The organism is Nocardioides sp. URHA0032 (genome assembly GCF_000620645.1).
GTDB lineage: Bacteria > Actinomycetota > Actinomycetes > Propionibacteriales > Nocardioidaceae > Nocardioides.
Window position 1 is genome coordinate 283,216 of sequence record NZ_JIAV01000018.1, and the last position, 57,671, is coordinate 340,886.

General features: G+C 69.5%; 46 protein-coding genes (2 of these 46 only partly in view). 11 read left to right on the top strand and 35 right to left on the bottom strand.

All coding sequences use genetic code 11. The annotated features are described in order from the left end of the window. From N538_RS0108265 to N538_RS24425, 20 genes are all read right to left on the bottom strand, one after another. Nucleotides 1–941, bottom strand: partial view of an HpcH/HpaI aldolase/citrate lyase family protein gene (locus tag N538_RS0108265; RefSeq protein WP_028636925.1) — the 5' portion only. Its footprint begins 241 nt before the window's first position; only the first 941 of its 1,182 coding nucleotides appear in the window; its start codon is at nucleotides 939–941; its stop codon lies beyond the left edge, outside the window. Nucleotides 942–1,217: 276 nt separating this feature from the next. Then, complete coding sequence (locus N538_RS0108270; RefSeq protein ID WP_028636926.1) at nucleotides 1,218–1,766, bottom strand: TerD family protein; 549 nt, start codon at nucleotides 1,764–1,766, stop codon at nucleotides 1,218–1,220. Beyond that, the gene (locus tag N538_RS0108275; protein ID WP_155992010.1) at nucleotides 1,763–2,716 is read right to left on the bottom strand and encodes a hypothetical protein; all 954 of its coding nucleotides are present in this window, start codon (nucleotides 2,714–2,716) and stop codon (nucleotides 1,763–1,765) included. The genes N538_RS0108270 and N538_RS0108275 overlap by 4 nt, the downstream gene beginning before the upstream one ends. Nucleotides 2,717–2,901: 185 nt before the next feature. Further along, nucleotides 2,902–4,074: a hypothetical protein gene (locus tag N538_RS0108280; RefSeq protein WP_028636928.1), complete on the bottom strand. Its 1,173-nt coding sequence runs from the start codon at nucleotides 4,072–4,074 to the stop codon at nucleotides 2,902–2,904. Continuing rightward, a complete protein-coding gene (locus N538_RS0108285; RefSeq protein ID WP_028636929.1) occupies nucleotides 4,052–6,202 on the bottom strand; it encodes a GAP1-N2 domain-containing protein in 2,151 nt (716 codons plus the stop codon). The genes N538_RS0108280 and N538_RS0108285 overlap by 23 nt, the downstream gene beginning before the upstream one ends. Then, complete coding sequence (locus N538_RS0108290; RefSeq protein ID WP_155992011.1) at nucleotides 6,199–8,484, bottom strand: hypothetical protein; 2,286 nt, start codon at nucleotides 8,482–8,484, stop codon at nucleotides 6,199–6,201. Before N538_RS0108290 ends, N538_RS0108285 begins: the two co-directional genes overlap by 4 nt. Continuing rightward, a complete protein-coding gene (locus N538_RS0108295) occupies nucleotides 8,481–9,251 on the bottom strand; it encodes a hypothetical protein (RefSeq protein ID WP_155992012.1) in 771 nt (256 codons plus the stop codon). The genes N538_RS0108290 and N538_RS0108295 overlap by 4 nt, the downstream gene beginning before the upstream one ends. Before the next feature lie 31 nt (nucleotides 9,252–9,282). Then, the gene (locus N538_RS0108300; protein ID WP_028636932.1) at nucleotides 9,283–11,970 is read right to left on the bottom strand and encodes a hypothetical protein; all 2,688 of its coding nucleotides are present in this window, start codon (nucleotides 11,968–11,970) and stop codon (nucleotides 9,283–9,285) included. Further along, nucleotides 11,948–15,442, bottom strand: a complete 3,495-nt coding sequence (locus tag N538_RS0108305) for a tubulin-like doman-containing protein (protein ID WP_197025275.1) — start codon at nucleotides 15,440–15,442, stop codon at nucleotides 11,948–11,950. The genes N538_RS0108300 and N538_RS0108305 overlap by 23 nt, the downstream gene beginning before the upstream one ends. A gap of 25 nt (nucleotides 15,443–15,467) precedes the next feature. Further along, the gene (locus N538_RS29445) at nucleotides 15,468–18,146 is read right to left on the bottom strand and encodes a vWA domain-containing protein (protein WP_081790363.1); all 2,679 of its coding nucleotides are present in this window, start codon (nucleotides 18,144–18,146) and stop codon (nucleotides 15,468–15,470) included. After that, complete coding sequence (locus tag N538_RS24410; protein WP_155992013.1) at nucleotides 18,143–18,499, bottom strand: hypothetical protein; 357 nt, start codon at nucleotides 18,497–18,499, stop codon at nucleotides 18,143–18,145. The genes N538_RS29445 and N538_RS24410 overlap by 4 nt, the downstream gene beginning before the upstream one ends. 285 nt (nucleotides 18,500–18,784) lie before the next feature. Beyond that, complete coding sequence (locus tag N538_RS0108320) at nucleotides 18,785–19,399, bottom strand: TerD family protein (protein WP_197025276.1); 615 nt, start codon at nucleotides 19,397–19,399, stop codon at nucleotides 18,785–18,787. 216 nt (nucleotides 19,400–19,615) lie between these two features. After that, nucleotides 19,616–20,758 (bottom strand): DUF475 domain-containing protein, encoded by a 1,143-nt coding sequence (locus N538_RS0108325; RefSeq protein ID WP_028636936.1) that lies wholly within the window; start codon nucleotides 20,756–20,758, stop codon nucleotides 19,616–19,618. 120 nt (nucleotides 20,759–20,878) lie between these two features. After that, a complete protein-coding gene (locus N538_RS0108330) occupies nucleotides 20,879–21,460 on the bottom strand; it encodes a TerD family protein (protein ID WP_036569851.1) in 582 nt (193 codons plus the stop codon). Between the two features lie 354 nt (nucleotides 21,461–21,814). After that, the gene (locus N538_RS0108335; protein WP_028636938.1) at nucleotides 21,815–22,396 is read right to left on the bottom strand and encodes a TerD family protein; all 582 of its coding nucleotides are present in this window, start codon (nucleotides 22,394–22,396) and stop codon (nucleotides 21,815–21,817) included. Nucleotides 22,397–22,578: 182 nt separating this feature from the next. Beyond that, nucleotides 22,579–23,400 carry a hypothetical protein gene (locus N538_RS0108340; RefSeq protein WP_051548989.1) on the bottom strand — a complete coding sequence of 274 codons (822 nt, stop codon included), beginning with the start codon at nucleotides 23,398–23,400 and terminating at the stop codon, nucleotides 22,579–22,581. Between the two features lie 44 nt (nucleotides 23,401–23,444). Next, nucleotides 23,445–24,638, bottom strand: coding sequence for a cysteine protease StiP family protein (locus N538_RS28945; RefSeq protein WP_028636940.1), 1,194 nt, complete (start codon nucleotides 24,636–24,638; stop codon nucleotides 23,445–23,447). Beyond that, nucleotides 24,593–26,122, bottom strand: coding sequence for a phosphoribosyltransferase family protein (locus N538_RS28950; RefSeq protein ID WP_197025277.1), 1,530 nt, complete (start codon nucleotides 26,120–26,122; stop codon nucleotides 24,593–24,595). The genes N538_RS28945 and N538_RS28950 overlap by 46 nt, the downstream gene beginning before the upstream one ends. Nucleotides 26,123–26,175: 53 nt before the next feature. Continuing rightward, complete coding sequence (locus N538_RS24420; RefSeq protein ID WP_051548991.1) at nucleotides 26,176–26,844, bottom strand: DUF7002 family protein; 669 nt, start codon at nucleotides 26,842–26,844, stop codon at nucleotides 26,176–26,178. 48 nt (nucleotides 26,845–26,892) lie between these two features. After that, nucleotides 26,893–27,660, bottom strand: coding sequence for an adenylosuccinate synthetase (locus tag N538_RS24425; protein WP_051548994.1), 768 nt, complete (start codon nucleotides 27,658–27,660; stop codon nucleotides 26,893–26,895). A gap of 188 nt (nucleotides 27,661–27,848) precedes the next feature. Between N538_RS24425 and N538_RS24430 the strand changes: the two genes are divergently transcribed. The 4 genes from N538_RS24430 (at nucleotide 27,849) to N538_RS29675 (ending at nucleotide 33,241) form a co-directional block, all read left to right on the top strand. After that, entirely contained in the window at nucleotides 27,849–29,489 is a 1,641-nt protein-coding gene (locus N538_RS24430) for a DUF3427 domain-containing protein (protein WP_051548996.1), read from the top strand. 74 nt (nucleotides 29,490–29,563) lie between these two features. Next, complete coding sequence (locus tag N538_RS0108370; RefSeq protein WP_028636941.1) at nucleotides 29,564–29,890, top strand: nucleotide pyrophosphohydrolase; 327 nt, start codon at nucleotides 29,564–29,566, stop codon at nucleotides 29,888–29,890. A 16-nt stretch (nucleotides 29,891–29,906) separates the two neighbouring features. Then, nucleotides 29,907–31,616, top strand: a complete 1,710-nt coding sequence (locus N538_RS24435; RefSeq protein WP_197025278.1) for a DUF2075 domain-containing protein — start codon at nucleotides 29,907–29,909, stop codon at nucleotides 31,614–31,616. 512 nt (nucleotides 31,617–32,128) lie between these two features. Next, nucleotides 32,129–33,241 (top strand): DUF2510 domain-containing protein, encoded by a 1,113-nt coding sequence (locus N538_RS29675; protein ID WP_081790365.1) that lies wholly within the window; start codon nucleotides 32,129–32,131, stop codon nucleotides 33,239–33,241. Between the two features lie 250 nt (nucleotides 33,242–33,491). Here the strand turns inward: N538_RS29675 and N538_RS29450 are convergent, their stop codons facing one another. Together N538_RS29450 and N538_RS24440 are read right to left on the bottom strand one after the other, a co-directional pair. Beyond that, the gene (locus N538_RS29450; RefSeq protein WP_269320324.1) at nucleotides 33,492–33,617 is read right to left on the bottom strand and encodes a hypothetical protein; all 126 of its coding nucleotides are present in this window, start codon (nucleotides 33,615–33,617) and stop codon (nucleotides 33,492–33,494) included. After that, nucleotides 33,614–34,609: an acyltransferase family protein gene (locus N538_RS24440; protein WP_155992014.1), complete on the bottom strand. Its 996-nt coding sequence runs from the start codon at nucleotides 34,607–34,609 to the stop codon at nucleotides 33,614–33,616. Before N538_RS24440 ends, N538_RS29450 begins: the two co-directional genes overlap by 4 nt. Before the next feature lie 46 nt (nucleotides 34,610–34,655). Between N538_RS24440 and N538_RS0108405 the strand changes: the two genes are divergently transcribed. Next, nucleotides 34,656–35,798, top strand: a complete 1,143-nt coding sequence (locus N538_RS0108405; RefSeq protein ID WP_028636942.1) for a zinc-binding dehydrogenase — start codon at nucleotides 34,656–34,658, stop codon at nucleotides 35,796–35,798. Here the strand turns inward: N538_RS0108405 and N538_RS0108410 are convergent. Further along, complete coding sequence (locus tag N538_RS0108410; protein ID WP_028636943.1) at nucleotides 35,779–37,242, bottom strand: RNB domain-containing ribonuclease; 1,464 nt, start codon at nucleotides 37,240–37,242, stop codon at nucleotides 35,779–35,781. The genes N538_RS0108405 and N538_RS0108410 overlap by 20 nt on opposite strands. Nucleotides 37,243–37,323: 81 nt before the next feature. Between N538_RS0108410 and yaaA the strand changes: the two genes are divergently transcribed. Then, nucleotides 37,324–38,079 (top strand): peroxide stress protein YaaA, encoded by a 756-nt coding sequence (gene yaaA / locus N538_RS0108415; RefSeq protein ID WP_028636944.1) that lies wholly within the window; start codon nucleotides 37,324–37,326, stop codon nucleotides 38,077–38,079. Here the strand turns inward: yaaA and N538_RS0108420 are convergent, their stop codons facing one another. From N538_RS0108420 to N538_RS0108435, 4 genes are all read right to left on the bottom strand, one after another. Continuing rightward, on the bottom strand, nucleotides 38,080–39,210 hold the full coding sequence (locus N538_RS0108420) for a bifunctional RNase H/acid phosphatase (protein ID WP_028636945.1): 1,131 nt from the start codon (nucleotides 39,208–39,210) through the stop codon (nucleotides 38,080–38,082). 13 nt (nucleotides 39,211–39,223) lie between these two features. Further along, complete coding sequence (locus tag N538_RS0108425; protein WP_051549044.1) at nucleotides 39,224–39,928, bottom strand: zinc ribbon domain-containing protein; 705 nt, start codon at nucleotides 39,926–39,928, stop codon at nucleotides 39,224–39,226. 72 nt (nucleotides 39,929–40,000) lie between these two features. Further along, the gene (locus N538_RS0108430) at nucleotides 40,001–41,119 is read right to left on the bottom strand and encodes a Nif3-like dinuclear metal center hexameric protein (RefSeq protein ID WP_081790366.1); all 1,119 of its coding nucleotides are present in this window, start codon (nucleotides 41,117–41,119) and stop codon (nucleotides 40,001–40,003) included. A gap of 30 nt (nucleotides 41,120–41,149) precedes the next feature. Beyond that, nucleotides 41,150–42,694 carry an AMP-binding protein gene (locus tag N538_RS0108435; RefSeq protein WP_028636948.1) on the bottom strand — a complete coding sequence of 515 codons (1,545 nt, stop codon included), beginning with the start codon at nucleotides 42,692–42,694 and terminating at the stop codon, nucleotides 41,150–41,152. A gap of 52 nt (nucleotides 42,695–42,746) precedes the next feature. Here N538_RS0108435 and N538_RS0108440 point away from each other — a divergent pair, with 52 nt between their 5' ends. Then, the gene (locus N538_RS0108440) at nucleotides 42,747–43,814 is read left to right on the top strand and encodes a baeRF2 domain-containing protein (protein WP_028636949.1); all 1,068 of its coding nucleotides are present in this window, start codon (nucleotides 42,747–42,749) and stop codon (nucleotides 43,812–43,814) included. Nucleotides 43,815–43,817: 3 nt separating this feature from the next. On the opposite strand, the gene N538_RS0108445 is transcribed toward N538_RS0108440, so the two are convergent. Next, nucleotides 43,818–44,174, bottom strand: coding sequence for a hypothetical protein (locus tag N538_RS0108445; RefSeq protein ID WP_028636950.1), 357 nt, complete (start codon nucleotides 44,172–44,174; stop codon nucleotides 43,818–43,820). 92 nt (nucleotides 44,175–44,266) lie between these two features. On the opposite strand from N538_RS0108445, the gene N538_RS29265 reads away from it, so the two are divergent. From N538_RS29265 to N538_RS0108460, 3 genes are read left to right on the top strand one after another with little or no spacing between them, the layout of a single operon-like run. Beyond that, nucleotides 44,267–44,626: a hypothetical protein gene (locus N538_RS29265; RefSeq protein ID WP_231496166.1), complete on the top strand. Its 360-nt coding sequence runs from the start codon at nucleotides 44,267–44,269 to the stop codon at nucleotides 44,624–44,626. Continuing rightward, nucleotides 44,616–45,998, top strand: a complete 1,383-nt coding sequence (locus tag N538_RS0108455; RefSeq protein WP_036569855.1) for a sensor histidine kinase — start codon at nucleotides 44,616–44,618, stop codon at nucleotides 45,996–45,998. The genes N538_RS29265 and N538_RS0108455 overlap by 11 nt, the downstream gene beginning before the upstream one ends. Continuing rightward, on the top strand, nucleotides 45,983–46,651 hold the full coding sequence (locus tag N538_RS0108460) for a response regulator transcription factor (RefSeq protein WP_028636953.1): 669 nt from the start codon (nucleotides 45,983–45,985) through the stop codon (nucleotides 46,649–46,651). The genes N538_RS0108455 and N538_RS0108460 overlap by 16 nt, the downstream gene beginning before the upstream one ends. A 26-nt stretch (nucleotides 46,652–46,677) precedes the next feature. On the opposite strand, the gene N538_RS0108465 is transcribed toward N538_RS0108460, so the two are convergent. From N538_RS0108465 to N538_RS0108485, 5 genes are all read right to left on the bottom strand, one after another. Further along, on the bottom strand, nucleotides 46,678–47,271 hold the full coding sequence (locus N538_RS0108465) for a hypothetical protein (RefSeq protein WP_155992015.1): 594 nt from the start codon (nucleotides 47,269–47,271) through the stop codon (nucleotides 46,678–46,680). Nucleotides 47,272–47,637: 366 nt separating this feature from the next. Then, entirely contained in the window at nucleotides 47,638–48,564 is a 927-nt protein-coding gene (locus N538_RS0108470; RefSeq protein WP_028636955.1) for a lysophospholipid acyltransferase family protein, read from the bottom strand. After that, nucleotides 48,561–50,144 (bottom strand): lactate racemase domain-containing protein, encoded by a 1,584-nt coding sequence (locus tag N538_RS0108475; protein WP_028636956.1) that lies wholly within the window; start codon nucleotides 50,142–50,144, stop codon nucleotides 48,561–48,563. The genes N538_RS0108470 and N538_RS0108475 overlap by 4 nt, the downstream gene beginning before the upstream one ends. Further along, complete coding sequence (locus N538_RS0108480) at nucleotides 50,141–51,328, bottom strand: zinc-binding dehydrogenase (protein ID WP_081790373.1); 1,188 nt, start codon at nucleotides 51,326–51,328, stop codon at nucleotides 50,141–50,143. The genes N538_RS0108475 and N538_RS0108480 overlap by 4 nt, the downstream gene beginning before the upstream one ends. Next, the gene (locus N538_RS0108485) at nucleotides 51,328–53,565 is read right to left on the bottom strand and encodes an HAD-IB family hydrolase (protein ID WP_028636958.1); all 2,238 of its coding nucleotides are present in this window, start codon (nucleotides 53,563–53,565) and stop codon (nucleotides 51,328–51,330) included. Before N538_RS0108485 ends, N538_RS0108480 begins: the two co-directional genes overlap by 1 nt. Before the next feature lie 180 nt (nucleotides 53,566–53,745). On the opposite strand from N538_RS0108485, the gene N538_RS0108490 reads away from it, so the two are divergent. Then, nucleotides 53,746–56,079 carry an ATP-binding protein gene (locus N538_RS0108490; protein ID WP_028636959.1) on the top strand — a complete coding sequence of 778 codons (2,334 nt, stop codon included), beginning with the start codon at nucleotides 53,746–53,748 and terminating at the stop codon, nucleotides 56,077–56,079. Between the two features lie 50 nt (nucleotides 56,080–56,129). Here the strand turns inward: N538_RS0108490 and N538_RS0108495 are convergent, their stop codons facing one another. Next, complete coding sequence (locus N538_RS0108495; protein ID WP_028636960.1) at nucleotides 56,130–57,053, bottom strand: hypothetical protein; 924 nt, start codon at nucleotides 57,051–57,053, stop codon at nucleotides 56,130–56,132. 463 nt (nucleotides 57,054–57,516) lie between these two features. Then, nucleotides 57,517–57,671: the end of a hypothetical protein gene (locus N538_RS0108500; RefSeq protein ID WP_028636961.1), read on the bottom strand. Its footprint extends 244 nt past the window's final position; the window shows 155 of its 399 coding nt (coding positions 245–399); its start codon lies beyond the right edge, outside the window; it ends in the stop codon at nucleotides 57,517–57,519.

Consider the following 57,671-nt stretch of genomic DNA (forward strand, 5'->3'; position numbering starts at 1 on the left):
TGCGTCGGGTGGATGACCGTCTTGCCCGTCAGACCGTTCGCCTTGTCGAGGACGGCCTCACGGATGAGCCCGTCCAGGTCGCGACGAATCAGCCGATGTCGAAGCTTCCGCTCATCGTTTTCGTCGAACGGCGACTCGCGCAGCAACGGCTTGGACATCCGGTCATGGTTGACGAAGTACTCCCACACCGGGCCGGTCACCACGTACCCGGACCCGTCGGCGCGGCCCAAGACGTTGACGACGTCAGAGATGACCTCGGCGACGACTCGAACATCGTAGATGGTCAGGTCCCGGTCGCGGCGTATCCCGAACGCCGCCGACAGGTCCGTGGCGCCCAGCCGCACGGCCAGCACGACATCGCGATGCTTGGCCAGCAGACGCTGCACTCCCAGAAGCATGTCGGTGCGAGTCTCGACGTGGACGGCCTCGGGAGACTCGATGACCGGCATGGCGTGCAGCGCCAACCCGGTTCTCGATCTGACGTCGGCTAGCGCCTCGAGGAACTCGACCCCGGTTTCTTCGGTGAACTTCGGGAGCACGAACCCCGACAGGACGCGGGCGTGCACCCCCAGCCCGTCAACGACGTCGACGATCTGATCTGGGTTACGGACCCGAACGAACGTCAACGGAAACTGCGCCGCGGGGCCGCCTCCGATGACGGCCCGGCCGAGCTCGCCCAGCTGATTCACGACATTCTTCTCGGCGGCCGGAAGGTCAACGTCAGCGATTGCGTCCTCCAGACACACGACACTGCTCACCACACCCGACCCGCCCTGCTTGACCAGGTCTCTTGCCAGCGTCGTCCGGGTCGCCGGCATGTACAGGGTCGCGCCCAGGGCGACCGCAAGGACCTCGGCGTCCGCGTCGCGGTCGAACTCCTCGGGATGTACCGAGAACAGCCGCTCGGTCTCGGTAGGGTTGAGGTGGTCGAAGTGCCGCATCCGGTTCCTCCGTGCTCGGTCGCGCTGTTCGCAGGCCGTCACGCTACCAACGGCCGCACCGCTGCCGATCGCAGACGCGTAGCGCACACCGCCGTCCCCACGGCAGATCCGAGCGTCCCGGTCAGCAGCCGGCCCAATGCGTGCGTCCGAGACCCGGGCACGGTGCCGGCTCTGGAACGATCTCAGGCATGCCCGTGTCACGCGAGGTACCTGTGACGTCCCGCCTCTCCCTTCCTTGCGGGCGGAAACCAGCGGACCGGTTTACGATCACACCGGTCAGTCGCTGATGGAGACCCCGTAGTCCTCACTCAGGCCGCGCAAACCGGTTTCGTACCCCTGCCCGACAGCTCGGATCTTCCATTCGCTGCCACGGCGATACAGCTCCACGAGGATCAGACAGGCCGTGCCTGCCTTCTCGGGCCCGACCTCGTAGCTCGCTAAGACCCGCCCTGAGGCGGGGTCGAAGGCGGCCACCTCGATACCGGACACCGACGTCAAGGACACCCCCGGCTCAAGGGCCGCCAACGCCACGATCACCTGATGTGCCCTGTCCGGGAGTTGCGCCAGGTGCACCTGAAACTGGCCGCGGTCTCCGTCCGTCGGAACACCCATGGCGAGGTGCCTGAGGAACACTGCCCGTTCGGGGGAAACCACGTTGTTGAAGAACACCATGTGGCCATCGCCAAGTACCTTCCGGTCCTCGTCGCACACCAACGCCACCAGGTCGCAGTCGACTGAGTCGACCCTCCACCGTGCCCCGACCACCAGACCGTTCATCGACGACGGTCCCAAGACCGTGTTGGCACCCCGCGACAGCGTGGTCATCCGGCCACCTGCAACGCCCACTTGAAGGGATCCAGCACACGGAACGGCGCCATCCCTCCGGAATGGAGCATCTCGCCCTCCGGGCTGGCGCCGAGGGCTGAGACCGCGAAGTACCGGTAGCTCTCCGCGGACTCCTCGATCATCGCCGTCACGCCGGTCGCCTCGAGACGGTCAAGGAGCGCGCGCACCTCCATGTGCAGCAGGTCCGCGTCCGCAGCGTCGAACCACGCGCTGCGCAGCGACGGGTCTCGCTGCAGCGGCGAACCAGGCCGGTTCATGATCCGCGACCACTCGGTGCCCTCAACCCTGCGCAACTCTTGCATCGTGTCGAACTTCGAGAGCACCACCGCCAACGGAATGCCCGTCCGCGCACCAACCTTCTTGCCCGTCATCAGCGACAGCAGGTGCTGGAGCACTGCCGTGCCGTCGCCACCCACCCGGGAATCGGAGGGGACCGCATCGCTGAGCATGTGGCGAATCGCGGGCACCTTGAGCGGATCCAGGAGCGCGATCACGGCATCGGCGCGCGAGAAGAAGCTCAAGGCCAGGTCGCGCTTGTCCTCCAGGTCCTCCCCCGCAACGTCGCGCATCACCAGGACCCTGCTGCGGCGCGTGTTGTCCGGCATCACCTCAGTGAACCCGAACATCAACGGCTCCCGCGCAGTCGTCTGGTCGTCCCCGATCGACGCCGTCGGCGCGAGCAGCTGCCGTTCCTCCTGCAACCGGCGGGTGTAGGTGTCGTAAAAGATTCTCTCGGTCTCCCCGATGCCGCGCAGAGCCGAGCGGTGGTGTCGTTCCACCAGCAGCTCGAGCTGCGCCTTCGCAGCGGCCAGCATCAGGCTCTTGCCGGTTGCTCGCGCACCCGACATCGCTACGCACGTGACCTTCGCAGAACGCCAGCTCGGCGGGATCTCGCCCAGGCAAGCCGGGCAGGCTTCCACGTCGGTCACCGTCTGACACTTCGAACACGTTGCCCGGTCCGCGCCGCGTGCCTCGAGCACGGGCTTCAGGTGCGTCTCGTGGCCGCGAGCCGCTGTCGCTGTCTCGTTGCGGGTGCTCTGGCACGTACCCACGCACACGAAGTACTGGGGCTCTGCCGGTAGGTACCGGAAGCACGTGGGGCACTTGGTTTCACTCACCGAACCACCGCCAAGCTCGAGGTGAGTCGCGCCGCCAGCTCTGCCGCCCGGGAACCACCCAACGACGGCTCGCCGGCTGGTCCCAGCTGGACTGCGACGGCGGAGAAGTTGTCGACACCTTCCGCGAGCTCGAGACCGCTGAGTTCCTCGGCCCACCACTCCACGTCACCGAGGTCGCTGGTCAGCCCCACGCGTGACCTGCCGAAGGTCAGCAGCCGGAAATCCACCTGGCGGTGCTGCCGGGCTAAGTCAAGCAGGGCAGGGAGGTCTCCAGGCACGCCGTCCGCGACCAGCAGCACCACGCCACCGGGACCGACCCGGCCCGCGAGCTCGGCGGCGGTAGCGGCCACGTAGCACCACGACGCCGGCTCGACGCTCTCGTACAACGCAGCGACCAGAGCGCTCGGATCCGTACGTGCATCCGCTACGGCGACCGCGGAGACACCCGACAAGACGGCTTCGGAGGCCCAGTTGCCAGTCCACTCCACCAAGGTTCCGCACGCAAGCTCCAGCACCGCCGTGAGCGATTCGCGCGGAAGTGCGGAAGTGATCGAGGCCGAGCCGTCCAGCGCTACCGCCCACGCCTTGCCGGTGCCGTCGTTTCGCTGAGCTGTCGAGGACAGCCGCGAGGTGTCGCGAAGTGCATAGCGGCCCGGCCGGATCCACGGATGGGCGGTGTCGTCGGGGCGCACCAGCGCCACGGACTCACGCTCGCCTCCGAACAGGTCCCCCGAGGTGAACCGCTCTTCCGGTGCCCCGGGGTTCGCGGGGACCAGGCCAGTATCGGATGCGGTGATGATCGAGCGACCGGGTGCGAACTCCACGACGGCGAGCTCGCAGTTCGGCAACGCCCCGACGTCGACCTGGGCGATCAGTACCTGCTCGGTCGCGACGCTGGCTCCCAAGGTGGTCACGGTCAGACCCAGGGTCGTGCCGGCCGGGAACGCTCTGCTGTCGACGGGCCGGGTGACCAGGCGCAGGCGCCGTGGTTCGGGGGTGATCACGACCTCCGTGGCGGACTTGCGGATCATGACCGTCGTCTCGTGTCCGGCCTGGTCGAGCGCGGCCAGCTGGACGACGCGAGGGTCCGCTCCCGTGAGCGTCACCTCGAGCGCGGCGTGGGGCAGGTCGTGCGACTGTCCCGGGTCAAGTTCGCGGTTGGCGACCATCAGATCCTCCGTACATGAGTTGTTCGATCCGAGATGACCAATCTCTCGGCATCCCGCGGTAGCCGGAGAACTTCTCCTCGAAGATGTAGTCCTGCGTGCTGTGCTCCAGGGCGTTCCACGCTCGGAGGGCTCCAGCCCATCCCAGCGTTCGTCCGGGAGCCACTGGGAACGAAAGTGGTGACTGCGCCGGGCGCGGGTCGACGTCGCGGTTCAGCGCGGCCACCACGAGCTCGGCGGCCAGTGGGGCGTCCTTACCGACGATCAGCCCGGTGACGACCTTGACCCACTGGGCCGTTTCCCGCTCGAGGCTGTCCAAGCTCGCTGGCGTCAGGTCCTCTCGGACCCCCATCACGTCTCGAAGGACTTCCTCCATGGCGTGGTAGTGCCACAAGAGGTTCTCGGTCTCGGTGCGCTTCTTGACGACGTCGCTGATCTGGACTGCGAGCCTGGCGATCGCCGGCTCGCTGATCCCGAGTCCGGGAGGCGTCGAGGTGCGCAGCACCGGTGCCCCGGCGACACCGGCCGTGGGTCGGGTCACCGTCGGCCGGAGGGGCGCTGCGGTGGGCGCTGCGGTGGGCGCTGCGACGGGCGCCTCGGGGCCTGGGACCGTCGGCGTCATTTTTGGGTGGACAGGGCCGGGCGATCGCGATGTCGACGCCTCCCGTCTGGCCGCCGCTGACTCAGCTGCCGCTGTCAACGGGTTCGGCGCCTCCTGAGGCGACCGCGTCGACCACGGCGACCTCGCCGGCGGTGGGTTCGCTTCGGAGGCGGTCTCGTCCGGAGCAAGGTCCGCGTCTGCGGGCGCATCCAGTTCGCGCTGTGGCGCGCCGGCGGCGGCATCCGTCCACGCAGAAGCCCGTGCCTGGTACGTCCCCTCGGAACCTCCCGCTCCGCTGCCGGCCTCTCGGGCAGTCGCTGGGACTCGTGTGCCCTGTCCGGACTCGACGCCCGTGGGCGAATCCGCATCCGAAGATGTCTCCCGCGCGGCCGGTCGGCCCGCATCGATGTGACGAACGGGCACGAACTCCGCCAGACGGGGATGCGCGTCGAGCTCGGAGGGGAACGTCTCCACGCACTCGCGCCGCATCCGCTCCGCGTCGGTGACCGGCGACCCGGTCACCAGCATCGCTATCGACAGGCCCCAGTGCAGCGGCAGGCCCGCGGCAACCGCATGCGTGAGGCCCGAGGTGATGTCGTCCATCGTCTCGAGTACCGCTACAACGCTGGCTCGGTCGAGCGCGAACAGGTCGAGCATCGCGTCCTGCCATCGTGGAGCATCCGGCCAGGACTGCCCGCCCGGCGCCTCCCACGTCTCGCCGTCGTCATCGAGGCCCCACCGTGGGTCCAGCGCCAACAGCTTCGGCGAGGCCGTCGACATCACCTCGTCCAGGTCTTCGCGCGGCACGCAGACCACGTCCAGATGTTCGCCGGCAAGCAGCCGGCCGATGCCTGCTCCTCGCTCGTAGGTGACCCACCTGATCCCGCGCGCTTGTGCCGGCGGCATCAGGTGGCACAGCACCCCGATCCACCGGGCGCCCTCATCGGGCGTCTCCACCGCGAGCACCAACGTGGTGCCGCTGGCGTAGGCGTGTGCCATCGCCGCGAGCAGCCACTCGGCCACGAAGCGGTGCTCCCCCTCCATGATGAAGTCGACGACTTGGGTGCGGCCCACCGCGTCTCCGGGGCGAAGGTCTCCGAGCTTCGCCGAGTTCACCTCGCCAATCCCGAACGGCGTCAGCCAGTCGGGCGAGCGCCAATAGTCGATCGGTCTGGTGGCCGGCGCCGACTCCCGTCTCGCAGCGGCGTGGGTGAACACGTTCCCAGGGCGCCCGGAGGCGTCCTGTCCCGCACTGGCTGCGTGCCACATGAGCGTGGCTCCGTCGTCCGCCTCGGTTGCCAGCATCCTCCGGGGCCGCGCATCCAGCTCTGCCTGGGTCGCGAACGGCGACGTGGCGACGACTTCCTCCAGCGAGGTCGTCACACCGTTGCGCAGCACCTCCACCAGATCGGCGGGTGCGCCGGGGCTGACCTCGCCGACACCCCAACCTCCCCGTGAAGCGCCTGGCCGGTCCATGGAGACGTAGGTCAGCTGCGCCCACGACGTCTCCGCTGACATCTCCGCGCTCATGCGTCGCCCACCGAGAGCCGGCCAACCGCGGGGTCCAGGACCGCGATCAAATGCGCGTGCTCTGCGGGCATTTCCACGAACAGGCGAATGTACCCGCTCATCCCCACAAGGTTGAGATTCTCGAACACCGACGCGGGTGTGGCCTCAGGCATCGCCAGTCGCCGGCGCGCCACTTCGATTCCGTCCCGTTCGCGCGAGTGCAACGGCAACCTGTACGGGTGGTTCACCAGGACGAGAGTGATGTCGTCGACCGAGCCGTCCGCAGTCACCGTGACTCGCCGCAGTGCCGGCGTTGTCCCGGCGCGCCCGAGAAGCCCTCGAGGCTGTTCCTCCGTGGTCACGTCGTACCGCAACCGCAGCAGCCCCGGGTAGTCGATTGACCTGGGCTCTGACAAGGTTGAGCGTGCCTCTGCGAACGAGACTGCGACCACGTGGACCACGCAACCTCGAGCCGGCAGTGGTGCCGCCAGATGCGCACCACCCTGCTTTACGTACTCGTCCTCAAACAGCTCCGCGACGGGCTCCTGCAGCTCCGGCACGAGCGGGGTGCCCGGCGATCCGATGTAGATCCGCACCTGGCCTGCTCCCGGCGGCCACGCGAACGTCAAGAACTGCTCGTCGACGCGCTCGACCAGGCGTAGGCGATCGACGGCCGCGGACCTGTTGAGGATGACGACGTTGCCGACCTGAATCTGGTCCTCGGACAGCACGGTCACCGCCGTGAAGTACACACGCGACCATCCTTGCGGCCACGGCACGCCACGCATCGAGTCAACGCCGTCTGCGGACTCCAGTTGACGTGTCTGCAGCAGCTCCGGCGTCAGGCCTCCGGGCTGACGAGTGAGCGCGCCCCGGTCGATGACTCGCGCGCCGATGCCGGAGGTGGGCGGGGTCGCCGACCGGTAGATCTCGACCTTGCCGAGCGCTGGACGGGTCCACTGGAGATCGCAGACGTCCTCGGACCCCTCCTGGAGGGTCACCTTCAGGTCTTCGACCTTCTCCAGGACCGCTTGGACCCGCACCGGCCGCACCACAGGAGGTGACTGCGTGCCCACGTCCGCGATGTTCGCGAACGCGTAGACGCGGTACTCGTAGGACTGCCCCGGATGTGCGGCGTCGTCGCTGAACCCTCCCATCCCGACGATGTTGGCCGGCAGGAGGTAGTTCGGGTTGTAGTGCGTCTGGGTTGCGGCAACCTCGGCCGGGATGCGGAGCACGTCGACCCGCTCGACACCGTCAGCGGTCTGCCACTGCCCGATGACCGTGCCCTCGTCCTCGCGAATCACGCAATTGCGCACAGGCATGACGCAACTGCCCGACGCGTACAGCCGTGGCAGCAAGTCGCGAGCCGCGCGCTCGGTGACGCCCTCGTGTACCCACACTGCTACGTGACGCACCGGATGTTCCACGGCACGGGTGTCGGCTGCTTCACGGTCGTAGGTAGCGACCAGCAGATCACCCAGCTCCGGTGACAGGTTCGGCAGGAACTGGTCGTTGGTCACGACCCGGTAGATCCGCACCATGTGGTCTTGCGGAGGCTCGGGCCACGCCATGCTCAGGGCGCCTTCGTCCGAGATGGTGAACGTGACCTCGAGCGGCGCAGGCCCAGGGTCCGTCTGCGCTCCGTAGACCCAGGCTGCGAAGTCGGTGCCCTCGGCCTCCCCCGTCTTCTCCGGTCCGCCCTCTTCCGCAGTGTCCGGGATCTGTGCTGGCTCGTCCTCCGCTGCCGTCTCGTCGACGTGCACAGCGGCGAGAAGCTCGCGCACCTCGGCCTCGTGCTGACGCAGGAACGGCCCGAGACGCTTGAACGACACCCGGTCCGACTCAGCTGCTTCCCGCAGGTTCGCGTCGTTGACGTTGCTGACGTCCTCCCCGGAGGACTTGCGCCGCTCCACGTACTCCACGAGCGCTTCGTAGCGGACCGCCGCCAGGGCGCTCATCCCGGAAGTGCTCGAAACTCCAGCGCTCGACCCTCCAGCGCTCGATCGAGTGCGGTGGGACTGGTCGGGGCGCGGAGCTGGCTGGAGCGCGTTCGGCCCACTGGTGGCGGGTGTCGCCGCAACCTTCGGGCCGGCCGCAGCGGAGAGCGCCCGGTCGTCTATCGCAGCCAGCAGCCCGTCCCACGCCGAGACTAGGCGGTCTCGATCTTCCCAGAGCATCCGGTCGACGACCTCCAGGTCGCGCACTCCTAGGCGCACGACGACCTCGACGTCTACCGCGTCGGGTGCCGCGTTGCCCAGCGCTGTACGCCAGGTCAGCGCCCGGTCCAGTTCTGCACTCACCTGTGTTCTCCGTTCGGGTGGGCCTTCCCAGGCTCGCCATCCAGGAACTGACTCACGATCGGGGCAGTGGTCGAACTGCTGCTGCCGCTGTTGTGTAGCTCGCCGACCGGGGCACTCCACACGCCCGCGGCAAGTACTGATGGCTGCCCCGCCGCGAGAGCCGGCCGCTGCGTTCCCACATCCGGAGGCCGCACCACCATCGCCTGATTCGTCCCCCGCCGCTTCACCGGCGCCGGCCAGCTCATGATCACCGCCGCGGCCACCAACACAGACGCCGAAAGAGCCATCCAAACGGCCAGCCCAACAGTCGCCTGACCTGACGTCTTGTCTGCCGCCGTGGACGATCCGATGCCCGCCACCTCGTTGACGGCCGACGCCACCAGCATCGCGTCGACCACCAGACCCGCCCACGCCGACGCGGCCAGGAGGGAGAAGACCACAAGCACGCGGGAGTCCCGGCCGGCGAGCAGCACGACCGCGTGCGCCCCGACCAACGTTGCCGTGACCAGGCACGCGACGAGTCCGACGAACGTATCCGCCGGACGCGCGTCCATCGACAGGAAGGAGGTGGACAGAACCTCGCCTTCAACCCTGCCCCATGCTGCGGGCAGACACGCGACCATGAGCACGCTGGCGGTTCCCAGCAGCGCCGCACCCCACGGCCGTCGACGCGACGGTGCACTCCAGTCCCGGCGCCGGCCGAGCAGCCACACGATCACCGCGAGCGTCGCGCACCCCAACGCGACGTCGAACGTGACCAGCAGCATCAGCTGAGCGAACGGCAAGCTACGTCACCGCCTACATCTGGGGGCGCTCGACAGGCGTGTCGACCACGTCGCTGTCAGCGGGGTGCGTGGGTGCCGCCGTCGCGGCTGAGCTCTCGTTCGCGCGGATCAGATCGTGCGAGCTGAACCCGCGAGAGAACTGCGTCACGACGACCACATGGTTCGCGTCGCTTCCGGACGAGTCCGGCACGGTCTCCGCAACCCTCCACGGCTCGATGCTTTGCGCGGAGGAGGAGAAGGTGGCTCGCAGGAACATGTGGCCGCTGTCGTCGACAGCAGCGTCGAGGCCGCCGTTGAACTCCTCTAGTGACGTGCGCACGAGTGCTCCCGAGACGGGGTCGCGAGTTTCGACGTCGGACAGCAACGCGGCACGCAGATCCTGCCCGGTTGTGCCCAGCACCTCCGAGACGCGACCCTCCAGCACGCCAGGCGTACCCTCCCAACGGCGGGCCGCCACGACTTCGCTCCACGTCGTGAGCAGCGAACGTTGCGTGATCGGTGGATCGGTGAAGAGCAGCTCGCGGCTCTCGCTCAGGCGGTAGCCGTCGGATCCGAGGTCGGGCAGGTCGTCTACGAACGCGTCCCACGCGGCGCTCAGCCAGCCGACCTGGAACAGGTCGTGACGCAGCCGAGCGGCCGACCTGTTGATGGTGGCCGAGTCCGGCCGTGCTGAGCCGAACCGGTGGTTCTTCGGGAACCGGGAACCGATCAGCAGATCGGCAACGGCGCCGACCTCGGGGTAGCCCAAAGGAGCGTGCACGAACGTCCCGAACGCGCGCGCCCAGTCCAAGTACTGACGGTAGGCGCGACCCAGCCTGCGCAGGTCCGAGCGCGCCGCCGCCGCGTTCGCGAGGAGAGCCTCCTCGGCGTCGGCGAGCTGCTGGCGTCGGTGGATGAGCGCAAACAGCGCTGTCTGCCCCTTGACGAACACGACCCCCGAGGTGGCCAGCCAGCCGAGAAACGTCACGACCAGCACGGCTGCCATCACGCTCAGGCCGATAACGCCCAGAACGGCAAGGACGACCGCCGCTACCCCGATGCCTACGGCGGCGACGAGGATGATCTTCAGGGTGCGCGCCAGCCGCTGCTGCTGCCGGTAGACGTCGTCGGAGGCCTCGGTCTGCGACTGGAGGGCCTTCATCTGATCGTCGTAGGACTTCAGCTCCGTACGACACCTGGTGATGTCTTCGAAGATCCGGTACCCGAAGCGTCCGGTGAAGGTGCGTGCCTTCTCGTCGAAGAACGTCTGCAGGTCCTGCTTGACCTTGCCGGCGTTCGCGACCAGATGGGGCGCACGCTCCGGGAGGGTCTCCAACTGGTGATATACGTCCCGCGCTCCCAGGACATCAGCGGGCTCCACACGGTCCCGGTTGATGTAGGGCGCCACCTCGCTGCTGACGACGAACTGGATCGAGGGATCCGGGGCCACCCGGCCCGGGTCGACAATGACCGCCTTGCTGCTCCCGATCTCCTGGGGCGCCAGACCGTCTGCCCGGGTCCCAGCGTCGAGCAACGTCATGCCGGAGCTCAGGAAGTCGCGCCACAGCGCCGACAGGTCGGCCGGGGCGAGATGAACCACGTCGGCCCGACCTTCGGCACGAGCATCGACCTGTGCCAACGCCTGGTCGAACTGGTCCCAGCTGGCCGGGCGCCCGTCAGGCCCGATCCCGCCCACGACCACCTTGAACGCAGGGTCGGTGCCCCCGAACACGGCTCGGTTCACGGCCGCTGCTGTCCCGGCCGACGCCTCGTAGAGAACCCGATCAGCGAAGGCCCTGGGGGCGTTGCGGATGGCCTGGCCCAGGAACGAGAAGAGCATCCTCAACAGCTGCCCGACCTTGATCGGCTGCTGCGGGACCGTCCGCGCCTGGGCCCGGGCTCCAGCGAACACGTAGTGGTGCTTGTTCTCGAGGGCTTGCGCCATCGAGGTGACGGCACCCACCTCGTCGTCGATGATCTCGGCAGCGGACCCGTCCACCAGGGGCAGCGGGTATCCGAGGCTCAGGTCCGCCAACTTCGTCAGCAGCTCAGACTCGACCGCGGCCGTGGACAGGTGGCGGGTGAACGAGCGTGCCGCAAGGAACGACTGTCCTGGCGCCACGGGACGCTCGTCAAGCGGTGCGGACTGCTGGGCCGACCAGAGGCCGGCCAACGAGCACAGGCATCCCGCAAGCTGGAGAGTCTGGGTCGGGTCGCCCGCCTGCCGCACGATCGGTGAAACGCCTGCTGTCGGGGACTGGGCGCTCTCGGGCGCGACGATGACGTTATGCCAGCCCAGCCACGCGAGGTCGTCGATGCCGGTGAAGGGTCGTGCCGCGTCGACGACTGTCGTGATCAGGTGGATGCGGACCAGGTCGACGGTCGGCAACGACGCATTGACCTGGGCGACCAGGTCGAGCGCGAGACGGTCTGAGACGGTCGACAACTGCGACGAGCTCTCGCTGACCGCAACCACCCGGACGACTCGTGTCGAGACTCTGGCCGCCAGCTCTTCCTGCAGGACTGCGCCGCGCACCCCGTTCTCTTCGAGCACGGTGCACGGGATCCGCACCTCCCCGTCCTTGAGGGCGTCGACGTTGACGAGCGTAACGCTTGTCGTCAGCCCGAGCCGGACCCAATCGTCCAGCACGTCGCGCAGCGCGAGGTACTGCTCGGCTCGAGCAGCGACGACAGCAAGGTCAGAAATCGGGCCGCGCGACACGCGAGTCTCCCATCGTCGGTCTACCGCCGGCTGCTGCCGCCGCGTTCTGGACGCTCGCCTCGATCTCCTCGAGAACGGAGTCCACAACTTCGGCAATCTCAGCGAACATCGGCGCCCGCTCCAGAGCAGCCACGTCGGGAACCCGAGTGCGCTTGACGGCCAAGGCGCCCACGCCTCCCCCTTCGGAGAGGTACTGGGCAGCCACGTACTCACGCACCGCGGCCAGCCACGTGCTCGCCGCGTCCACACGCGATGCCACGTCCGCCGAGCCGGCTGCGGCCAACGAGTCCACCGTTGGCGGTCGGCCTGTCGGCCACGTCCCCGAGCTCACCCACGCGGCGATCAGCCGGTCACCACTGGACCCGTCGTAGGCCACGAACGGCTCCGACAGGGAGTCGTCGGCGATGCCACGAAGTGCGACGTAGGGACGCAGCGCGGAAAGTTGCACGTCGTTGTTGCAGTTGATGAGCGCCAGGGTGTGCCCCTCCAGCACTCCGGGTAGCCAGTCGTCAGCGCCGCGGTACCGGTCTCGGGCCGTCATCTGTCGCGTCGCGAACGGGATCCACGTATGGGTAGCAGAACTGAACACCTGCACGGGGTCTGGCGAGGACGTGTCGGTAGGCACCTCCACCATCCCGAGCATCCGCCCGATGAACCACCCCTTGATCATTGCGCGCTGCTCCGAGGCCCCCATCGCGAGCGCGCCCGGCAGCGGGCGGGTGCGGCGCCAGCGCCACAGCATCCGCAGCGCGTGCTCCTGGGATCCTGCCCAGCTGCGTTGCACCTGGTCGAGCAGCGAGCTGAAGACCAGCGGCGAGTACGTCGGGTACGACCCGAACATCGCGATCCGGTTCGCCTTCGAGGTTCCCCTGAGTGCGGACTTGAAGTTCGTCACCGCGGGGACGCCGATCGACGGGTCTTGTTCCAGCGAAGCGATGAGTCGCTGCGCTGCCGCGCTGGAGTCCTCGAGGGGCACCGTTCCGAAGGAGTACTCGTAGGACAGGGACGCTCCCGAGTGGACCTTCCCGATCATCGACGGGCTCACTCCGACCAGCGGGCGAGCCAGCAGCCGCGCCTCGGTGAACTTCTGCACGAACAGGTCCAGTCTCCGTGCCCTCTCCGAGTCGGGCTCAGACATGTCGTTGAGGAAGTCGTCGAACGTCTCGGAGGAGAACTCCTCGAACTTCTCCCCGGGACGCTGCTGGAATGCGCGAGCCCGGTCCAGCACCTCGCTCGCGGACGCAGCGACTCGGTACACCGGCTGCTGCTTCGGCGTCGGCACCTGTGTTGCCGCGGCCTTCGGCAGGGCCGCCGAACGCCATACGACCTGGGTGCTCAACACCTCGATGTCGCCGGGCTGTCCGCCAGCGCTCTCCCACTTGCCGGCCACGATGGAGCTCACGATCTCCGACAGTGCGGTGTGGTAGATCCCGCCGGCCGACACCACAGTCGCCGCGACGTCCTGGGCGAACTGCTCTGGGAAGTCCTTCGACGTCGTCAGCAGCACCTCGTTGTCGGCGTGGTCGAACCTGGAGGGCACCACGGCCGACTCGGCGGGCCATTCGGAGTAGATGGCCGTCTCCAGCTGCGCGAGGCCAGCCTCCGTGGTCGTCTCGCGCTCGGCCGCCTCGAGGTTGATGAGCGCGTTGGTGGCTGCGGCTTCGAGCCCTCCGAGGACGTCGTGGGCGAACGTGGCGAGCACGTCCGCTGCCAGTCGCGCCGCGGACAGTTCCACCGCGCGCGAGGCGCCCCCGAGAAGACCGACGGTGATGGCCTCGACCAGGGCGTGCCCGGAAGAGACCAGCGTCTTCTTCAAGCCGGCGGCCTGGGCTGCGACCGAGTTGTCCATCACCAGAGGAGGCGCGTCGTCCGGGTTCGCCCGGCGCAGTTCCTCGATGACCGGCGTGAGGTGCGAGGCGAGCTTGCGCATCACATCCCGGGCGTACGGCAGACCTGCTGCGGTCATCGACCGTACGAACTCCTCACGGGCCCGCTTCTCCAGCGTCGTGGCCCACGCCTCGCCCCACGCGTAGGTTGCAGCGTTGATGCGCTGCTTGGCATCGGCTTGGTGGTAGCCGAGTCGGGTGCGTACCGTCTCGACGAACGCAGGCGCCTGGCTCGGAGGGATGCTCCCCACGTCGAGCAGTGCCGCACTGATCGCCTGTTGCGCCTCGGCGCGAACCGTCTGCGACGAGAGCGCACGGTCGGACAGGAACCACCCGCGCACGCTCTCGTCGCGCTGGGGGAACATGAGACGGTCGACAATGAGGGGCCAGTCGGACGCCACGCGCTGCTTGAGCTGTTCCTCGGCAGGCAGCTGACTCTGCTGTGCCCGGTAGCCACGCACCAGGCGGTCGACGGCGTTGCGCGCCAGCCGCTGGCTTGCGTACTCGGCGTACCGGTCACGGCCAAGGCTGAGGCTGGCGTACCCGAAGGACCCCCACGCAAACGCGGTCGGGTCCACGCCCCAGCCCAGGGAGGCTCGGTCCATGGGCGGCGCGGTCGTGTTCTCCAGCTTCGACTTGACGTACTGGCCCGCGGCCGCCTCCGAGCCGATCGTGGCAGCCAGCGCCCGGCCCAGTCCCCGGTAGACACCTTCCATGGTCCCGTCGCCGAACTTCGCGCCGTCCCCGCCGATGGCCGCGCCGATGGGGATTACCCGCTTGAACGGGGGCTCGTCGACCGTCTCTGGTGGCAGGCCGAGAGCGGAGAGTAGCTCTGCGTCGACGGCGTCCGCGGCGCGAGTCTGAGCAGCGATCAGATCCCCCATAGCCCCGGTGGCGTTTCCGTCGATGCCCATGCGCAGCGCCTCGTCGAGCGAATTGAACACGTCGGAGGTGAAGAGGAACACTCCGAGCTCGGAACGCGACATCCCGGGTACCCGGCCCAGGAGGCGGCACACGTCGAGGAACATCGCTGCCCCCGAGCCGCCAGCCATCGACCCGACCACGATCGGGATGACGTAGGAGTTGGTCTCGTAGGGACCACCCTCGGGGTAGCGCGCAGGCAGATCTCCCCACGCGTCGGGGCGCTGCAGCTGCTCCCAGGCGCGCCCCATCTCGGCTTGGAGCTCCTTGAGCCTGGTCAAGGTGAGCATCCGACCCACGGCGCGGTTCTGGCCGGCGCCGCTGATCACGTTCACTGCCGATGCGTCGGCCTTCGGCATCGGCGCCCATCCCAGCAGTGACCGAAGCTCCTGCTTGGCCCCGAGCGAGCTCTCGATGTTGTTGGCGACCAGCGAGTACATGTTGCCGGGGCTGCTGACCGACTTGTAGCGGCCGCCCAGGTCGACTACCGACCCCAGACCGGGCGTGCTTTCCGGGGTTGGGTTGACGTCAATGTGGACGAACTGCCACGCCGGCGGGATCGCGTCGATGCCGTGCGTGCGCAGGTCGGCACGCAACTGGTCCATGGCGAAACGCAGCGTGGCGCCGCCCGAACCGCCGCAACCGACGACCAAGAACTTCTTCACGTGAGGTCCCTTCCTGAAGTACTGCTCACCACTGGTCGTATCCGCTCGGTCGCGTTGAGCCGCTCGGATCTGGTCCACCTGATGCCGGTCCACCTGACGCCGGGCCACCGGGCGCCGGGCCACCGGGCGCCGGCCCACCGGGCGCCGGCCCACCGGGCGCTGGTCCACCCCAGGGGTTGGTCGAGAGTCCGGTACTACCGCCCGCCCCCGGCGGGCGCCCTCCCCAGTCGTCTCCACTCCCGCCGCCGACGGTCGCGAGCGGCGGCGGGTCCCCCAGGGCCGAACGGAGCCGTGCGATCAGCTCCGGTGCCCGTGTCTTCGCGTCGTCCAGCACCTCGGGAAGCTTCGTCGCCTCCGCTGAGAGCACCAAGACGATCTCCACGTCTCCGTGGTGCGGGTTCTGCGGGTCCAGGGCTGCGATCCAGCGATCCTGGACCGCGAGGGGCAGCTTGCGGCTCCCCGTGGACGTGACGACTGGCTCTGGTTCGACGGCGACGTATCCCGGCTCGGTCAGCCCGATGCCGACCTTCGTGGCCATGCTCACTCGGGAGGTGAGCACGATCCGGCGGCGGTTGTTGCCCTCAAGGGGCACGACTCGCGTGTCCTGACGTCGCAGGGCCACCGTGCCGAGGAAGTTCTCCTCAGCCGAGACGCGGCCTCTGATCTCGGCCACCGTCAGGCTCATGCCCGGCACTTGGGCGGTGCGCCACTTCAGCAGGTAAAGCATGGCGACCGGGATCAGGACTCCGCCGACCAAGATCACGGCGAACAAGGACCAGAAGACTGTCTCGTTGCGTGGGCGCGTCATCTCGTAGGTGTAGGGAACGGTCACTTCCACGACCTGGCCCGAACACCCTTCGGCCATGGTCGCGAACTTCAGCTCCCCACCAACCAGGCCGGTCCCGGTCGCGTCGACGCTCAGGTTGAGCGGAACCGTCCCCGTGCCCGCGGGCGCTTCCTGCGAGGTCGATGAGGTCACCGACGCGGTCGAGACGCCGTCGGGCAGCGATTGTGCGTCCGACGATGCGAGCCATACACACCCGGCTCCTTCGAACGCCATGTCGAGCGCGGCCGGTTCGGTGACCTCGCCGGCACCGAAGCTCACCTCGTGCGGCAAGGTCGGGTAGTTCGGTGGCGATAGGACGGTGAGTGGGTACTCCACGACGTCGGGTTGCAGTTCGGTGCCGGGGTCGCCCTTGGTGGTGACCTCGAGGGTGAGCACGAGCTTGGCCGGGCCTGGTGAGACCTCCGAGAGGTCGAGCTGCTGCGGGGTTCCGATCTGCCCCTGGTCGAGGGAAGGCAGTTGCGCCGCCTCGCCTGACTCGGGTACCAGCTCGGCGCTCAGGACGGCGGTTCCAAGCAGGTTGTTGACCGGGGTTCCTTCGCCGTCTTGGAGATCGACGGTCACCGGTACCGTCTCTCCGGCGGTCACTTCCTCGGTCTTCTCTGCCCACACCGCGTGCACGTCTCCGTACAGCCGCAAGTTCGTGTTGGCGACCGCGTTGCCTGGGTCTGCGTCGGTGAGGAAGACCATCTGCCAACGTCCCGACCAGTTCGGGCCGGACTTGCCCATGTTCAGCTCGAACGTGCGGTCGCTCTCCCAGTCCCCGGACAGCTGGACTCCCTTAGTGCTCGGGATGGGCTGTCCCGGTCGGATGGTGTACTCCGTGCCCTTCGGGTCGACCAGGACGGCGTAGTAGTCGTCGATGGACGCGCCGGCGAGGATGCGGACCTGGGAGATCGTGTCGTCGAGGAAGAACACGTGCGCTCCCGCGGGACACACGCTCGCGTGGCACAGCGGCGTCTGCGTGCTGACCGGCGGCGTCTGGGGGTCGGCGAACGTGTCGAAGGCGAACAGCAGGTCGTCGATGTTGCGGGCGAGCACGAACTCTCCGAGGTGCTCGGCCGGCTGCTCGCCGCATCCTCCTGCGCCGGTGGCCAACCCGTCCATGAACTCGAAGCCTGAGTCACCGAGCCCGACCGCGAGCGTGGTCACTCCCTGGAACCGCAGGGAGTCCGCGACCCCGCCGGCCCGGCACAGATCCTTCTCACCGGCCCGCTGGACCTGCTCGACCGCGGTGTCGCTGGTGAGCTCCACCTCGGGCCCGTAGGGCTTGGTCGTTCCGTACTGCTTCTTCTCACTGGCGGTGTCGCGCTTGTCCAGGTCGTACCTGCCGTCGCTGAACCACACCCACGCCTGACAGTCCTGGGCGTCCTTGTCCTGGGCGTCCAAGTACTTGCGCGCCCCGGTAGCCGCAGCCCAGTAGTCGGTCTCGAACCCGCGGTCGCGGTCGCGGTACTCCTCGATCGCGTCGGTCACTGTCCCGACTGTGCCGGACGACAGCGCGGTCCAGTCCAGGCTCGGCTCGAAGGAGTCGGCGAACCCAGCGACCGCGACGTTGAGCTTGATCGAGCCTGCGTCCGACACGTACTGGGCGAGCTGGTCGACCATGTAGTTGGCGGCGGTGACTCTCTGGTAGTCAGGGTCGGTTTCCCGCAGCGACGCCGAAGTGTCCAAGACGATCAGGAGATCGCCGGTCAACCCTGCCGCCAAGCAGCTCCCGAATCGCTGAATGGTGTCCGAGGAGTCCGTAGCCGGCGACGCGGCGGACGCGGGCGCGGTCGACGGCACGAGGAGGAGGACTACGACCTGTGCGACGGTCGCGGCGAGTAGGGCAACCGCGCCGGCGAGGCGCCGGATCACCAGTTACTCCGGGCGAAGGCGTCGGCGATGGTCCAAGCGCTCAATGTGACCCCAATGAGTGACAGCACGACGACCGTGCGGCGGCCCCAGTCGATGACCGACGACTCGGCGTACCAGGGGTCAGCTCGGCGCAGAGTGTCGACTCGCACGAACACCGCGAGAAGCGTGATGGTCACGGGGCCGGCTAGCACCCACGCCCCAATGGCGACCCAGTGCGAGTCGGACAGCATGCTCAGCACTATCGCAACGGCGGCGGACACGAGCGCCGCGATCAGCCAGACGACGGGCGCGGTGGTGCCGCGGTTTGCAGACGGCCCACTGGCTGGCGCCGGCGCCGGACCCGGGTCGTCCACGGATGGCTGTCCCCATCCGGCACCTTGGGGCGACTGCGCTGACGGGGATCCCGGCGCATCGCCCCAAGAACCTCCCGACCCGGCTCCACTCCCTGGGTCTCCGAAGTTCCACGACGAAGACATGACCGCACTCCCCATCCGCGCCACCGTGAGGCGCTCTCTAGCGCCGCTCAATCCGCCCGTCACCCTAGTGCCCTTTTGGACGGTCAGCGACCGTTCTTGGGGCTGAACTTGTCCGGTCCCAGCGCTCCCGGGGCGGGCCACCGTCTCCCCGTTCGGGTGGGGCTACTTGCGTCCAGCGGTCCAGTTCATGCCCCAGCCGTACGCCTGGTCGAGGTCGCGGTGACCGCCGACGTAGCGAACCTCGCGACGCACCGACAGCTCACCGCCGACGTTCTCCAGCATCGCGATACCGCACATGCTTGAGCTCGCCGCGTGCTCGTCGAGGCGGACCTCGATCTGCGGTCCGGACACGGGGAAGAGGGTGACGACGCCGTCGGCCGCAGCCCAGTTCGGGACCCCGTCGTAGATGAACGCGAAGACCATGATGCGGCGGATCCTGGAGACGTCGCTCAGGTCGATGTGCAGGTTCTCGCCTGCCTGATTCGTCCCGCTGCGGTCGTCGCCGTCGAGCCAGATGATCGGGTTCTGGCTGAACTGGTTCCGGTCACGGAACGCGTTCCCGAGCGCCTGGACGGCGCCCTTGGTGCCGTCGCTGAACTCGTAGAGGCAGCCGAGGTCCAGGTCGATCGCACCGCTCCCGCCACCCATGGCCCGCTTGAAGAACCCTCCGGACGCCGGCGTGCCGGCCGGCCGCGCGTTCCAGTTCAGGTTGACCCGCATCGTGCCGCCCACCGAACCCTGCTTGGTCAGCGACACCGACGGCGCTGCCTTGGTCAACGTGACCTTGCTCAGCGAAACCGGAGCCCCACCAGCGGCCTGGCCTCCTGCCTGCCCGTCGCCGGACTGTGCGCCACTGGAAGGGCGCTTGGTGTAGTCGATTCCCATGGTTGTGACTCCTTGTGCCGGGGCCAGCTGCTTCCGGCGGGTTGGGGCGGGTGCCGCGGTCGCGATCTCCGCAGGGGCCGGGCGCGGCCGGCGGGTGGTGCTGACTTGTCAGGTGCCGACGGTGGCATCTTCCAGCTCGCCGGGCGGTTCCTGGCTCGCGCGACGGCGGTTGCGCAGTAGCGACGAGCCGAACGCTGCTGCGATGAAGCCGACGCCGATCAGGCCGGTGATGACCTCGGGGACCTCGTGGGAGATGCTGACCAGCAGCAGGGTCGCCAGCGCGCCGATCGCCCAGTGCGCGCCGTGCTCGAGGTAGACGTAGTCGTCGAGCGTGCCCTGGCGGACCAGGTACACCGTCAGCGACCGGATGTAGACGGCGCCGACGCCGAGCCCGACGGCGATGATGAAGATGTTCTGGGTGATCGCGAACGCGCCGATGACCCCGTCGAAGGAGAACGACGCGTCGATGAGCTCCAGGTACAAGAAGAGCGCGAGCCCGGCACGGCCAGCAACCTGTGCGACCTGGCCCTTGGGGGGGCTGCCGACGACCTCGACGACCCGGTCCGCGTCGCCGTGAATGCCCGGCAGCGACTCCGGCTCGTCCTCGTCGGACTCCCCAGCCTCGAACAGCTCGGCCAGGCTGTTGACCAGCAGGTAGGCGATGATGCCGCAGCCGCCGGCGACCAACACGTCCTCGGGGTGCTCGGCAAGGAACTCGGCGCAAACGACGAGCGCGACGAGCGCGACCACGACCGAGAGTTGGTCGAGCTTGCCGATGCGGGCCAACGGACGCTCCAGCCAGGACAGCCAGGAGATGTCGCGGTCCTCGAAGATGAAGTCGAGGAAGAGCATGCCGAGGAACATGCCGCCGAACGCGGCGATGCTCGGGTGCGCCTCGTGCAGCAGGTACGCGTACGTCCCGGGCTCGTCGATCGGCCCGCCCTCCAGTGCCAGGCGCACAGCCTCACCGGGGCTGAGGTGGGCGGTGATGCCCACGATGACCAGCGGGAACAGCAGCCGCATGCCGAACACGGCGATGAGGATGCCGACGGTCAGGAACAGCTTCTGCCAGAGCTGGCTCATCTTGACGAGGATGGTCGCGTTGACGACCGCGTTGTCGAACGACAGCGACACCTCGAGGACGATCAGGATCAGCACCAGCGCGAAGACTGAAGGTCCGCCGATGGCTAACGCTCCCGCGAGCGCCAAGAATGTGATTGCGAACGACCAGCCGAAGGTCTTGAAGATCACGGTGCTTCCCCCGTTGAAGCCAGGTTGGCGAGCTGGGACTCCAGCGGCCCTGAGCTCGGTGATGCGGTTGTTCTTGTCGCAACGGTTGCGTGACCTGATGGTCACGCACCCGCCGATGGTTCAGCCGACGTTGACGCCGTAGTCCTTGGCGATGCCCCCGAGACCGGAGGCGTAGCCCTGGCCTATAGCGCGGAACTTCCACTCGCCCTGGTGGCGGTAGAGCTCACCGAAGATCATGGCGGTCTCGGTGGACGCGTCCTCAGTCAGGTCGTAGCGGGCCAGCTCGGTGCCGTTGCTCGCGTCGAGGACCCGGATGTACGCGTTGGTCACCTGGCCGAACGACTGCTGGCGCGCGTGCGCGTCGTAGATGGACACCGGGAAGACGATCTTCTCGACGGTCTGCGGCACGCTCACCAGGCTGACGTTGATCACCTCGTCGTCACCGTCGCCCTCACCGGTCAGGTTGTCGCCGGTGTGCTCGACGGAGCCGTCGGGCGACCGAAGGTTGTTGAAGAAGACGAAGTGTGAGTCGTCGATGACCTTGCCGGACGCGCCGCACATCAGCGCGCTCGCGTCGAGGTCGAAGTCGGCGCCGGTGGTGGACCGCGCGTCCCAGCCGAGGCCGACCGACACCGCGGTGAGGCTCGGGGCCATCTTGGTCAGGCTGACGTTGCCACCCTTGGTCAGGGAAACACCCGACATGGTTCTATCCTCCAGATTGCTTGCTTGGTACGGGCCTTGGTTGGGTCCCGTTGCCAGCTACCGTGATGGCCCAGGCGCCCGGGACATTCGCCTCCGAGACGGTACCGACGACAGCGGACCCTGTCCGCGTTTCCATTCATTTCCCGCCACCGGGTGAGAGACGCGGTTCGACAGGGTCCATGACGCGGCCTCTGCCGCCCGACCCCGGTGAGCACAGCCGAACGTCGGCCTCCAGGTCCCCCAGATCACCCAAGCCGTCAGGGCGCGCTCCAGCCGCGACAGGCCCGGGGCCTGTGGCGGTCCCGGGCCTGGAGAAGCAACGTCGCATGCACCGGCCCGGTCCGGTGCTGGATGTTAGACGTTGACGCCGTAGTCCTTCGCGATGCCAGCCAGTCCGGAGGCGTAGCCCTGGCCGACGGCACGGAACTTCCACTCGGCACCGTTGCGGTACAGCTCACCGAAGACCATCGCGGTCTCGGTCGAGGCATCCTCGGACAGGTCGTAGCGGGCCAGCTCGGTGCCGTTGGCCTGGTTCACGACCCGGATGAACGCGTTCTTCACTTGCCCGAACGACTGCGAGCGTGAGTCGGCATCGTAGATCGAGACCGGAAACACGACCTTGTCGATGTCTGGAGGGACCGACGCGAGATTGACCTTGATGGCCTCGTCGTCGCCCTCGCCCTCACCGGTCAGGTTGTCCCCGGTGTGCTCGACCGAGCCGTCCGGGCTGACCAGGTTGTTGAAGTAGATGAAGTGCTGGTCCGAGGCGACCTTCCCGTCGGACTTGCACGCCAGCGCGCTCGCGTCGAGGTCAAAGTCGGTGCCGGTGGTAGTCCGCACGTCCCAGCCAAGGCCGACGAGGACAGCGGTCAGGCCGACGGGACCGGCCTCCTTAGTAAGTGAAACGTTCCCGCCCTTGGTCAGGCTGACTCCCACAACACTCTCCCGTTCTGTGTCGACGGGTTTCCCCCCGCCCGTGTTCGGTCCGACGCCGTCAGCAGCGCACGATTCGCGAGGTTAGCAGCCACATACCCTTCTAGGCGGGAGAAACCGATCAGCCACGCGTCTGGCCAGGAGCCCTCTCGATCCATCGAATCTTGCACCGCGTCCAGAGATGGTCACAGGCCAGCTTGCCGCACCATCCACGCCGACATTTCCTCGCCGGCCATCACCCCGGCCGTCGCCGTGACCACGACATGCGGCGGCGACCACTTGACGCTGTCGAGCTCGCCGTGGGCCGGCCGGATAGCCGCGTCAGCCTCCTCCAGCAGTGGCAGGTCTAGGAGCGAGTCGCCAGCAGCCAGGAGTCGGGGCGCGCCCAGCATGTCCGCGACCTCACGGGCCGCGGCTGCCTTCGACAGCGCTGTCGGCACCAGGTAGACCTTCCGACCCTGGACCGACACCGTCCATGCCCGCTCCTGAGCGAACTCTGTCAGTTCCTGCACCCACCCCGCGGGCAGGTGCTTGCGCTCCACGACCGCGTAGCAGAACAGTCCGGACGCGTCGCGCACATTCTCCACGAACTTGTCCCCACAGGTCGGGACTGACACACGCCGCAGCTTGGAGAGCATTTCGCCGTGCGGGGCGCCGGATTCGGCGAGCCGAGCTGTGACGGCGGCACTGAAGTCGAGGTCCTCCACACCATCGCGCAGTAGCCGGCCGCCGTTCGCACACAGCGCGAACTTCGACGCCGGACCGGGCAACTCGATGCGCAGGAATTGCTCCACGGTGCGGGTCGTGACCGGCATTAGGACACCAGCCTTGTTGAGCGTCGCGATGTTCGCAGCCGACCGCTCGGTCATGAACGAGTGCGGCGTGCCCTTGAAGATCTCCACGCACGACAGCCGCTTGACCCGACCGCCCTCCTCCGGCAGCTCGAGCGCTGACGGGGAGTAGATCAGCGTCCGATCCAGGTCGCTGGCCACCACCACACCGCTCACAGATCCAACGATCCGACCGGTCGACGACCCGCTCGCAGGCCAGCTCACGCGTCACGTCCGGCGGTGACCGCGGTGCCGCCGGCGCCGGTCGCGCCGCGGGTGAACTTCGGGTGGATCAGCCCAATGCAGCTGTACGCGAGATCCTCGACCTCGACGATCTTTACGCCGCGCTGCTCGGCGAGCATCCGCACATGTGCGAGCTCGGCCGCCGCGTCCCGACGGACCAGGATCCGCCACGGCACCCGCCGCAGCAGGACCCGGGTGGTCTCCCCGACGCCGGGCTTGACGAGGTTGACGTCTCCGAGGCCGTACTCCTCACTGACCTGCTCTACCGCGGCCCAACCGGCCCACGTCGGGGTGTGGTCGGCGGCGAAGTGGTCGCTAAGGTCGGCGTCGACCTGATCGACCACCTGCTCGAAGCGGGCGACGACCGCGTCGATGAAGTCGTGCGACACGTCCGTGGCTGCGAGGTCGGCGTAAAACTTCGCACCGTGGAAGTCGCCCTCCCTGATGTAGGCGTCGTTGAGAACGGTGCGGGAGACCAGACCCGAGACCGTCGCGTTCAGGCACGCCGATGGGATCAGGTAGTCGTCGCGAGTGCCGTAGATCTCGCAGCATCCTCCCGTGTCGGCCAGGACCGCCATCTCGCCGACGAACGCGGTGCTGAGCGCGGCGTTCGCCTCAGCTACCGACGCGGCGAGCTCGAGCGTGATCGCGCCCTTGCCGGTCCAACCGTCGACGAACATGACTGACGCCGGGTCGTGGTGGGCGGCTAGGTAGCGCAGCGCGACGTGGTCGATGCCGCGGCCGCGAACGATCGAGACCGCGTAGTGCGGAAGGTCCAGCCCGTGGCGGAACTGGGCCCAGCGGCGCATGGTCACGCCGACCGGGGTGCCGGCACGTGCCAGTGACACCAGGACCGCGTTCTCGCCGCGAAGCTTGAGGACCTGTTCAGTCACCAGGCCGACCGCGTACGCGACCCGCTCGGCAGACGCCCTGAGCGCCTCGGTGAACAGCGCCCGATAGGCCGCGTTCGGCTGGAACTCCACCGGCAGCGACTCGGCGTAATGCGCTCCGCCGACCTGGATGGCCTCCTCGCGCTCCTCGGTGGGCGCTTCGAGCTCGAGGGTCGAGAGGTCCTTCAGGAGCCAGGCGACGTCCTCGGCTGCGTAGGAGCCGAAGTCCGGCCCCGTCAGCGGGGTCGGCAGGTTCGGCGCGGAAGCATCGGTCGAGGCCACAACGAATCTTCTCCAGTGGTGGTGTCAGCAGTCAGGGTAGAGATGGTTGGGCGGTAGTCCGGGATCACGACGAGCACGACTCGGTCGCCCGCTTCCGCGAGCTTTGCCAGGAGCCCGGCCGGAGCGTGCAGCTCTGGCGTGTCGGCGGCGGCGTCGATGACCAGGACCACGGTGCCGAACTTCTCGATGGAGGTAGTCGCTGGAGCCACGTTGTAGGCGTACCTGTCGCCGGGACCGTCGGCCGGGTCGTCGTGTGCGGGGAACACTATCCGGGACCGGATCGCGTACCCGTCGTCGGCGACCGCCAAAATCGGGGACCGGGTGGTCGTGGAGTACGTGATCTGCTCGTGCGGCAGCAGCGTGGACAAGGCCTGCGCGAGCCGGAGAGGCGCGTACATGAGCTCCTCGAAACCGAGTACGTGCACCGGGCCTTGTTCGATTCCGGTGGACGTCGTCGCGGCGACCTCGGCGAGGTAGTGCTCCAGCGCTCTCCTGTCGGTAGGGGTGAACCCGTGCCGTCCCCCGTCGCGCACCCCCGCGGCGGACGGCAGCGCGACCGTGGTGACGCCATCGTGCGCGGACGGCTCCGCACCAGTCCTGCTGTCTTGCAGCGCCTCGGTCGTTGCGACGAGCTCCTGTCCGGCTGCCAGGACGCCCTCGGGCAGGTCGACCCGGCCGGCGGCTAGGGCGACCACGTCGATGCGAGCACCGAGGTCGGCGGCCGTCTGCTCTATCCGGGACTGGTCGGCGCCCGAGCGCAGGTCGACAAGCGCTGCGATCACGTAGTGCGTGCGCGGGTCGAGCGCGTGGAGCTCGGCGATCGTGTTCAACGCGGTCGTCCCGGTGGAGAGCTCGTCGTCGACCAGAACCAGCGGCCCGATCCCGGCCAGCAGCGTCGGATCCTCGGGCAGCAGCAGGTGGCTGGTGGCGTGTGAGTGCTCCTCCTCGAAGCCGCCGATCGAGGTGACTCCGGCGACCGGGCGGCGAGTGGAGTGCAAGGTCGGCGCGTCCAGCGCGTCTGCCACGACGTGTCCGAGCGCGGTCGCGGTCTCGGCGTAGCCAAGCACGACCACGCCCTCCGGCAGCGGTAGAGTCTCGCGGAGCCTGCGCCCGTGGTCGGCGAGCATGGCCGCGGCCCCGGAGGCGCCCGCGAGCGCACGCCGGAGCAGATTTCCGCCGGCACGGTCGCGCGGGTGCGCGGCGTCAGCGTGTCCGGTCAGCGCCCGGGCGACCAGGCCGCCGAGCAGAAGACCAGCGCCGTAGACGAGATTCGGGTCGGTGGGAACGTGCTTGCCGAGCACGGTCGAGACCAGAAGGTGCGCACGGCGCGGGTTGCGACGCACGGCCAGGCCGACGAGCTCGTCGAGCTGGACACCCAGTGGCGCGTCGGTGGTCCGGATGCCGAGGCCCAGCCTGTCGGCAACCCAAGTCCCAGCCCAGTGGTTGGCCGATCCGGGGCGGGGAATGTCGTCCTTGACATTCACGCGGACACCTCACGTCTCTTGAGCCGGTTCGAAAGTTGGGCTGCGCCCGAGGGTCAGCGCTCGTAGATGGTCTCGATGACGTCGGCACCTTGGCGACGCTGAACCTGGAGAACGTGGTCCTCGATGTGGTCGACGCCGCCGATCACGCAGAGTTCCACCACGTTGTCGACCAGCCGCTTGCGGCGTTCAGCGAAGGGAAAGTCGGAGATCCGCATGAAAGATTCAACGCCGCGGGGTGGCGAGCTGGGGAAGATGGTCGCTCCGGTGTTCATCCCGGTCAGGCGGATGCGGTCGTAGTAGGTCTGTACGATGCTCGCGGTCTCGAGCACGAGGACGTCGTGACGCTGGCGCCGGTACGCGTTGGCGCCGAGCAGCCGATCCAGCCGATCCAGCCGATCGGGGTGGGTCCACATGAACACTCGGCTGTTGAGCAGGTCGAGGAACTGCTCAACAGTCACGTCGGTGAGCTTGGGTGCCAGGTTGTGGAGAAACAGCGGCTTCTGGTCGCGAATGGTTACGGTGCCGACCACCGCGTGCTCGAGGTCGAAGGACCGCGTCCGACGCTGCCCGAGGATGGCCTCGCGGGTTGCGGGGTCCGGTTGGCACGCGTCGACGATCTGCTCGGTGGTACGCAGGCCGATCTGCTGGATCCGTGGCCACGAGTTGTACTCCGCCATGTGGTGGAGGACGGGGTAGTGGTGGATCAGTTCGTCCGGGGTCATGGACCTTCTCGCCAGCAGGTGGTGGTGGAGGTGTCAGCGTAGGGGCTGCTACCAACGTCGGCGGTCGATGACCACACGGATGTCGAACCGCGTACTGATGAGACTGACCGGGACGCCCGAGACTTGTTCGACCTCTTCGATGAAGCGGATAGTGTCGTCGGTCAACTGGTCGTAGTGCTGCGCTTTCTGGTTGTCGACGGTGAGGTAGTCGGCGAACGTCAGGGCGATGTCGGCGGCGCCGTTCAGCTCGACGCTGCGGCGCAGCAGGTCCCGGTCGAACTCGGCGATGCGTCGTAGCCGCCTGCTCACCGAGCTGGTCTCAGTTTTCGTGATTTCTTCGAGCCCGACGCCGGAGCGCTGGGAGAGCTCCTCGAAGGTGATCTCCTGCGACATCGGTCCCGACGTGCCGCCTTCGTCGTCGGGGTCCTTGACCCTGATCGGGTAAGTGCGCGTCACGAGGATGGCGCCACGCAGGCGGCGCGGACCGATGCCAGCCTCGGCGAGCGTGCCGCTCGTGGTGGTATCTCGGCTGGTCACGTGCGGGTACTCGCCGTGAAACATGCTGAGGGCCGTGCCTTGGGTTCCTTCGAGAAGGATGCGGTGTCCGCGTCGGTAGGCCTCGTCGAGAATCTCGCGCGCGGGTCGGACGTATGCGGCCAGTTCGGGAACGTCCTCTGCGAGGCGGACCGGGATGGACAGTTCTCCGCTGCGTCCGAGGATGCGCCGGCTCGCGGCGTGGCCGCCACCCTTTCCGGTGGAGGCGATGGTCCTCATCGGCGCCTGCTCCGCCTCCAGGTCGCCTGGTTCGATGATCATGGCTTGCGGGTCGATAGACAGCCGGTCCGCGTCGATTCCGCAGTCGGGCGCAGGCTCCGACGTATCGGCGAATCCTCGAGCACCTGACGCCGCGTGAGCTGCTCGGTCTCACCGCCACCCCCGAACGCGCCGACGGCGTCGACGTCCGCGCCGAGTTCTTCGACGGACGCACCGCCACCGAACTGCGGTTGTGGGACGCGCTCGGCAAGGACCTGCTCTGCCCCTTCCACTACTTCGCGGTCGCCGACGGCACCGACCTGCGCCGGATCAGCTGGAGCCGCGGTCGCTACGACGAGGGAGAGCTGTCGCACGTCTATACCGGCAACCGCGCACGGGCCACGATCGTCTTGCGACAGCTGCGCGAGAAGGTCATCGACCCCGGCGCGATGCGGGCCCTCGGCTTTTGCGTCAGCGTCGCCCACGCCCGGTTCATGGCCGAGACCTTTGTGGCCGCCGGCATCCCCGCGCTCGCGGTCAGCGGCGACACTCCGGCGATGGACCGGCAACGGGCACTGGAAGACCTCAAGTCCCGACGCGTCAACATCCTGTTCGCCGCCGACCTATTCAACGAGGGTCTCGATCTGCCCGACGTCGACACCGTGCTCTTCCTGCGGCCGACCGAGAGCGCGACGGTGTTCCTCCAGCAGCTCGGTCGCGGGCTGCGGCGTACTCCCGACAAGGCGGTGCTGACCGTCCTCGACTTCGTCGGTCACCACCGTCAGGAGTTCCGATTCGACAAGAAGCTGCGCGCGCTGACAGGGGAAACCCGGCGCGGACTCGAGCGCGAGATCGAACGCGGCTTCCCTTTCCTGCCATCGGGCTGCCAGATCGTGATGGACCGACAGGCACAGGCATTGATCCTCCAGAACCTCCGCACCCAGGTGGCGAACAGCTGGAAGGCGATGGCCGCGGAGCTACGCTCCTACGGCGACCTCGACCTGCCAACCTTCGTACGCGAGTCGGGCACCGAGCTGCCCGACATCTTGCGGCGCGGCCAGAAGTCCTGGACCCAGCTCCGCCGCGACGCCGGCCTCCCGACGCCCGACGGCACACCCCGCGAAGCCGAGCTGCTCAAGCGGATCCGCGCCTTTGCCCACGTTGACGACGAAGGCCGCGCGTCCGGCTACCGCCGCCTTCTGACTTCCCACGTCCAGTACGCCGACCTCCCTCCAGCCGAACAACGACTGGCGCGGATGCTGTTCTTCTCTGCCTTCCCCAACGCCGGCGGCTTCACGTCATACAACGCCGGCCTGTCCGCCATCCGTACGGAACAGGCTGTCGCCGCCGAGCTCGGAGCGGTTGTCGACATCGTGTTCGACGAAACGCGACACGACGCCCTCCCGCTTGCCGGGCACCTGGCCGACGTGCCCCTGCGCGTGCACGCGTCCTACCAACGCGAGGAGATCCTCGCGGCGCTCGACTACGCCAGCCTCCAGCGCAAGCCGACCAGCATGATGCAGGGCGTCGCCTACTCCGAACCGCTCAACGTCGACGCCTTCTTCGTAACGCTGAAGAAGTCCGAGGCCGACTACTCCCCCACCACCATGTACCGCGACTACCCGATCAGCCCCACGCTCTTCCACTGGGAATCGCAGAACGCCACCTCGATCGCCTCACCAACCGGCCAGCGCTACCTCACCGGAACGAGCACGGTGCTGCTGTTCTGCCGGATTGAGTCCAAAGGTGAGTACGACACCGCGCCGTACGTCTTCTTGGGACCTACGACGTACGTGAGCCACATCGGCGAGCGGCCGATCGCCATCACCTGGAAGCTTCGACATGCGATGCCGACGGAGTTCTTCACAGGCGCAACCTTGGCTGGCTCGTAGGTTCGCGACGGATTCGCCGAGATTGATGCGGACAATCATCATCTCGGGCCGCGGCTGACACTAGGGTCGCCAACATGTCGGATGCCGAAGTTGTGAATGCGCTCCGCGCCTTCGTCGCCGAGCGCGACTGGGCGCAGTTCCATAGCCCGGCGAACCTGGCGAAATCGATCTCGATCGAGGCTGGCGAGCTCCTGGAGTGCTTCCAATGGTCCGACGACGGAGAACCGGAGCGAGTACAGGCGGAGCTAGCCGATGTGCTGACGTACTGCTTGCTCCTGGCGGACAAGCTCGGTCTTGATCCAGACGCAGTCGTAATGACGAAGCTCGAAGAGACGAGAAAAAAGTATCCAGCCGATAGGGCGCGTGGCCGGAGTGCGAAGTATGACCAGCTTTCGGATTGAGCGTGGCCCGTTCGCCGTGAGTCAGATCGAGGCGTGGGCACAGCTCGATCCACGGTTTCGAAACTGGCCAGTCGTCTACGCGCTCGACGGCGACGAGCAGATCTATGTTGGCGAGTCACTCAACGTCGCTAGCCGGTTCCGGCAGCATCTGTCTTCGCCGGAGAAACGATTGCTCAAGGGCGCTCGCGTGGTGCTCGACCCCACCTTCAACAAGTCCGTGTGCCTAGACCTCGAAGCATTCCTGATCCAGCGACTCTCGGGCGACGGTCTCTACCAGATCACCAATCGCAACGTTGGCATCACCGATCGGGACTATTTCGGGCGCGAGGACTACCAGAAGGTCTTCACCGACATCTTCGAGGAGCTGCGGGAAGACGGGCTCTTCAGTCGGTCGCTTCCCGAGATCGAAAACTCTGACCTCTTCAAGCTCTCCCCGTTCAAGGCGCTGACAGACGACCAGGAGGTCGTCGTCCTCGACATCCTCGAGGGCCTATTCCAGGACATCGATGCAGGATCGCCGAGCCAGATCGTTGTCCAGGGCGAGCCCGGGACTGGCAAGACCGTCGTCGCTGTCTACTTGATGAAACTGCTTAGCGACGTCAAGACCTGGGACCCGTCGGAACAACTCGAGTCAGAGTCACCGCTCGCCGAGTTTTTCGTCGAGGGGTACCCCGAGCTCCTGCGCGGTCGCCGACTCGGCTTCGTTGTGCCGCAGATGTCCCTGCGAAAGACCATCCAGCGCGTATTCAAACGGACACCTGGTTTGGAAGCGGCGATGGTGATGTCTCCCTTCGAGATGGGGAACAGCTCGGAGCACTTTGACCTGCTCGTCGTCGACGAGGCTCATCGGCTCCGTCAGAGCGGCAACCAGCCGGCCGGCCCGCTCTACAAGATGTTCTCCGAGATCAACGAGAAGCTATTCGGAGCTGACGACGCTGAGCTGACGCAGCTCGACTGGGTCAAGGCGAAGAGCGCCCATCAGATCTACCTGCTGGATTCAGCCCAGAGCATTCACACCGGCGATGTGTCCGGTCAGGCGCTTGCAGAACTAGCGTCGCTGAGCGATGCACAACACCGTCGCTACCGCCTGACTTCGCAGATGCGAGTGCAGGCCGGTGAGGACTACGTCGGCTACGTGCGGGCCGTCCTGAGTGACACTCCGCCGGAACCGCGGCTGTTCGCTGGCTACGACCTCCGCTTCTACGACGACATATCTCATATGCGTCAGGCGATCCGCGAACGTGATGACGAGGTTGGCCTAGCTCGCCTGATCGCGGGCTTCGCCTGGCCCTGGGCTAGCAAGCGAGACAAGGACGCGTACGACATCGTCATCGACGGGGTCTCCATGCGATGGAACAGCACCGACGTGGACTGGGTGAATGCGCCCAACTCGACCGACGAGGTCGGTGTCATCCACACGATCCAGGGCTACGACCTCAACTATGCAGGCGTCATCATCGGCCCTGATCTCCGCTACGACCCAAAGCTCCGCCAGCTGACCTTTGACAGAGCCAACTACTTCGACCCCACAGCCGCGAATAACATGCGCCGTCGCGGAATCACGTTCACAGACGATGACATCCTGCAACTCGTCCGGAACATTTACGCAGTGCTGCTCACCAGGGGGATGCTCGGCACCTACGTGTACATCTGTGACAAGGCGCTTCGGGAGCGGTTGCGCACCTACTTTGGTGGGAGCCCGCCGATTCGCATGCCGTTACGGTGACCCTCCGCGAGCAGAAGCGCCGAAGCCCGGTCTTCGCTAAGAGACCGTACTCATGATGTACCAGGTCCTCAGCGAAGTTGCCGGAGGAAGGAAGAGCTCTTGTTCCGGTCTGGGCGACGGACCTGTTGGGATCGGAGTCGCCGTACGAAACGGTCGGAGTGCGGCTGGGCATGCCGTTGTCATTCCGGTTAGGACACTCCAATACACAGAAGATCGGCCGGGCTCTTTGGCCCGGCCGACCTGCGCTCACCTCAGAGTCGGTACTCAATCTCGTCGTCGGTCAACGGCTCAAACTCCGAAACGATCCAGCGGCGATACTGATCGACAAGACCATCACCCTGATACTTCACCGCGTGCTTGTTGTTCAGGAACTTGCGGTCCGGGTCCTTCTTGATGATGTCTTCCTTGCGAGGCTTATTCGCCTTGCCCCGACAGTCATAGGTCGTCCCTGGCCGGGCACGTCCCTCGACGCCTCAAGGTGACCAAGCCGCCCTGCCGATCCCAGCGAAACCGTGACAGCACGTAGCTCCCCACCTAGCCTGGCCGGCAGCTGGATCCGTCGAGTCGAGAGACAGCCGCGCCGAGCGAGCTGTACCAGAGAGCGGGACTGCAATGACCTCCGGAGCCCCCTGCCGCCTGCCGGCTGGCACCCCGACCCCACGAACGAGAACCAGGTCCGCTTCTGGGATGGCCAAAAGTGGACTGAGCACACACATCCGCGCGTTCATGGCCCTGGGGTCCCGCCCCGCACTGGGGCACCGCCTCGAACCGCGCGAACGAAGGCGCCGTGGTGGCAAACCTGGTGGGCAGTCGTTCCCAGCTTAGTGATGTGCGCACCGCTCGGTCTGGTTGGTCTCTGGAAGCGAAGGAACACCGCCCGGGCTTCCAAAATTGCGATCACCGTGGGGGTCGCGGCGCTCTGGATTGTCTTGATTGCGACCTCAGACGAATCGCCAGACGAACCGACCCCCGTCGCGTCGTCTGAAACTGAAACGACGCCCAGTTCCACTCCCACACCGACCTCCGCCCCGTCTTCGTCGGCGCCAGCCACCCGCACAATCCCCGCGGTCACTGGGTTGAGCGCGAAGGAGGCCAGGAAAGCCTTGCGATCTAGTGGACTCGGGCCTGTTGAGCTGACTCCGGTTCCGTCAAGGAAGCAGCGCGGCACCGTACTGAGTGTTTCTCCAGACGAGGACGAGGTCGTAGATCCGGGAACTGCAGTCCAGCTCGAAGTCGCCGCGCCATTACCGCGCGTTCCTGATGTCGGAGGCATGAGCCGCGCTAAGGCCACATCGGTCCTCCTTCGGGCCGGCTTCAAGACCAAGGTGAGCTCGAAGACGACCACGAGTGGGTCCGACAATTCAGTGCTACGACAGTTCCCAGCGGCAGGTCGGCAAGTGCAGCCCGGGAGTGTTGTCCGATTCGTCGTCTCCGACTTGCACAAGCCAGCGCCGCCCGCGAGCAACTGCACGAGCGGCTACTCACCATGCCTGACGCCTGCGTACGACTATGACTGCGCCAACGGCTCGGGCGACGGCCCTGAGTACGTCTATGGCACCGTTCGAGTCACTGGTTCTGACCCATACGACCTCGACCGTGACGGTGACGGATACGGGTGCGACTAGCCACGAAGAGATAGCTGTGATCGTGGGTTCGCCAGCCCAGCGAATTGGCACCATTCGCGGGCGCCGCCAACTCCGGTGAGCCCCGACTTTGTCCGCACAGAGTCCGCAAGAAGTCCATAAACGTCCGTTCCTGACAGTCACTCCAGATCGGCGTTTTCGCAGCTCAGACGGCAGTTTCAGCCACTTTCCATCAACTACAAATCACGCGAGAACCGGCCCGGGCCTACAAGCCAGCCCGTCCGCGTTAGGCTCAGCGCCGGCGCTGGAGGAGCATGACCACCGCCACCACGACCACGAGGGCGAGCACGACCAGCCACGGGTGGTGGTGCAGCAGGTAGAACCCGCCAATGCCGCGGCGTCCGATCAGCGCGGTCATGCGTTGACGGTAGTCCGCTCCGGCTCGGGCGCAGGCTGGGAGGCGGGCACCGGCCGGGATCCGCCGAGCGCCGGCGTGTGGCGGGCCAGGTAGGCCATCAGGGAGCCGAAGGCCAGGGCGCTCGTCAGCAGCGCCCACCGGGGCAGGTCGTAGTCGGTCAGGTACAGCGGGACGGCGTGGGTCAGCACCAGGATCAGGCCGAGGGACGCCGCCCGGGAGATCCAGGCCGGGCCGCCGTGGCGGAAGACGAACTCGCTGAGGCCGAGCAGCCCGGCGCTGAGGAGCACGGCGACGAGGAAGCTGAGGACGGGCGTGCCCCAGTCCCCCGCCTTCATGTTGAGCGGCTTCGAGAGGCCGGTCGCGACGAGCGCGGCCCCGGCGACGAGCGCGAACGGCCAGAGCCGGGTGAGCCAGGCGCGGTGGTCCCGGACAACACGGCCCGCGCTGACGAAGAAGATCGCCATCCCACCGACACCGACGGCGTACGGGATGGTCGCGATGTGGTCGTCGACGAACGTCAGCGGGAGCACGAGCGCGGAGATCACCAGGGTGCTGTGACCGCCGAGGAGGGTGTCCAGCACCCGGTAGAGCACGGCCGCGACGAACAGGGCGCACAGGAACCAGTACGCCAGGTACGGGTTCAGCAGGTAGGTGCCGCCGTGGACGAAGCCGGAGATGCGGTCCCCGACGTCGGCCGACCCCGTCACGTGGTCGAAGACCAGCAGTGGACCCGCGATGATCGCGGCCCAGGCGAAGTAGGGCACCAGCAGCGACCGCCACCGCCGGCCCACCTCGTCAGCAACCGTGCGGCCGGGCTTCCAGAGGTAGCCGGCGAGGAAGAAGAACACCGCGACGTGCCACGGGTAGATCACCTCGCGCACCACCGGATCCGGTACGGCGTGCCCGACGACGATCGCGACCAGGCCGAGGAGGCGCAGCGCGTCCGGCCCCACGGCACGCGGGGTCCGAGCCGGTGCGGGCGTCGTCGTCACCGGCTCCCGGTACCCAGGTCCGGCGAGGCTCAAATAGGGTGGCCGTATGAGAGCCGTCACCGTCCACGAGGGAGTGCTCGAGGTCAGCGAGCTCCCGATGCCCGAGCCCGGTCGTGGCCAGGTCCGCCTCCGGGTCACCCGGGCCGGGATCTGCGGGTCGGACCTGCACGCCCGGCACAACGCGGACGCCACGGCGGACGTCGCGGCGGAGGTCGGCTACCCGGACTTCATGCGACGCCGGCACTCGGTGGTGCTCGGCCACGAGTTCACCGGCACCGTCGACGCCTACGGCCCGGGCTGCCGTGAGCGTTGGGCGGTCGGGCAGCCACTGGTGGCGCTGCCGCTGCTCAGGGACGGCGACAAGATCCAGATGACCGGGCTGTCACCGCACGCACCGGGCGCGTACGCCGAGTACGTGCTGGTCGCCGAGGACGCCGCGATGCCGGTGCCAGACGGGCTCGACCCCGACCTGGCCGCGCTCACCGAGCCGCTCGCCGTGGCCCGGCACGCCGTCAACCGCGGCGACGTCGGCAAGAAGGACGTGGCGGTCGTCGTCGGCTGCGGGCCGATCGGGCTCGCCGTGATCCTGATGCTCAAGGCCGCCGGCGTACGACGGGTGATCGCCAGTGACTTCTCAGCCGGTCGCCGCGAGCTGGCCACCGCCTGCGGCGCGGACGTGGTCGTCGAGCCGGGTGAGCAGTGGGGTCTCCTCGCCGCGGAGAAGGGCGTCGTCACCAGCGCGACCACGCTGTTCGGCGAGGGACTGGACGCGATGCACCAGCTGCGGCGGATCCCCCGGCTGCCGTGGTGGTCGGTGATCAAGGCGGCCCAGCGCCTCGGGCTCACGCCCAGCGGGCCGGTGGTTTTCGAGTGCGTCGGCGTGCCCGGCGTCATCGACGACATCGTCACGCACGCGCCGTTCCTGTCCCGCGTGGTCGTGGTCGGCGTGTGCATGGAGCCCGACACGTTCCGGCCGACGATGGCCGTGAACAAGGAGCTCGACCTGCGGTTCTCGTTCTGCTACGACCCGGTCGAGTTCCGCGAGACGCTGCACCTGGTCGCGGACGGGACGGTCGACCCGCGGCCGCTCGTGACGGACGTCGTCGGCCTGGCCGGCGTGGCGGAGGCGTTCGAGACCCTGGGCACCGCCGAGCGGCACGCGAAGATCCTCATCGACCCGCAGGCGTGACCAGCTCGAACTCCACCTTCCGCGTCCCGACGTCCGCCACGGCCAGGCGCACGCGGACATCGGTGCCGAGCGGCAGCGGCGCCGAGGAGACGACCCGGGCCTCCACCGCCGGGTCCTGGAGCACGACCACGCCGCGGCGCGGGTCCTTGTCGTCGACGTCCACGACGACGCCGGCGAACTCCCGGCCCACGTCGTGCTGCAGGGTCCCCGCCTCGACGAGGTCGAGCACGGCCGCCTCGTAGGTGTGCGCGCGCTGGGCCGAGGCCTGCAGCGTCTTCGGCAGGCCGGGCAGCGCCCCCCGCACCCAGTCCGGCACCTCGGTGCCGGCGCAGAGGGCGAGGCAGACCTCGCCGGCGTACCGGTCGCCGAGGCGGCGCAGCGGGGCCGTGACGTGGGCGTACTCCGAGGCCAGCGCGGCGTGCTGCGGGTCCTCCGGGGTCTCGCCGTCGAAGGCGACGTAGCCGCTGCCGCGGAGCAGCCGGGTGCAGGCGTTGACCATCGCGGCGTGCGACGCCCGCGCGGGATCGAGGGAGCGGACGAAGTCGGCGTACACCTGCTCCGCGGGCCAGTCGATACCGAGCGCCCGGGCGGTGCGGTGCAGGCGCTGGACGTCGCGCGGGTCCGGCGGCGGGAGGGTGCGCAGCAGCCCGACCCGCGCGTAGAGCATCAGGTCGGCGGCCGCGAACCCGGTGAGCAGCGAGATCTGTGCGTTCCACCGCTCGACCGGGAGCTGCTCGCGGAACTCGAGGCGCCAGTCCGGCCCCTGGACGTCCACCTCCTGCTCGGGCAGCGGCAGCGACACCCCGCCGCGCACGGCCTCGCGGTGGATCCGGGCCTCGCCGACCTCGCGCAGCAGCATCAGCGTCTCCGACGCCGTGCCGTCGTCGAGCGCCCGCTGCGCCTCGACGTACGTCAGCTGCCGGCGCGAGCGCACCAGCGCCCGCTCGACGTGGACGTCGGTGCGGCCGCCGTCCGCGCGGAGCCGGATCGTCCAGAGCAGGGCCGGCCGGACCTGGTCGGGTAGCAGGGAGGCGGCGTCCTCGCTGAGCACCGTGGGATGCAGCGGCACCTTGGCGTCGGCGCCGTACAGCGTCTCGCCGCGGCGGTTGGCCTCCACGTCGACCGGGTCGCCCGGCGCGACGAACGCGGCGACGTCCGCGATCGCGTAGTGGACGACGAACCCCTCGCCGTCCCGCTCGAGGTGCATCGCCTGGTCGAGGTCGCGAGCCCCGTCGGGGTCGATCGTCAGCAGCTCGAGGTCGGTTCGGTCGAGCTCCGGCAGCCGAGGGGCCCGGGCCGCGGCGGCAGCGGCCGCCTCCACGTCGGGCGGGAAGGACGGCGACACGTCGAGTTCGGCCTGGATCCTGGCGACGCCGGCGCGGAGCGCCTCGGCAGCGACCTCGTCGCGGACGGAGCGGATCCGGACCACGCGGTTGCTCGGCATACCGGCACAGTAACCGGAACGGACACCCGAACATGCCTGCTCGCCGACGAGCGGTCGGGACGCCTCTGGGAGACTCCTCCGGTGCTCATCCTGCTGCCGCCCAGCGAGGGCAAGGCCGCGGCCCGACGCGGCAAGCCGCTCGTCCTCGCCGACCTCGACTTCCCGGCCCTCAACCCGGCGCGCGAGCGGGTCCTCGACGCGCTGGTCGACCTGTGCGAGGGCGACCCGGAGGTCGCGGCGAAGACCCTCGGGATCGGTACGACGCAGCTCGACCTGGTCGCGCTGAACCGCACGCTGCGCACCGCACCGACCCAGCGGGCGGACCGCGTCTACACGGGGGTCCTGTACGACGCCCTCGGCGTCCCGACCCTCTCCCCCGCAGCGAAGCGGCGCGCCACGGCGCGGCTCGCGGTCACCTCCAGCCTGTTCGGGCTGGTGCGGCCGAGCGACCGGATCCCGGCGTACCGCCTCTCCGGCGACGCCTCCCTCCCGGGCCTCGGCGGCGTGGCCGCGACCTGGCGGGAGCACCTGGGCCCGGTCGTCACCGACGCCGTCGGCGGCGGGCTGCTGGTGGACCTGCGCAGCGGGACCTACGTGGGCTTCTGGCGGCCGGCGGGGGTGCGCAGCACCTCGGTGCGGGTCCTCCACGAGCACCAGGGGACGCGCAAGGTGGTCAGCCACTTCAACAAGGCGACCAAGGGCCGCATCGTCCGGGCGCTGCTCGAGGCCGGCGCCGACCCGCGCACGCCGGCGAAGCTGGCCGAGACGCTGCGCGACCTCGGCTGGGTCGTCGAGGAGGACCGGGGCTGCCTCGACGTGGTGGTCAGCGAGCTGTAGTCACCAGCGCGTCGCGCCGGCCGAGAACACGTCGTTCCCCGGCGGCAGCGCGTTGTACATCCGCATCGACGGGCGGTCGTCGTACCACGACACCACGGTGATCGACGCCGGCGAGAGCTCCATCCGGAACACCGACTCCAGCGGTGCGTCGAGCGCGTGCGCGACGATCGTCTTGATCGGGGTCACGTGGCTGACCACGACGACCGTCCGGCCCGCGTGCTCGGCCAGCACCCGCTCGAGGCCGGCGAGCACCCGCTTCTGCACCACGCGGAACGACTCGCCGCCGCCCGGCGCCACGTCCAGCGAGCCGAGCCAGGCCTCCAGGTCCTCGGGGTGCCGCTCGCCCACCTCTGCGAACGTCATCCCGTCCCAGGTCCCGAACTCCATCTCCGCGAAGCCCGGCTCCACCTCCACCTCGTGCCCCAGTACGGCGCCGAGGATCTCGGCGGACTCCAGCGTCCGGCGGACCGGCGAGGAGACCACCGCCCCGATCTTCTCGGCGATCGGCCGCAGCCACTCCCCGACGGCCCGGACCTGGTCGCGGCCGTCGTCGCTCAGCCCCGGGTTGGCGCTGGCCAAGCCGCCGGAGAACCGCTTCTCGACGGTGTGCGCCGTGACGCCGTGCCGCACCAGCACCACCGTGGTGGACGTACCGGCGGGCGCCCAGCCGCGGGGCTCCGGCGTCGGCGCGGGTGCGGGTGCGGGTGCACCTGCGACGGTGACGCCACTGCGCTTGCCGTCGAGCGCCTCGTTGGCGAGCCGATCGGCGTGCTTGTTCTGCTCGCGCGGCACCCAGGTGTACGTCGTGCCGAACGGCGCGAGGCTGGTCGCCACGGTCGCCAGCGGCCGCATGTCGGGGTGCTTGATCTTCCAGCGCCCGGACATCTGCTCGACGACGAGCTTGGAGTCCATCCGGACCTCGATGTCGGCGTCCGGCGTGAGCTCCCGCGCCAGCCGCAGGCCGGCGATCAGCCCGGAGTACTCCGCGACGTTGTTGCTCGCGACGCCGATCGTGGTGCCCTCCTCGGCGATCACCGCGCCGGTGTCGGCGTCCTTGAGCACCGCGCCGTACGCCGCCGGGCCGGGGTTGCCGCGCGACCCGCCGTCGGCCTCGATGATGACCCGGGTCATCGGCGAGCGGGCGTCACAGCCCGGACTCGGCGGTGCGCACCAGGATCCGCTGGCACTCCTCGCAGCGGACCACCTCGTCCTCCGCCAGCCCGCGGATCCGGCCGAGCTCGGACGCGTCGATGCTGAGCCGGCAGCCGGTGCACTGGCGGGCGCGCAGCTCCGCGGCACCCACGCCGCCCTTCTGCTCGCGCAGCCGGTCGTAGAGAGCGAGCAGGTCGGCGGGCAGTCCGTCGACGGCCGGGCCGCGCTCGGCGCTCACCCTGGCCAGCTCCTCGTCGAGGCCCGCCAGCTTCTCGTCGCGGGTCGCCGAGAGGGCGGCGATCTGCTCGTCCGCCTCGGCGACCATCGCCTCGAGCTTGGTGAGCTCGGCCTGTGCCTCCTCGAGCTTCTCCATCAGGTCCAGCTCGTCGTCCTCGAGGCTGGAGATCCGCCGCTCGAGCGACTCGAGCTCGTGCTGCATCCGCTCCAGGTCCTTGGGGTTGGACACCAGGCCCTGGTCCATCCGGTCCCGGTCACGGGTGCGCCGGGCGCGGACGGCCTCGACGTCGACGTCCACCTTCTGCTGCTCGACGGCAAGGTCGTCGACCACGATCCGTGCGTCGCGGGCCAGGTTCTCCACGTCGGTGCGCTTGCCCTGCAGCGTGGCGATCTCGTTGATCTCCGGCAGCGTGGCCCGCTGGTGCCGCAGCTGGTCGGCGCGGGCGTCGAGCTCCTGCACGTCGAGGAGCTTCAATTGGGCGGCGGGATCGGCTTTCAGCGGGTTCTCCTCGGGGTGGGTTCGTGCGGTCGTTCAGAGTCGGAACGTCCAGGGATCGGTGCGGAGCGTGCTCACGCGCGTCTCCACCGTATCGCCCAGCGCCGAACGCAGCCGCGCCTCCACCACCGGCAGCCAGGTCCACTCCGCCGCCCAGTGGGCGACGTCGACGAGCGCCGGCCCGTCCCGCTCGACGAACTCGCTCGCCGGGTGGTGGCGCAGGTCGCTGGTCAGGTACACGTCCGCGTCGGTCCCCGCCATCGTGTCGAGGAGGAAGTCGCCCGCTCCCCCGCAGACCGCGACCCGCCGCACCGGCCGGTCCCGACTGCCCGCCACCCGCACGCCGTGCGCCGTCTCGGGCAGCGCCCCCGCGACGCGTGCGGCGAACTCGCGCAGCGTGGTCGGAGCCAGGTTGCCGACCCGGCCGGTGCCGGTCTCGGCGAGCCCGGCGCCGGCGAGCTCGACCACGTCGTACGCCGGCTCCTCGTACGGGTGGGCGGCGAGCATCGCCGCGACGACGTGCGCGCGCAGCGTCCGCGGCAGCACCACCTCGACGCGCTCCTCGGCGACGGTCTCGATCTCGCCCACTGCGCCGATCGCGGGGCTGGCGCCGTCCAACGGGCGGAACCGGCCCTGCCCGGGGGTCGAGAACGACGCATGGTCGTAGTCGCCGATCCGTCCCGCGCCGGCCGAGGCGAGCACGTCGCGAAGCCGGTCCGCGGACGCCACCGGGACGTACACGGTGAGCTTGTCGCGCGGGCCCTCGGGCGCCGGCAGGATCGGCTCGAGGTCGCTCAGGCCGAGCGCCAGCGCGAGGGACTCGGACACCCCCGAGGCCGCCTGGTCGGCGTTCGTGTGCGCGGTGAGCAGTGCGCAGTCGGCACCGGCGAGCGTGGCGAGCGTGCGGCCCTTCGGGGTGGTCGCGGCGAAGCCGTGCACCGGCTTGAGGAACAGCGGGTGGTGGACGACCAGCAGGTCCGCGCCCCAGTCGGCGGCCTCGCGGGCGACGGGCAGGACCGGGTCGACGGCGAACAGCACCTTGTCGACGCGCGCGCCCGGGTGCCCGTGGACCAGGCCGACGGCGTCCCAGGAGTCCGCGGTCGCGGGCGGGTACCACCCGTGCAGCAGGTCGACGACGTCCTTGAGCGCGGGCATGGGCGTCAGGCTACGGCCAGTCGACGCTGGCTAGTTGACCTGGCGCTCGTAACCCTTCCAGTACTGCTCGCGCAGCTTGAACTTCTGGAGCTTGCCGGTCGCGGTGCGGGCCAGCTCCTCGCGGAACTCCACTGTCGTGGGCGCCTTGTAGCCGGCCGCCTTGTCCTTGCACCAGGCGATCAGCTCGGCCTCGGTCGCCTCCTGTCCCTCGGCGAGCACGACGAGCGCCTTGATGGTCTCGCCCCACTTCTCGCTGGGCACGCCGATCACGGCGACCTCGGCGACGGCGGGGTGGGAGAACAGCACGTCCTCGACCTCGATCGAGGAGACGTTCTCGCCGCCGGTGATGATGACGTCCTTCTTGCGGTCCGAGATCGTCAGGTAGCCGTCGTCGCCGATCGTGCCGCCGTCGCCGGTGTGGAACCAGCCACCGGCCAGCGCCCGCTCGGTCTCCTCCGGCTGCTGCCAGTAGCCCTCGAGCACGACGTTGGACCGGGCGAGCACCTCGCCGGCACTCTCCTGGTCCTCGGAGATCGCCAGCCGGACGCCGAGCGCGGGCGCGCCGGCCCGGGTCAGCCTCGTCGCCCGTTCCATCGGCTCGAGGTCGTCCCACTCGGCGCGCGACCGGTTGATCGTCAGCAGCGGCGAGGTCTCGGTGAGCCCGTAGATCTGGATGAACTCCCAGCCGAGCTCCTCCTCGACGCGCGCGACGGTCTTCGTCGGCGGCGGAGCCCCGGCCATGATGATGCGGACCCGGTCGCGGCCCGGGATCGGACCCTCCCACGACTGCGCGGCCTCGAGGACCGCGGCGGCGACCGCGGGGGCGGCGCACATGACGGTGACGCCGTGCTGCTCGACACGACGCAGGATCTCGGCGCCGTCGATCTTGCGGATCACCACCTGCTTCACGCCGAGCCCGGTCATCGCGAACGGCATCCCCCAGCCGTTGGCGTGGAACATCGGCAGCGTGTGCAGGTAGACGTCGCGGTCGGTGACCGCGGTGTGCATCGCGAACGTCACCGCGTTGACCCAGATGTTGCGGTGCGTGATCTGCACGCCCTTGGGGCGCGCGGTGGTCCCGGAGGTGTAGTTGATGCAGGCGGTGGCGTTCTCGTCCGGCTCCCACGGGCGCGGCTCGGCGTCCTCCGGCACGTCCAGGCTGGCCTCGTCGCCGAGCACGTACTTGAACTCGGCGTCGACGCCCTTCAGGGAGTCCTCGAGCTCCGGGTCGACCAGCAGCATCCGGGCGCCGGAGTGCTCGACGATGTACGCCACCTCGTCGGGACGGAGCCGGAAGTTCACGGGCACGAGCACCCGGCCGGACCCGCAGACGCCGAAGAACGAGGTCAGCAGCCGCGCGCTGTTGTGGCTGACGATCGCGACCCGGTCTCCGACCTCGAGGCCGAGCTTGTCGAGCATCGCCGCCTGCCGTCGCGCACGGGCTCCCACCTGCGCGTAGGTGAGCTCGCCGAGAGAGGGTGCGGGCTGGTCCGGCTCGTCGACGACACCGACCCGCTCGCCGTACACCTGCACCGCGCGGTCGAGGAAGTCCGAGACGCTGAACGGGACGATCATGGGGCCACTGTAGGCCCGTTTTCGGCAGTCCGTTTCGGGAAACCGGGCCCGCATGGACACCTCGACGCTGAGTGAGCTCTTCCAGTCCAGCGGCCCGTTCGCCACGGCGTTCGTCGACGTCGGACACGAGAACGAGAACGGCGAGCACGAGCACGAACTGCGGGTGCGCGCGGCCTGTGAGCAGCTCCGCGACCAGGGTGCGGACGACAAGGTCGTCGCCCTCGTCGCCGAGCGGCTCGGCGAGCTCCCTGCCCAGCCGTCTCCGGTGGCGAGGGTGGTCGTCGCCAACGCGGACGGCGTCGGGTACGACGAGCTCGCGAGCACCCGGGTCGACGTACCGACCGCGACGTGGGCGCCGCTGCCGGACCTCGCCCGGTGGATCGAGCACCGGGACAGCGCCGTGACGTTCGTGCTCGCGCTCGTCGACCACGAGGGCGGCGACGTGGCGCTCTACAGCTCCGACGTACCGGCCGCCGAGGAGGAGGCATCGGTCGGTGGTGAGGAGAGGTTCGTGCACCAGGTGCCGGTGGGCGGGTGGTCGGCGCTGCGGTACCAACGCAACACCGAGAACGTCTGGGCCCGCAACGCCGAGGCCGTCGTCGACGAGGTCGTCGGACACGTGCGCCGCGGGCACCGGCTGGTCCTGCTGGCCGGGGACCCGCAGTCACGCGGGCTGGTCCGCGACAAGCTGGCCGGCACGGAGGCGGAGCTGGTCGAGCTCGAGACCGGCTCGCGCGCCGACGACGGCGGTGACGACGCGCAGGCCCAGGCCGTCCGCGAGGCGCTGCTGGAGCAGGTCGTGACCCGGCGGCTCGGGCGCGTGCACGAGCTCCGCGAGCGGCTGGGCCGCGGCGAAGGGGCCGTCGCCGGCATCGACGACGTCACGGAGGCGTTCGTCCGTGGACAGGTCGACACCCTGCTCATCGATCCCGCGGCCGCGGCCGAGCAGGAGATCGACCCCCGGACGTACCGTGGCCTGTCGATCGGCACGCAGGAGACGGTTCGCGCCGACCTCGCGTTGGTCGCCGCCGCCGTCCTCACCTCCGCGAGCGTGACCGTCGCGGGCCGGACGGCCCTCGGCAACCAGCCGGTCGCCGCCCTGCTCCGCTGGGACCAGTGACCCTCAGCCGCGCGGCTGAGCAGGGTTGGTCGGGTCACCGTGCGAGGGCGGGTTGACCGGGTCACCCTCGGTCTGCGGCGACACCGGGGACCCGGTCGGCGGGGCGTGCTGCACCTCCGGCGTCTCCGCGAGCGGGTCGGCGCCGGTCGGCTCGGCGTCTCCGGAACGGAGCCCCTCGAGCCGGCGCTCGAGCACGTTGACGGCCGGCAGCCGGTCGCCGTGCTCGCGCTCGTAGGCGAGCAGCGCGGCCACGCCCTCGGCGTCGAGGGCACGGATCCGGCCCTCGAGCGAGCCGATCGGGAGATGGTCGTAGTCGGGCAGGGGCAGCTGGTCGTGGTGTGGTGCGCTCTGGTCGGTCACGCCGCGGCCGGTACCCCACCGGACGACGAGCATGAGAGTGCTCTCATCCGGCTCTCACGATCGCCCCACCATCGGCGAGGATGGTCGGTGTCATGAGCACCGTGTGGAAGGTCCTGGTCGGACTCGCGCTCGTCGTACCCATGGCGGCGTACGTCGCCGGCTCCCTCGCGGCGTCGGCCTCCGACGACCCGGCGCCACGCCACACCATCACGATCCGGGAGGCCCACCCCACCCGGTCGGCGTCTCCCTCGCCGTCGCCGACCCCCTCGCAGTCGAGCGAGCCAGAGGTGATCACGCCGAGCTACGACGACCTCGACGACGACCACGGTGGGGACCACCACGGCGGCGACGACCACTCCGGCAGCGACAACGGCGGCAGCGACAACGGCGGCAGCGACGACCACAGCGGCGACGACCACTCCGGCCACGGGCGCGGTGGTGGTGAGGACTAGCCCGTCGGTCCGGGTCCGGATCACCGCGACCGTCGCGCTGCTGGTGCTCGCGGGCCTGGTGGTGGCGGGCGTGGTCGTCTACACGATCGAGTCGCGGCGGCTGGACCAGCAGGTCCAGGCGCAGGCGGACGGCGAGTTCGCCGAGCTGCGGGCGATCCAGGACGAGGGCACGTTCGCGGCACCCGAGGCGCTGGTCCGCCAGTTCATGGCGACGAACCTGCCCGACGACGACGAGCTGCTGATCGGCTGGTGGGACGACCACGTCGGGGCGCAGTCGCCGAAGTGGGACGCGATCAGCCGCAGCGCCTGGCTCGCCGACGCGGTGCGCCCGCTGCTCGCGACCAACGGCAGCACCCGGCTCGACTCGGACTTCGGCGAGCTGCAGATCGGCGTGCAGAGCGTCCGCCAGGGCGATCGGGTCGGCGCGCTCGTCGTCGTGACGTTCCTCGACCGTGCGCGGTCGGGGCTGCACGAGACGATGCGCACCTATGCGATCGTGGCGGCGCTGGCCCTGCTGCTGGTGACCGCGATGGCGGCGTGGGTGTCGGGGCGGCTGCTCTCGCCGCTGCGGACCCTGCGGGAGACCGCCGACGAGATCTCCGAGACCGACCTGTCCCAGCGGCTTCCGGTGACGGGGAACGACGACATCACCGCTCTCACCCGCACGTTCAACGGGATGCTGGGCCGGCTCGAGGCGGCGTTCGTCGGTCAGCGACAGTTCCTCGACGACGCCGGGCACGAGCTCAAGACACCGCTGACGGTGCTGCGCGGCCACCTCGAGCTCCTCGACCCGGACGACCCCAAGGAGATCACGGCGACCCGCGAGCTGCTGCTCGACGAGACCGACCGGATGGCCCGGCTGGTGGGCGACCTGATCCTGCTCGCGAAGAGCGACCGGCCCGACTTCCTGCGGCTCCGTGAGGTCGACCTCGAGACGCTGACCCGCGACCTGGTCACCAAGGCGCGCGGCCTCGGCGACCGGGAGTGGGTGCTGGACGAGGTGGCCGCGCACAAGCTGGTCGCCGACGAGCAGCGACTCACCCAGGCAGTGCTCCAGCTGGCCGACAACGCCGTCAAGCACACCAGGGACGGGGACCAGGTCGCCATCGGCTCGTCGTACGGCGAGGGCGTGAGCCGGCTGTGGGTGCGTGACGCCGGGCCCGGTGTACCGCCGCCAGATCGTCAGCGGATCTTTGAACGATTCGGACGCGCCGCCGTACCTCCTGGTGACGAGGGCTTCGGCCTCGGCCTGTCGATCGTCGGCGCCATCGCCCGTGCCCACGGCGGCAGCGTCGCCGTCGAGGACGCCGAGCCGCGGGGGGCCCGGTTCGTGATCACGCTGCCGGAGGAGGACGAGTGGCCCGGATCCTGATCGTGGAGGACGAGGAGCGGATCGCGTCCTTCGTCGCCAAGGGGCTGCGTGCCGAGGGGCACCTGACCAGGACCGTGGCCGACGGCCGGGAGGGGCTCGACCACGCGCTGAGCGGCGACTTCGACCTGGTGGTGCTGGACATCGGGCTGCCGACGATGGACGGGTTCGCGGTGCTCGAGCACCTGCGGGCGCAGGGCTCCCGAGTCCCGGTGATCGTGCTGACCGCGCGGGACTCGGTGGGCGACACGGTCTCGGCCCTGGAGGGCGGCGCGGACGACTACATGCCCAAGCCGTTCCGCTTCGCGGAGCTGGTCGCGCGGGTGCGGCTGCGGCTGCGGCAGGACCAGCGGGTCACCGTGCCGCGCGAGGACGTCATCGAGTCCGGCGGCGTACGCCTCGACGTACGGACCCGGCGCGCCGTGGTCGGCCAGCGCGAGGTGGACCTGTCCGCGCGCGAGTTCGCGCTCGCGGAGATCTTCATGGTCAACGCGGGCCAGGTGCTCTCCCGCGAACAGCTCCTCGACCACGTGTGGGGCATGGACTTCGACCCCGGCTCGAACGTCGTCGACGTCTACGTCGGGTACCTGCGCCGGAAGTTCGGGCCCGAGGCGATCGCGACGGTGCGCGGGATGGGCTACCGGTTCAACCGGTAGCCCCCCCCCGCGCTCCTGTCGTCGGGTCAGTCGTCGTCGCCGTGGTCGTCGCCGCCGCCGTGACCGCTGTGGTCGCCGTGGTCGTCGCCGTGGTCGTCGCCGTGGTCGTCGCCGTGGTCGTCGTGACCGCTGTGGTCGCCGTGGTCGTCGCCGTGGTCGTCGCCGTGGTCGTCGCCGTGGTCGTCGTGACCGCTGTGGCTGTTGTCGTCGCCGGCGTCGTGGTCGGCGGGGTCGTCAGCGCCCTGACCGTGGTCGTCGCCGGCGTCGTGGCCGGCGGGGTCGTCAGCGCCCTGACCGTGGTCGTCCCCGGCGTCGTGGCCGGCCGGGTCGTCGTTCCCGTGGCGACCGTGGTCGTCCCCAGCGTCGTGGCCGGCGGGGTCGTCGTTCCCCTGGCGACCGTGGTCGGCCCCAGCGTCGTGGCCGGCGGGGTCGTCAGCCCCGTGACCGTGGTGCTGGCCGTGGTGGTGCCCGTGGTGGTGACGGTGGTGCTGGCCGGGGGCCTGGTCGTGGCCGGCCGGGTCGTCGGACCCGTGGTCGGCGAGCGCCGGGGCGCCCCACGCGATCAGCGCAGCAGTGGCGAGTCCGGCCACCCCGAGGGTGGTGGTCTTGAGCGTCGTCATCATGAAGTCCTCTCGTTGGCTTGCGTGAGGACGACGTTGCCGGGGCCCGGTGAGGTGGCCATGAGGTGCCGGTGAGAGTGCTCTCACGCGGTCGTTGCTGCCGTCCCGGCACTCGGCCCGCGAGGCGTCCACAGGCGCGCGCTGGTGGCCCGGTTCGCGTCCCCATCGTCGCGGTTGGTGACCAAACCGCAGACTCAGATCCGCCCAGAGCGACCCAGCGGTGCAGGAGCCACCCTTTGCGGCAACGAAACGGTGGCTATCCCACCGCCGACCCGGAGCACCCCGCGATTGGTCACGAACCGCACGCGATCGGCCCCGAAATCTGCGGTTGGTGACCAATCCGCATGCCGCACGAGCCAGCGGTGGTCAACGCCGCCAGGCGCGCAGCTTCCGCGCGGGCGCATCGGGAGCGGGTGACTCGGACTGCTCCCACACCCGCCGCCACTGGGCGACCGACGGGCCGGAGGGGTCGGGGGTCGAGCCGGAGGCGACCCGGCGACGGGCCTCCCACCACGTGGTGCGGTCCTCGTCGAGCAGGGCCGCGACGGCGTCCTTGATCCGGGGTGCGAACTCCCGCACGGACTCGTCGGCCCCGCAGACGAGGGGCTCGCCGAACCGGATGGTCAGCTGTCGCCGCCCGGGGGAAGGCCAGCCCTGGCCGCGTGGCATCGCCGCGAACGTCCCGCGGTGCGCGACGGGCACGACAGGTACGCCGTGCTCCTTGGCCAGGAACGCCGCGCCCATCCGGAACTTGCCCATCCACCCGTCGTTCGAGCGGGTGCCCTCGGGATAGATCACCAGGCTCCAGCCGTCGGCGAGCACCTCGCCGGGCGTGGCCGCGAGGGAGCCGCCGCGCCGGTCGATCGGGAAGGTGTTGAACAGCAGCACCGAGCCGACCGCCCGCCACCAGGTGTCGAAGAAGTAGTCGGCCGCGGCCGCCACCGCCGTACGCCGGCGCCACTCGTCCGGCAGCGAGAGGAGCACGAGCGGAGTGTCGAGGTGGGAGACGTGGTTGGCGACGAAGATCACCGGGCCGTCGATGCGATCGAGCACGTCGAGCGCCTCGACCCGGGTCCGCACCTGCGAGCGGAACAGCGGCTCGAGGCCGACCTTCTGGGCGACCTCGCGCGCGGCCATCGCGGGGCGTCGCCGCGACCAGTCCGTGCGGAACACCGTCGACCGCGCCGCGGGCACCCACTCCTCGGCGGAGCGCGGGACCTGCGGACGCCGCCCCCAGCGCCAGCCGCGGGACACGAGCCGGATGTCCTCGACGGAGGAGCGGACGAAGCTCATCGCACGTCCGCCAGCAGGTGGGGCGGGTTGTGCAGGTAGGTGATCGACGGGGACGTGCCGACGGTGCCCGACGCCATCTCGAGGGCGTCCGCGAGCGTCGTGGCGGCCCGGAAGCCGAGCCGCGACGCCACCCGCCGGTCCGCGCCCACCCAGATCACCTCGTCGACGTGGTCCATCGCGTGCGCCGCCCAGTACCACATGTAGAACGGGTGGACGCCGTGGTAGGCGTGCGAGGTCCGGTAGAGGTGGATGTACCAGGGGTCCTCCGCGAACTGCTGCTCGTACTTCTCCCCGACCACCGCCGGGTCGGTCGACTCGGCGAGCACCTCCTCGTAGAAGTCCACGTACGACGGGTGGTGCAGCTGGTTGAAGCCCTCGTTCAGCGGGTGGTACAGGATCACCGCGCCGCCCTTGCGGACGACCGGCTGCCCCCGGTAGGAGTTGAAGTAGTAGCCGAGTCCCATGCAGGTCGCCAGCACCGGGTTCATCGACGAGTTCACGTTGTACGGCCCGAGGTACGGCACGCCCATCACCAGCACGTCGGACTGGCCCTGCACCTCCACCAGGTGCTGCTGGTGGACCTTCTGCAGCGTCCGCTCGTGCACGGCCTCGACCTCGCCGGCGTTCACGCCGGTCAGCCCGTAGACCGAGCGCATGTCGTGGAACATCTTGTGCCGCAGCCGCTGGGGGGCCGCGGCCAGTCCGCGTCGTACGCCGAGCATCGACGCCTGGTCCTTGACCGACCACTCCCACTCGCGCTTCTGGAGGAAGTCGAACGGCTTCGGGAAGACGTCGTTGTTGAGCGTGGTCTCGATCTGGAAGACCTTGACGGTGTCCTTGATGACCCGCCCGATCCGCCACGCCGAGTGGTGCATCGCCGAGTGCTTGTGGTCCATGAAGGACCGCGACTGCACCATCGTCTTGGCGTTGTGGTGGTGGCGCAGCGACTTGTACGACGCCAGCCCGATGCCGACGGACTTGTGCCCGCCGTCCATCGCGACCAGGTTCACGTTGACGTAGACCAGCAGGTCGGACTCGGCGGCCCGCTTGCTGATCTCGATGTCCTCGCCCTTGTCGGTCGTGCCGAGGTGCGCGAGCGCGTCGCGGTCCTCCGCGTCGAAGTTGTAGAGGTCACCCTGCGGGTAGAACGAGCGGAACACCCGCTCCCCCACGATGTGCTTGAGCTCGGCGGCGGTCATCCGGCGGTGCAGCGCGTTGGCCGCGATCAGCTTGACGTCGTCGACGCCGGCCTCGGCCGCCATCGTGAGCACGTGCTCGATGATCCGGCCGCGGATGTCGGGTGCCTTCATCGTCGGCAGCGGCAGCGACAGGTCGTCGAAGGCGATCGTCAGCCGCATCCCGGCGAACAGCAGCTCGGGCAGCGGGTCCGAGTCGACCGGGTGCAGCAGGGCCTCGCGGATGGCCGCGTCGACATCCGGCACGGCGGGGATCGACTCCGGCGGGTACACGACCCGCGTCCCCAGGGGGAAGCCGTCCTCCAACCGGAAGCCGAGCCCCTCGTGCACGACGAGCGGCGGGGTGCGGTCGTCCACCTCGAGGACGAATCCGGGGCGACTCATGAGGAACTCCTCGGGTCGAAGGCGACTTTGACCGTGCCGAGGCGGCCGGCCGAGTGGGCGTGGTCGAGCGCTTCGCGCCAGCGGTGCAGCGGATAGCTGGCGACGGACTTGGCGAGCACCTGGACGGCGTCGGTGGCGACCAGCTCGGTCGCCCGCGCGAACGCGTCGTCGGAGCGCGCGGAGGCGTAGGTGCCGACGACCTCGAGCTCGCGGAACCAGGCAGCGGAGAGGTCGGCGGGGGCGGGCATCCCGGACAGCACGACCCGCCCGCCGGCCCGCGTGGCCTGGAGGGCGGTCTCGAGCGACTGCTTGCTGCCGACCGCGTCGACCGCGACGTCGACGCCGCCCAGGAGGTACGGCGAGGAGAACTGCGGCTCGAGCTGGAAGGCGCCGGTCGCCCGGCGGACCCGCCGGAGCACCTCGCCGGGCGCGACCACCTCGGTCGCGCCGAAGTCGCGGGCCAGGTCCCTCTGGTGCGGGTGCTTGGCGACCACGATGATCTCGCCGGCGTCCGTGAGCTCGCGCAGCGCGAGCGTCGCGAACAGCCCGACCGAGCCGGCGCCGCTGACCAGCACCCGGTCGCCGGCACCGACGCCCGCGCGCAGGGCCGTGTGGACCGCGCACGCGACGGGCTCGATCAGGATCGCCTGCTCGTCCGAGAAGCCCTCCGGGACCGGGTGGAACTGGCTGCGGTGCGCGGCCAGCTGCTGCCCCCAGCCGCCCCCGGTGTCCTTGCAGAACCCGGTCTGCAGGCCGGGGGCCAGGTGCCCGACGGTGATCCGCTCGCAGCGGTTGGTGTGACCGGAGCTGCAGGCGGTGCACGGCTCGACGCCGCGGGCCGCGCAGGTCAGGACCGGGTCCACGACCACCCGGGTGCCCTTGGGCAGGTCCTCGCAGTCGTCGAGCAGCTCGGCGACCACCTCGTGGCCGGGGACGAAGGGCAGCGACACGACCGCCGAGAAGTACAGGCTGGTGCGCCCGGACAGCGCCCCGAGGTCGGAGCCGCAGATGCCGGAGAGCCGGGTCCGCAGCCGCGCCCAGCCGGGGCGGTCCGCTCGCGGCTCGTCGATGGTCACCAGCCGAAGCGGCGCCGCGAAGCCCGACAGCACGCCGGGCATCCGGCCACCGATCGCCTTCCCGGCCATGGTGCGCGACACCGACCGGAACATCTCGAGCGCCAGCATCATGCGCGGTCACCTGCCGGGTTGAGGGTGCGGGTGTGGGAGGTCGAGCTCGCCCAGTCCTCGATCGTCCACCGGTTCCTGCGGGCGTGCCGGTAGAGCGACACGTCCGGGCGTACGGCGACCGGCCGGCCGACAGCCTCCAGCAGCGGCAGGTCGGAGTGGGAGTCGGCATAGCCGTACGACGCCGCGAGGTCGATGCCGTGCTCCGCGGCGTACTGCCGCATCCACGCGGCCCGCGACTCCCCCACCAGCGGCGACGACCTGAGGTAGCCGGTGCACACGCCCTGGTCGTCGACGGCGAGCTCGGCGGCCTCGATGTGGTCGAAGAGCGGGCGCAGCGGCCGGGTCAGCGGCCGGATGGCGCCGGTGATCAGGACGGTGCGATGACCCGCGGCGCGGTGCTCCCGGACCTTGCGCACCGCGGCCGGCGACAGCCGGGTCAGGACGTGGTCGGTGAGGTGCTCGTCGGCGATCGCGTCGAGGTCGGCCAGCCGGGCGCCGTCGTACTCCCGGTAGACCGAGCGGAGGAACGCGCTGCGCTCGCGGCGCTCGGCCTGCACCAGCAGGGGCACCCGGGCTGCAACGCGGGCCAGCTCGGCGAACCGCTCGGAGCCGGACAGCTCGCGCAGCCGGAGCCAGAGGTAGGTCTCGATGACGTTGGAGGACAGCAGGGTGCCGTCCATGTCGAAGAACGCGGCCACGTCGGGCTTCTGGACCAGACCCCGCGGGGCCGTCGTGGTCGGCCGCCGCCGGGCGGCGCGGACCTCGTCGAGCCGGCGGATCGGGGCGGTGACGGCCGGGCAGTGGATGTCCTGGAGGTAGACCTTCCAGTCCACGACCGCCGTGTCGAAGGCGAAGGCCTCCTGGTCGGCCGCCGAGAGCGACCGGTAGAGGGCGAGCGTGTTCGCGTCGGAGAACTGCAGCTCCGCCTGCGCGTACTCCTGGTAGAGCCCGAGGTAGCGGCGCAGGAACTCCAGGCGGCGGCCCTGCTGGTCGAGCTTGCGGGCCAGGTCGCGCGTCCGGTCGCTGCGCGGCGCGTGACCGATGACGTAGTCGGCCACCTTGAAGGCGCGCTCGCTGGTGCTGAGCAGCCGCTCCACCGTCTGCGACCCCGGGAAGCGCCACTCCGGCAGCCGGGTCGCGCCGCGGTCGCCGGAGACGAACGGGTGGGCGTCGAAGTAGGCGCGCACGTTCTGGTACAGCGTCCCGAAGGTCAGCGGGTTCCGGTCGCCCGACGACACGTGGAAGTAGTCCGGCCGGCCCGCCTCGGGCGGGTGCGCGAGGACCCCGACGATCGCGGCCACGACCTGGTCGACCGGGACGATGTCGACGATGGTGTCCGCCGCGCCGGGCATGTCCGGGAGCTCGCCGCGCCCGTAGGCGAGGATCAGCGGCTCGGCCATCTTGAAGCCCTCGATCCAGCCGGGGTACGGCTTCTCGAGGGCGGACTCGATGATGCTCGGGCGGACGATCGAGACCCGGTGGTCGACGGCGTACGCCTCGACGACCCGCTCCCCGAGCGCCTTGGTGAACGTGTAGCAGTCGGTCCAGCCGAGGCTGCGGGCCCGCTCGGTGCCGACCCGCACCAGCTCGGTCTTCACCCACTCCTTGCGCGCGGCCTCGGTCGCGGCGGCGGAGGTCAGCAGGCCGGCCCGGCTGTGGGTCTTCTCGGCCTTGCGGCGCTCGCGCTCGAGCACGAACGCGCTGCGGCTCTGGTGCTCGATCGAGCGTCGCTGCGACAGGCCCCACGCGAGCTCGGCCTCGAGGTCCACGTCGTGGTCGACAGGCGCCTCGGGGATCACGCCGCGGCGGCGACCGGCGACGTACGCCGTCGAGATGTGCACATAATGCGGATCGGTCCCGGTCTCCCGGATCCGCGCCAGGAGGTCACGGGTGCCGACCACGTTCGTGCGGAAGCCCTCGTCCACCGGCGGGTCGAACGACACGTCGCCCGCGCAGTGGACGACCGCGTCCAGGTCGGGCGGCAGCGGCGGAACGTCGGTGAGGTCCCCGGACAGCACCTCGACCCGGCTGGCGGCGTCCTCGAGCCCCTCGAAGACCGGCTTCTGGAGCAGCGTCGCGACGCGGGCCTCGGCCGTGGTCGAGCCCTTCGGGCGGACCAGCACCGTCAGGCGCGCGCGCGGGACCTCGGACAGGAGCAGCCGGAGCAGCGCTTCCCCCACGAAACCAGTGACGCCCGTGAGCAGAACGTGCTGTCCGTCGAGTCGATCGGCCACCGATGCACCCGTCACCCGCCGTAGTGTGCCCTGCCCGGCAGGTGACGGGCGAGTAACCCCCAGCTGGCGGGCAGCGGGCCGACCCCGCACCGCGCGTCGTCGCGGTGCGCCGGCGGCGCTGGTCGCCGCCCTGGATACCCATTCCGGGCGTTGCGGGACGGACCCGTGCCGTACCTACCATTGAGGATCATCACGCCGCCGAGGTACACGTCCTTCATCGGCCGACGGTCGCTCCTCACCGAGGTCAGGCAGCGGCTGGCCGAGTACCCCCTCGTGACGTTGACGGGCTGGGGCGGGATCGGGAAGACCCGGATCGCGGCGCAGGTCGCCGAGGAAGGCGCTCGGACCTTCAGCGAGGGACTGTGGTGGGCCGAGCTGGACGCAGTCCCGGACGCCGACCTCGTGGTGCCCACGGTGGCTACGGCGATGGACCTCCGAGCCGAGTCCGCCGTGCCGCTGACCGAGCTGATCGCCGACCACGTCGCCGACCGGAGAGCGCTGCTGGTGCTCGACGGGTGCGAGCGGGAGCTGCCCGAGGTGGTGCGGCTGCTGGTCGCCCTGCGGGCGGAGTGCCGGAACCTCCGCGTCCTCGTCACCAGCCGCCAGACGCTCGGGATGGCGGGGGAGGTCGTGGTCCGCGTGCCTCCGCTGTCGGTGCCCGAGCCCGGAGCGCCGCTGACCGCGCGGACCGCCGGGCAGTACGAGTCCGTCCTGCTCTTCCTGGACCGGGCATCGCTCGTCGGCGCGGACTTCCGGCTCACCGACGAGAACGCGCCAGCCGTGGGAGAGCTGTGCCGCGCGCTCGAAGGCATCCCGCTGGCCATCGAGCTGGCCGCGGGACAGCTCGCCGCGCTGGCGCCCGGCGACATGCTGGTCCAGCTCGCGGACCACCTCGCCCTCCTCGACCAGGGGTACGCCGACGCGCCCCCACGACATCGCTCCCTCGCAGCGTCCGCGGACTGGAGCTACGACCTGTGCAGTACCGCGGAACGCGCGCTGTGGTGCCGGATGTCGGTCTTCGCCGACGGCTACGACCTGCACGCGGTCCAGGCGGTCTGCGTCGACGACGACCTCGCGTCGTCCGACGTGCCGGGCCTGGTCGCCTCCCTGGTCGACAAGTGCGTGGTCGCCGCGGCGCACAGCGACGACGGGGCGGTCCGGTACACGATGCCGGCGTACCTCGCGGCCTACGGGTGGCGACGGCTCGTCGAGGACGGCACGCTCGGGCACTGGCGCGGCCGCCACGCCCACTGGATCGCGGAGCTGGCCGCCGGGTTCCGGTCGCTGTGGGTCGGGAGCCGGCAGGGCGCCCTCCTGCGCCAGGCGCGCCGTGAGCACGCGAACATCCGGGCGGCGCTCGAGTTCTGCAGCTCCGAGGACTCGCTGGGCGAGCTCGTGCTCACCATCGCCACCGACCTCGACGCCTTCTGGGTGACCACGGGGTTGGCGAACGAGGCACGGCACTGGCTGGAGATCGGCCTGGCCGGCCACCACGGCAAGCCGGCTCTGCGGGCCATGGCCATGGTGATGGCGGCACGGTTCGCGGGGCTACAGAACGACCTGTCCGAGGCGCTGGACTGGCTCGGGCAGGCGGACGCGGAGGCAGAGGCCGCCGACGACGACCAGGCCCGGGGGCTGACCCAGGTGCTGCGCGCCATCCTTGCCACGTGGGACGGCGACGTCGACAGGGCCGTCGCCGCCGCGCGCTCATCCGTCGAGCTGCTGCGGGACGGGGACGACGCCGAGTTCCTGGCCCTGTTCGTCGAGGGACTGTGCCTGGGGATGGCCGGTGACCGGGAGGCCGCCGAGCGCGTGCACGAGGACGTGATCGCCCGGACGACCGAGCTGGGCGAGACGTTCCGCCGGTCGCTGGCGCTCGCCGGGCTCGCGGAGCTCGCGCTCGCCGATGGCAACCTGCCCCGCGCGACCGTGGACGCGAGTGAGGCACTGCGGATGAAGACCGAGCTCGACGACCGGATGGGCATCGGCGTGGTCCTGGACCTCCTGGCCCGGATCGCCCTCGAGGACGCCGACCTCGAACGGTCGGCGATCCTGCTCGGCGCGGCCCACGCGATCTGGAACGACATCGGGATGCGCGAGACCGGCAACCCGTTCTGCCAGGCGTCCTCGCCCTGGCGGGGGGTGCACGACGCGCGCCGCCGGATGGGGAAGGCGGAGTTCCGCCGGTCGTTCCGGCTCGGCGCGGAGATCTCCCGGGATCGCGTGATCCGGTACGCGCTCACCGGCGAGCTCGGGCCGGAGACGCTCGAGGACGCGGCGGAGCCCTCACCGCTCACCAAGCGCGAGACCGAGGTCGCGGCCCTCGTGGCCGAAGGATTGTCGAACCGCGAGATCGCCGAGCGCCTGGTCGTCTCGGTCCGGACGGCGCAGGGACACGTCGAGAACATCCTGCGCAAGCTGGGGTTCACCTCGCGCACGATGATCGCGGCTTGGGCGACGCGGCAGACGGCGACGGACGGGAGCTACGCCGGTCACGGGCCGGCGGCAGGATGACGCCGCCGGCCGGTGGATGTCCCGCAACCCACCGGCCGGACGGCGTCGGATCAGCAGCCGCTGTCGTGCAGGGCGCGGCTGTCGGCCTTGGTCTTCACGAACTCGGCGAGCCGGTCGCCCTCGAGCGGGGCGTACTTGGTGCCGCCGTCGCTGTTCCAGGCGAGGCCGAACCACGCCTCCGGCGTGGACAGGATCGCCTCGCCGGCAGCCTTGATCGCGGCGGCGGTGAAGCCGTTGTACTCACCGAGGCCGATCGGCTTGCTGCCGAAGCCCTGCTGGTCCATCCAGGTCGCCAGCAGCGGCACGGCCCGAGCGGGGAGCTTGGTGCCGGGGGCGGCAGCCGTGCCGGACTGGTAGGAGTCGACGGCCACGAAGTCCCACTGGGTGAGCAGCGACTTGCTGGTGAAGCTCGTGAACTCCGCGACCTTGTTGTCGAGCAGCCATCCGTTGAGGATCGGGCCGACCTCGATCTTCGGCGTCGTGGACGACTTCATGATGTCGAGGAACTTCTGCGAGCCGGCGCGGAACTTGGCCGGGTCCATGTCGCCGGACGGCTCGTGCCAGAAGGTCACGGTCACCGGCACGTTGAGGCCGGCGAGGTAGCTGTGGGTGGCCTTGAGCCAGGAGTCGTAGCCGCCGTTGATCAGCGTGTCGACGCTCGGCACCTTGTAGGAGATGACCGGCATCTGGCGGGCGGCGACCGCCTGGGAGATGACCGAGGACTGGGCCCGGCCGTCCGACTGCAGGTTCGCGAAGACGCGACGGGCGGACACGCCGCACGCGCCGACCTCGGAGATCCGCTGGCTCCACATCCCGGCCGGGGCGGACATGCCGATGACCTTCGGGGCGGTCGCGGTGGTGGCGGCAGCCGTGCGGGGCGCCGGGGCGGCGTCGGCGGACAGTGCGGGGGTGGTCGTGATGAGGGCGGCGACGGCAGCGAGGCCGGCCAGCGCAGAAACGCGGGCGCGCTTCATGGACTACTCCTTCGGGGGTTCGGGGGATGGCGGCTCATCGGCGGCTGGGGAGTCATCACGAGCCGCTCGGAACGAGGGCATGACGCAGCACTGGGTGAGCCGAGACGACACTGACAGGGACCCAACCGGCCCCACACCGTCCGAATGACGGGTATCGATACCCGTTCGCGGATCCGCGCGCCGACGGGCAGTGGTGGGCGCAGAGGGGATCGAACCCCCGACCACCTCCTTGTAAGGGAGCGGTGGGGCATCCAGAGCCGTGTTGCTCGGTGTTGCTTGAGGTTGCACTGTAGCGCGTATGCGCAGGTCAGATGCCCTTTTCGGCCTCGCCGCGCTCAGCGAGCAGCAGACTGCAACATCTAGAAACAGAGCAACTTCGGCTCAGAAAGTAGTCAAAAAGGTAGTCAGCCCGACAGGGCCGCCCCTCAGCCAGCGCGTTGGCGCGGTAGCCGGAGGGGACTTCCTACTGTTGCGATCCGTTCTGCCGCTCCCACTCAGCCAGCCGGTGTTGGTAGTCGGCCCACTGGCGCGCATGCTCTTGGTGGGCTGTCCACGCCTGCCACTCTTGGAACTGACGCCGCTGCCGCTCCGCTTCAGACGGGCTCACCGCGAGCATGA

Bases quoted from the DNA above. Each gene is read 5' to 3' on its own strand.
- N538_RS0108270 (WP_028636926.1), bottom strand. From the start codon at position 1,766: ATGACCACGCTGTCGCGGGGTGCCAACACGGTCTTGGGACCGTCGTCG.
- N538_RS0108280 (WP_028636928.1), bottom strand. From the start codon at position 4,074: ATGGTCGCCAACCGCGAACTTGACCCGGGACAGTCGCACGACCTGCCC.
- N538_RS0108285 (WP_028636929.1), bottom strand. From the start codon at position 6,202: ATGAGCGCGGAGATGTCAGCGGAGACGTCGTGGGCGCAGCTGACCTAC.
- N538_RS0108295 (WP_155992012.1), bottom strand. From the start codon at position 9,251: ATGCTGCTGGTCACGTTCGACGTCGCGTTGGGGTGCGCGACGCTCGCG.
- N538_RS0108330 (WP_036569851.1), bottom strand. From the start codon at position 21,460: ATGTCGGGTGTTTCCCTGACCAAGGGTGGCAACGTCAGCCTGACCAAG.
- N538_RS24420 (WP_051548991.1), bottom strand. From the start codon at position 26,844: ATGACCCCGGACGAACTGATCCACCACTACCCCGTCCTCCACCACATG.
- N538_RS24425 (WP_051548994.1), bottom strand. From the start codon at position 27,660: ATGATCATCGAACCAGGCGACCTGGAGGCGGAGCAGGCGCCGATGAGG.
- N538_RS0108370 (WP_028636941.1), top strand. From the start codon at position 29,564: ATGTCGGATGCCGAAGTTGTGAATGCGCTCCGCGCCTTCGTCGCCGAG.
- N538_RS29450 (WP_269320324.1), bottom strand. From the start codon at position 33,617: ATGACCGCGCTGATCGGACGCCGCGGCATTGGCGGGTTCTACCTGCTG.
- N538_RS0108405 (WP_028636942.1), top strand. From the start codon at position 34,656: ATGAGAGCCGTCACCGTCCACGAGGGAGTGCTCGAGGTCAGCGAGCTC.
- N538_RS0108410 (WP_028636943.1), bottom strand. From the start codon at position 37,242: ATGCCGAGCAACCGCGTGGTCCGGATCCGCTCCGTCCGCGACGAGGTC.
- N538_RS0108420 (WP_028636945.1), bottom strand. From the start codon at position 39,210: ATGACCCGGGTCATCATCGAGGCCGACGGCGGGTCGCGCGGCAACCCC.
- N538_RS0108430 (WP_081790366.1), bottom strand. From the start codon at position 41,119: ATGCCCGCGCTCAAGGACGTCGTCGACCTGCTGCACGGGTGGTACCCG.
- N538_RS0108435 (WP_028636948.1), bottom strand. From the start codon at position 42,694: ATGATCGTCCCGTTCAGCGTCTCGGACTTCCTCGACCGCGCGGTGCAG.
- N538_RS0108440 (WP_028636949.1), top strand. From the start codon at position 42,747: ATGGACACCTCGACGCTGAGTGAGCTCTTCCAGTCCAGCGGCCCGTTC.
- N538_RS29265 (WP_231496166.1), top strand. From the start codon at position 44,267: ATGAGCACCGTGTGGAAGGTCCTGGTCGGACTCGCGCTCGTCGTACCC.
- N538_RS0108465 (WP_155992015.1), bottom strand. From the start codon at position 47,271: ATGACGACGCTCAAGACCACCACCCTCGGGGTGGCCGGACTCGCCACT.
- N538_RS0108470 (WP_028636955.1), bottom strand. From the start codon at position 48,564: ATGAGCTTCGTCCGCTCCTCCGTCGAGGACATCCGGCTCGTGTCCCGC.
- N538_RS0108475 (WP_028636956.1), bottom strand. From the start codon at position 50,144: ATGAGTCGCCCCGGATTCGTCCTCGAGGTGGACGACCGCACCCCGCCG.
- N538_RS0108480 (WP_081790373.1), bottom strand. From the start codon at position 51,328: ATGCTGGCGCTCGAGATGTTCCGGTCGGTGTCGCGCACCATGGCCGGG.
- N538_RS0108495 (WP_028636960.1), bottom strand. From the start codon at position 57,053: ATGAAGCGCGCCCGCGTTTCTGCGCTGGCCGGCCTCGCTGCCGTCGCC.